General features: G+C 63.6%; 49 protein-coding genes (1 of these 49 running past the window's edge). 23 read left to right on the top strand and 26 right to left on the bottom strand.

Annotated features, from left to right (window positions below; translation table 11 throughout):
- Positions 1–2,332, top strand: the 3' portion of a protein-coding gene (gene infB / locus ACLQ7E_RS13150) for a translation initiation factor IF-2 (protein ID WP_411733025.1). Its footprint begins 581 nt before the window's first position; the window shows 2,332 of its 2,913 coding nt (coding positions 582–2,913); its start codon lies off the left edge, out of view; its stop codon occupies positions 2,330–2,332.
- Positions 2,333–2,448: 116 nt separating this feature from the next.
- Entirely contained in the window at positions 2,449–2,883 is a 435-nt protein-coding gene (rbfA, locus tag ACLQ7E_RS13145) for a 30S ribosome-binding factor RbfA (protein ID WP_411733024.1), read from the top strand.
- Between the two features lie 117 nt (positions 2,884–3,000).
- On the opposite strand, the gene ACLQ7E_RS13140 is transcribed toward rbfA, so the two are convergent.
- The gene (locus tag ACLQ7E_RS13140; protein ID WP_411733023.1) at positions 3,001–4,101 is read right to left on the bottom strand and encodes a ScyD/ScyE family protein; all 1,101 of its coding nucleotides are present in this window, start codon (positions 4,099–4,101) and stop codon (positions 3,001–3,003) included.
- Positions 4,102–4,631: 530 nt separating this feature from the next.
- On the opposite strand from ACLQ7E_RS13140, the gene truB reads away from it, so the two are divergent.
- The 3 genes from truB (at position 4,632) to ACLQ7E_RS13125 (ending at position 6,465) form a co-directional block, all read left to right on the top strand.
- Positions 4,632–5,510 carry a tRNA pseudouridine(55) synthase TruB gene (truB, locus tag ACLQ7E_RS13135; protein WP_411733042.1) on the top strand — a complete coding sequence of 293 codons (879 nt, stop codon included), beginning with the start codon at positions 4,632–4,634 and terminating at the stop codon, positions 5,508–5,510.
- Between the two features lie 74 nt (positions 5,511–5,584).
- Positions 5,585–5,959 carry a hypothetical protein gene (locus ACLQ7E_RS13130; protein WP_411733022.1) on the top strand — a complete coding sequence of 125 codons (375 nt, stop codon included), beginning with the start codon at positions 5,585–5,587 and terminating at the stop codon, positions 5,957–5,959.
- Positions 5,956–6,465: a hypothetical protein gene (locus tag ACLQ7E_RS13125; protein ID WP_411733021.1), complete on the top strand. Its 510-nt coding sequence runs from the start codon at positions 5,956–5,958 to the stop codon at positions 6,463–6,465. Before ACLQ7E_RS13130 ends, ACLQ7E_RS13125 begins: the two co-directional genes overlap by 4 nt.
- Before the next feature lie 90 nt (positions 6,466–6,555).
- Here the strand turns inward: ACLQ7E_RS13125 and ACLQ7E_RS13120 are convergent, their stop codons facing one another.
- Positions 6,556–7,173 (bottom strand): DUF937 domain-containing protein, encoded by a 618-nt coding sequence (locus tag ACLQ7E_RS13120; RefSeq protein ID WP_411733020.1) that lies wholly within the window; start codon positions 7,171–7,173, stop codon positions 6,556–6,558.
- Between the two features lie 179 nt (positions 7,174–7,352).
- Between ACLQ7E_RS13120 and ACLQ7E_RS13115 the strand changes: the two genes are divergently transcribed.
- The 7 genes from ACLQ7E_RS13115 (at position 7,353) to narI (ending at position 16,742) form a co-directional block, all read left to right on the top strand.
- Positions 7,353–8,300 (top strand): bifunctional riboflavin kinase/FAD synthetase, encoded by a 948-nt coding sequence (locus ACLQ7E_RS13115; protein ID WP_411733019.1) that lies wholly within the window; start codon positions 7,353–7,355, stop codon positions 8,298–8,300.
- Entirely contained in the window at positions 8,293–9,111 is an 819-nt protein-coding gene (locus ACLQ7E_RS13110) for a class I SAM-dependent methyltransferase (protein WP_411733018.1), read from the top strand. Before ACLQ7E_RS13115 ends, ACLQ7E_RS13110 begins: the two co-directional genes overlap by 8 nt.
- A gap of 325 nt (positions 9,112–9,436) precedes the next feature.
- Positions 9,437–9,631 (top strand): hypothetical protein, encoded by a 195-nt coding sequence (locus ACLQ7E_RS13105; protein WP_411733017.1) that lies wholly within the window; start codon positions 9,437–9,439, stop codon positions 9,629–9,631.
- A 385-nt stretch (positions 9,632–10,016) separates the two neighbouring features.
- Positions 10,017–13,721: a nitrate reductase subunit alpha gene (locus ACLQ7E_RS13100; protein ID WP_411733016.1), complete on the top strand. Its 3,705-nt coding sequence runs from the start codon at positions 10,017–10,019 to the stop codon at positions 13,719–13,721.
- On the top strand, positions 13,721–15,343 hold the full coding sequence (narH, locus tag ACLQ7E_RS13095; RefSeq protein WP_411733015.1) for a nitrate reductase subunit beta: 1,623 nt from the start codon (positions 13,721–13,723) through the stop codon (positions 15,341–15,343). The genes ACLQ7E_RS13100 and narH overlap by 1 nt, the downstream gene beginning before the upstream one ends.
- Positions 15,340–15,996: a nitrate reductase molybdenum cofactor assembly chaperone gene (narJ, locus tag ACLQ7E_RS13090; RefSeq protein WP_411733014.1), complete on the top strand. Its 657-nt coding sequence runs from the start codon at positions 15,340–15,342 to the stop codon at positions 15,994–15,996. Before narH ends, narJ begins: the two co-directional genes overlap by 4 nt.
- The gene (gene narI, locus ACLQ7E_RS13085; protein ID WP_411733013.1) at positions 15,996–16,742 is read left to right on the top strand and encodes a respiratory nitrate reductase subunit gamma; all 747 of its coding nucleotides are present in this window, start codon (positions 15,996–15,998) and stop codon (positions 16,740–16,742) included. The genes narJ and narI overlap by 1 nt, the downstream gene beginning before the upstream one ends.
- A gap of 50 nt (positions 16,743–16,792) precedes the next feature.
- On the opposite strand, the gene ACLQ7E_RS13080 is transcribed toward narI, so the two are convergent.
- Positions 16,793–17,920 (bottom strand): tellurite resistance/C4-dicarboxylate transporter family protein, encoded by a 1,128-nt coding sequence (locus tag ACLQ7E_RS13080; protein ID WP_411733012.1) that lies wholly within the window; start codon positions 17,918–17,920, stop codon positions 16,793–16,795.
- A 383-nt stretch (positions 17,921–18,303) separates the two neighbouring features.
- On the opposite strand from ACLQ7E_RS13080, the gene rpsO reads away from it, so the two are divergent.
- The 3 genes from rpsO to ACLQ7E_RS13065 all read left to right on the top strand — a co-directional run bounded on the left by rpsO (position 18,304) and on the right by ACLQ7E_RS13065 (position 20,924).
- A complete protein-coding gene (gene rpsO / locus ACLQ7E_RS13075; RefSeq protein WP_411733011.1) occupies positions 18,304–18,573 on the top strand; it encodes a 30S ribosomal protein S15 in 270 nt (89 codons plus the stop codon).
- A 244-nt stretch (positions 18,574–18,817) separates the two neighbouring features.
- A complete protein-coding gene (locus ACLQ7E_RS13070) occupies positions 18,818–19,555 on the top strand; it encodes a YceI family protein (protein WP_411733010.1) in 738 nt (245 codons plus the stop codon).
- A gap of 346 nt (positions 19,556–19,901) precedes the next feature.
- On the top strand, positions 19,902–20,924 hold the full coding sequence (locus ACLQ7E_RS13065) for a DUF808 domain-containing protein (protein ID WP_411733009.1): 1,023 nt from the start codon (positions 19,902–19,904) through the stop codon (positions 20,922–20,924).
- A gap of 337 nt (positions 20,925–21,261) precedes the next feature.
- Here ACLQ7E_RS13065 and ACLQ7E_RS13060 read toward each other — a convergent pair whose 3' ends face one another.
- The 11 genes from ACLQ7E_RS13060 to ACLQ7E_RS13010 form a co-directional block, all read right to left on the bottom strand.
- A complete protein-coding gene (locus ACLQ7E_RS13060) occupies positions 21,262–22,029 on the bottom strand; it encodes an SCO1664 family protein (protein ID WP_411733008.1) in 768 nt (255 codons plus the stop codon).
- The gene (locus ACLQ7E_RS13055; RefSeq protein WP_411733007.1) at positions 22,029–22,589 is read right to left on the bottom strand and encodes a DUF3090 family protein; all 561 of its coding nucleotides are present in this window, start codon (positions 22,587–22,589) and stop codon (positions 22,029–22,031) included. The genes ACLQ7E_RS13060 and ACLQ7E_RS13055 overlap by 1 nt, the downstream gene beginning before the upstream one ends.
- A 9-nt stretch (positions 22,590–22,598) precedes the next feature.
- Entirely contained in the window at positions 22,599–23,306 is a 708-nt protein-coding gene (locus ACLQ7E_RS13050) for an MSMEG_4193 family putative phosphomutase (RefSeq protein WP_411733006.1), read from the bottom strand.
- Between the two features lie 269 nt (positions 23,307–23,575).
- The gene (locus ACLQ7E_RS13045) at positions 23,576–25,261 is read right to left on the bottom strand and encodes a PHP domain-containing protein (RefSeq protein WP_411733005.1); all 1,686 of its coding nucleotides are present in this window, start codon (positions 25,259–25,261) and stop codon (positions 23,576–23,578) included.
- 467 nt (positions 25,262–25,728) lie between these two features.
- Positions 25,729–26,496, bottom strand: a complete 768-nt coding sequence (locus ACLQ7E_RS13040; RefSeq protein WP_411733004.1) for a hypothetical protein — start codon at positions 26,494–26,496, stop codon at positions 25,729–25,731.
- Positions 26,497–26,573: 77 nt separating this feature from the next.
- A complete protein-coding gene (locus ACLQ7E_RS13035) occupies positions 26,574–27,299 on the bottom strand; it encodes a cyclodeaminase/cyclohydrolase family protein (RefSeq protein WP_411733003.1) in 726 nt (241 codons plus the stop codon).
- A 146-nt stretch (positions 27,300–27,445) separates the two neighbouring features.
- Positions 27,446–28,225, bottom strand: a complete 780-nt coding sequence (locus ACLQ7E_RS13030; protein ID WP_411733002.1) for a type 1 glutamine amidotransferase domain-containing protein — start codon at positions 28,223–28,225, stop codon at positions 27,446–27,448.
- Between the two features lie 444 nt (positions 28,226–28,669).
- Entirely contained in the window at positions 28,670–31,012 is a 2,343-nt protein-coding gene (locus tag ACLQ7E_RS13025; RefSeq protein WP_411733001.1) for a chromosome segregation ATPase, read from the bottom strand.
- Positions 31,013–31,363: 351 nt separating this feature from the next.
- Positions 31,364–32,923, bottom strand: a complete 1,560-nt coding sequence (locus ACLQ7E_RS13020) for an ATP-binding protein (RefSeq protein ID WP_411733000.1) — start codon at positions 32,921–32,923, stop codon at positions 31,364–31,366.
- Positions 32,923–33,144: a hypothetical protein gene (locus ACLQ7E_RS13015; protein WP_411732999.1), complete on the bottom strand. Its 222-nt coding sequence runs from the start codon at positions 33,142–33,144 to the stop codon at positions 32,923–32,925. The genes ACLQ7E_RS13020 and ACLQ7E_RS13015 overlap by 1 nt, the downstream gene beginning before the upstream one ends.
- A gap of 264 nt (positions 33,145–33,408) precedes the next feature.
- Positions 33,409–33,747, bottom strand: a complete 339-nt coding sequence (locus tag ACLQ7E_RS13010; protein WP_411732998.1) for a hypothetical protein — start codon at positions 33,745–33,747, stop codon at positions 33,409–33,411.
- 703 nt (positions 33,748–34,450) lie between these two features.
- Here ACLQ7E_RS13010 and ACLQ7E_RS13005 point away from each other — a divergent pair.
- Positions 34,451–35,620, top strand: coding sequence for a glutamate--cysteine ligase (locus tag ACLQ7E_RS13005; protein ID WP_411732997.1), 1,170 nt, complete (start codon positions 34,451–34,453; stop codon positions 35,618–35,620).
- 277 nt (positions 35,621–35,897) lie between these two features.
- Here the strand turns inward: ACLQ7E_RS13005 and ACLQ7E_RS13000 are convergent, their stop codons facing one another.
- The 3 genes from ACLQ7E_RS13000 to ACLQ7E_RS12990 all read right to left on the bottom strand — a co-directional run bounded on the left by ACLQ7E_RS13000 (position 35,898) and on the right by ACLQ7E_RS12990 (position 40,724).
- Positions 35,898–37,361 (bottom strand): amino acid permease, encoded by a 1,464-nt coding sequence (locus ACLQ7E_RS13000; protein WP_411732996.1) that lies wholly within the window; start codon positions 37,359–37,361, stop codon positions 35,898–35,900.
- 385 nt (positions 37,362–37,746) lie between these two features.
- The gene (locus tag ACLQ7E_RS12995; protein WP_411732995.1) at positions 37,747–38,304 is read right to left on the bottom strand and encodes a TetR/AcrR family transcriptional regulator; all 558 of its coding nucleotides are present in this window, start codon (positions 38,302–38,304) and stop codon (positions 37,747–37,749) included.
- A gap of 101 nt (positions 38,305–38,405) precedes the next feature.
- Positions 38,406–40,724: an aminotransferase class III-fold pyridoxal phosphate-dependent enzyme gene (locus ACLQ7E_RS12990; RefSeq protein ID WP_411732994.1), complete on the bottom strand. Its 2,319-nt coding sequence runs from the start codon at positions 40,722–40,724 to the stop codon at positions 38,406–38,408.
- A 216-nt stretch (positions 40,725–40,940) separates the two neighbouring features.
- Here ACLQ7E_RS12990 and ACLQ7E_RS12985 point away from each other — a divergent pair, with 216 nt between their 5' ends.
- The gene (locus ACLQ7E_RS12985) at positions 40,941–41,528 is read left to right on the top strand and encodes an SDR family NAD(P)-dependent oxidoreductase (protein WP_411732993.1); all 588 of its coding nucleotides are present in this window, start codon (positions 40,941–40,943) and stop codon (positions 41,526–41,528) included.
- A 19-nt stretch (positions 41,529–41,547) separates the two neighbouring features.
- Here ACLQ7E_RS12985 and ACLQ7E_RS12980 read toward each other — a convergent pair whose 3' ends face one another.
- Positions 41,548–44,526: a Tn3 family transposase gene (locus tag ACLQ7E_RS12980; protein WP_411732992.1), complete on the bottom strand. Its 2,979-nt coding sequence runs from the start codon at positions 44,524–44,526 to the stop codon at positions 41,548–41,550.
- A gap of 78 nt (positions 44,527–44,604) precedes the next feature.
- Positions 44,605–45,177, bottom strand: a complete 573-nt coding sequence (locus tag ACLQ7E_RS12975; protein WP_411732991.1) for a recombinase family protein — start codon at positions 45,175–45,177, stop codon at positions 44,605–44,607.
- A 291-nt stretch (positions 45,178–45,468) separates the two neighbouring features.
- Here ACLQ7E_RS12975 and ACLQ7E_RS12970 point away from each other — a divergent pair, with 291 nt between their 5' ends.
- The gene (locus ACLQ7E_RS12970) at positions 45,469–46,092 is read left to right on the top strand and encodes a hypothetical protein (protein WP_411732990.1); all 624 of its coding nucleotides are present in this window, start codon (positions 45,469–45,471) and stop codon (positions 46,090–46,092) included.
- Between the two features lie 174 nt (positions 46,093–46,266).
- On the opposite strand, the gene ACLQ7E_RS12965 is transcribed toward ACLQ7E_RS12970, so the two are convergent.
- From ACLQ7E_RS12965 to ACLQ7E_RS12935, 7 genes are all read right to left on the bottom strand, one after another.
- Positions 46,267–47,157 carry a carbohydrate ABC transporter permease gene (locus ACLQ7E_RS12965; protein WP_411732989.1) on the bottom strand — a complete coding sequence of 297 codons (891 nt, stop codon included), beginning with the start codon at positions 47,155–47,157 and terminating at the stop codon, positions 46,267–46,269.
- Between the two features lie 9 nt (positions 47,158–47,166).
- Positions 47,167–48,030 carry a carbohydrate ABC transporter permease gene (locus ACLQ7E_RS12960; protein WP_411732988.1) on the bottom strand — a complete coding sequence of 288 codons (864 nt, stop codon included), beginning with the start codon at positions 48,028–48,030 and terminating at the stop codon, positions 47,167–47,169.
- A 95-nt stretch (positions 48,031–48,125) separates the two neighbouring features.
- Positions 48,126–49,022, bottom strand: a complete 897-nt coding sequence (locus ACLQ7E_RS12955) for a phosphodiesterase (RefSeq protein ID WP_411732987.1) — start codon at positions 49,020–49,022, stop codon at positions 48,126–48,128.
- Positions 49,019–49,789, bottom strand: a complete 771-nt coding sequence (locus tag ACLQ7E_RS12950; protein ID WP_411732986.1) for a tyrosine-protein phosphatase — start codon at positions 49,787–49,789, stop codon at positions 49,019–49,021. Before ACLQ7E_RS12950 ends, ACLQ7E_RS12955 begins: the two co-directional genes overlap by 4 nt.
- Positions 49,786–51,141, bottom strand: a complete 1,356-nt coding sequence (locus ACLQ7E_RS12945; protein ID WP_411732985.1) for an extracellular solute-binding protein — start codon at positions 51,139–51,141, stop codon at positions 49,786–49,788. Before ACLQ7E_RS12945 ends, ACLQ7E_RS12950 begins: the two co-directional genes overlap by 4 nt.
- Before the next feature lie 49 nt (positions 51,142–51,190).
- Positions 51,191–52,315: an ABC transporter ATP-binding protein gene (locus ACLQ7E_RS12940; RefSeq protein ID WP_411732984.1), complete on the bottom strand. Its 1,125-nt coding sequence runs from the start codon at positions 52,313–52,315 to the stop codon at positions 51,191–51,193.
- A gap of 78 nt (positions 52,316–52,393) precedes the next feature.
- On the bottom strand, positions 52,394–53,284 hold the full coding sequence (locus tag ACLQ7E_RS12935; protein ID WP_411732983.1) for a MurR/RpiR family transcriptional regulator: 891 nt from the start codon (positions 53,282–53,284) through the stop codon (positions 52,394–52,396).
- 375 nt (positions 53,285–53,659) lie between these two features.
- Here ACLQ7E_RS12935 and ACLQ7E_RS12930 point away from each other — a divergent pair, with 375 nt between their 5' ends.
- From ACLQ7E_RS12930 to ACLQ7E_RS12910, 5 genes are all read left to right on the top strand, one after another.
- Complete coding sequence (locus ACLQ7E_RS12930) at positions 53,660–54,133, top strand: hypothetical protein (protein ID WP_411732982.1); 474 nt, start codon at positions 53,660–53,662, stop codon at positions 54,131–54,133.
- Between the two features lie 89 nt (positions 54,134–54,222).
- Complete coding sequence (locus ACLQ7E_RS12925; protein WP_411732981.1) at positions 54,223–54,993, top strand: ParA family protein; 771 nt, start codon at positions 54,223–54,225, stop codon at positions 54,991–54,993.
- Positions 54,990–55,271: a hypothetical protein gene (locus tag ACLQ7E_RS12920; protein ID WP_411732980.1), complete on the top strand. Its 282-nt coding sequence runs from the start codon at positions 54,990–54,992 to the stop codon at positions 55,269–55,271. The genes ACLQ7E_RS12925 and ACLQ7E_RS12920 overlap by 4 nt, the downstream gene beginning before the upstream one ends.
- Positions 55,272–55,746: 475 nt before the next feature.
- Positions 55,747–56,178: a LexA family protein gene (locus ACLQ7E_RS12915; RefSeq protein ID WP_411732979.1), complete on the top strand. Its 432-nt coding sequence runs from the start codon at positions 55,747–55,749 to the stop codon at positions 56,176–56,178.
- Entirely contained in the window at positions 56,160–57,479 is a 1,320-nt protein-coding gene (locus ACLQ7E_RS12910) for a Y-family DNA polymerase (RefSeq protein WP_411732978.1), read from the top strand. Before ACLQ7E_RS12915 ends, ACLQ7E_RS12910 begins: the two co-directional genes overlap by 19 nt.
- Positions 57,480–57,671 lie beyond the last annotated feature (192 nt).

Genomic DNA, 57,671 nt, shown 5'->3' with positions numbered 1-57,671 from the left:
GCGCAGCGGCGGCCCCGGCGCCGGAGGCCCCCGTCCGGGCGGTCCCCGCCCGGGTGGCCCGCGTCCCCCGGCAGGTGCCGGTGGCCCCCGCCCCGCAGCAGGTGCCGGCGGTCCCCGCCCGGCAGGTGCCGGTGGATCACGTCCGGGCGCTCCGCGTCCGGCCGGTGCTCCCGGTGCAGGCCCGCGCACCCCGGGAGGCGCTCGCGCTACTCCCGGCATGATGCCCAACCGCACCGAACGTCCGGCTCCGGCCGGCGCACGTCCGGGTGGAGCAGGCGGCCGCGGCGGTCCGGCACGTCCGGGCGGCGCTCCGGGCGGAGCCCCGGGAACTCCCGGTGCAGGTACCGGTGGCGGCGGCTACAAGGGCGGCGGCGGTCCGAACCGCGGTCGCGGTGGCACACAGGGTGCCTTCGGCAAGGGCGGTGCAGGCCGCGGCAAGCAGCGCAAGTCGAAGCGCGCCAAGCGCCAGGAACTCGAGCAGATGAGTGCTCCGAGCCTGGGCGGCGTTTCGGTGCCTCGCGGCAACGGAACCACCGAGGTTCGTTTGCGCCGTGGTGCATCGATCACCGACTTCGCCGACAAGATCAACGCCAACCCGGCAGCTCTTGTCACCGTGCTCTTCCACCTGGGAGAAATGGCAACGTCCACGCAGTCGCTGGATGAGGCCACCTTCGATGTCTTGGGCACCGAGCTCGGCTACGTCGTCACCGTCGTGTCCCCGGAGGACGAAGAGCGCGAATTGCTCGCCTCGTTCTCCATCGACTTTGACGCCGAGCTTGAGGCCGAGACCGAAGACATGCTTGAGGCACGTCCGCCGGTTGTCACCATCATGGGTCACGTTGACCACGGTAAGACCCGTCTGCTCGATGCCATCCGCAAGTCCAACGTCATTGAGGGCGAAGCAGGCGGCATCACCCAGCACATCGGTGCTTACCAGATCCACCACGTGCACGAGGAAATCGATCGCGCGATCACCTTCATTGACACCCCGGGCCACGAGGCGTTCACCGCCATGCGTGCCCGTGGCGCCAAGGTCACCGACATTGCCGTGTTGGTTGTTGCAGCGGACGACGGCGTCATGCCGCAGACCGTTGAAGCACTCAACCACGCCAAGGCCGCCGGTGTCCCGATCGTCGTGGCAGTGAACAAGGTCGACAAGGCTTCGGCCAACCCGGACAAGGTCAAGGGCCAGCTGGCCGAATACGGCCTGGTTCCGGAGGAATACGGTGGCGACACCATGTTCATCCACGTGTCCGCCTTGCAGAAGGTCGGCATCGACGAGCTGCTTGACGCGGTGCTGTTGACCGCCGATGCCGCGTTGGACATGCGTGCCAACCCGGACAAGGATGCTCGCGGTATCGCGATCGAAGCGAACCTGGACAAGGGTCGCGGCGCCGTTGCCACCGTGCTGGTTCAGTCCGGTACCTTGGCCGTCGGCGACACCATCGTTGCCGGCACCGCCCACGGTCGTGTGCGTGCCATGTTCGACGAGAACGGCGAAAACCTCGACGTTGCACTGCCCTCGCGTCCGGTTCAGGTCCTGGGCCTGTCCTCGGTGCCGCGTGCAGGTGACACCTTCCTGGTGACCGATGACGAGCGCACCGCTCGCCAGATCGCCGAGAAGCGCGAAGCCGCGGACCGCAATGCGGCCCTGGCCAAGCGTCGCAAGCGCATCACCCTGGAAGACTTCGACCAGGCTGTTGCCGACGGCAAGATCGATACCCTTAACCTCATCCTCAAGGGTGACGTTTCCGGTGCCGTGGAAGCCCTGGAAGATTCGCTGCTCAAGATCGATGTTGGAGAAGGCGTGCAGCTGCGCGTCATCCACCGCGGTGTTGGCGCCATCACCCAGAACGACGTCAACCTGGCGACCGTTGACAATGCCATCATCATTGGCTTCAACGTCAAGCCGGCCGAGCGCGTCGCCGACCTGGCCGACAAGGAGGGCGTCGACATGCGCTTCTACTCGGTCATCTACGGCGCCATCGATGACATCGAACTGGCACTCAAGGGCATGCTGAAGCCCGAGTACGAGGAGGCCCAGCTGGGCACCGCGGAGGTCCGCGAGGTCTTCCGTTCCTCGAAGTTCGGCAACATCGCCGGCTCGATCGTCCGCTCGGGTACCATCCGACGCAACTCCAAGGCACGAGTCCTCCGCGATGGCAAGGTCATCGGCGAAGGCCTCACCGTGGACTCGCTCAAGCGGTTCAAGGACGACGCCACCGAGGTCCGCACGGACTTCGAATGTGGTATCGGCCTGGGTTCGTTCAACGACGTCCAGGACGGCGACACGATCGAGACCTACGAAATGCGCGAAAAGCCGCGCGCTTAATCAATATCAAGCGCTGGTAATCGACGGTAGGGGGCCGCAACCGCTCAGGTTGCGGCTCCCCGCCGTCGAAGCGCATTAACCGGCACTTTCACGGGTGCCGAGAAAAAGGAGTGATCATGGCTGACTCAGCTCGCGCCGCTAAACTGGCCCAACGCATCAAGGTGGTTGTTGCCCAGGCCCTGGGCAAGGCCGTCAAGGACCCGCGCGTGGAGGCCATCACGGTCACCGATGCGCGCGTGACCAACGACCTGCAGCACGCAACCATCTACTACACGGTCTTCGGCGACGACGAAGCCAAGTCCGATGCGGCCGCCGCCCTGGAAAAGTCCAAGGGTGTGCTTCGCAAGGAGGTCGGCAAGAACGTGACCGTTCGCCTGACCCCGACCCTGGAATTCGTTGCCGACGAGATCCCCGTCAACGCCTCGAACCTCGAGGCGCTGCTTCGCGTCGCCAAGGCAAAGGACGCAGAGGTCGCCGCACTGGCAGCCGGCAAGAACTTCGCCGGAGACGCAGACCCGTACAAGCGCGACGAGGAAGACGAAGACGCCTAGGCGATTTCGCTTCCGCCCGCACGTCGGGCACGAGGAAACCCCGGACGGGACCCTGCTTTTGCAGGACCCCCGTCCGGGGTTTCCTCGTTTCCCAGGGAACGCAAGCGGTGCGTGCGCCTACTTGATGGTGGCGGTCACCAGCTTGCCGGACGGGGTCAGCGCCTCGGTGCTGGCTATCAACTTGTTGTTGTGGATGGCAACATCGCTGGCCATCATCGCGGGCAACACCGTCACTGCCTTGCCCTTGACGATCTTGGCGACGCCGCCGCCGAAGAGTTCGGCCACGTAGACGTTGCCCCGCTTGTCCAGGGCGATGCCCGTGGGGCCGCTGAGCCCCGTGGCGACGGTCTGGGTCTTCTTGGTGTGAAGGTTCGTCTTGTAGACCTTGCCCCTGGACAGGGACTCGCCCGGCACCCCGGGCAACACGGTGTAGTACAGCCAATTGCCCTTGACGGTGATGTCGGTGGGAACGGGCTGTGCCCAATAGGTGAGTCCGAGCATGCAGTCGGGGACCGTGATGCCCATTTCACCTGCCGCTTCCCGTACCGCCTCGGTGATGGTGACAGGTTCGGCGGGAAGCGCCTTGACGAGGGAAACCTTGCCCTGGTTGTTCACATGCAGGATCGTGTTGGCCCCCGCGTCGCCGACGTAAACGCCGTTGCGTGCCGGGAGGCTGGAGAACGGGTGCGAGTAGAGCTCGCCCATTGAACGCATCTCCGGTGCCTGCGCCAGGCAGCTGGCCGAGGCGTCCCGAACGCCGTACACTGTCTGGGCGTCGGGATCGTGTTTCTTCTCGAACTCCAGCAGGTCCGTGATGGTCCGGATCTTGCCGTTCTTGTCGATGGACTTCAGTAGCGCCGGTGTCGCCCCGCTGGGTGGTTCCTCGCCGGTGGCCCCCGCGTTTTCGAAGTAGTAGGTGGTGCCGCGGGCATGGGAGACGCCGGCGATTTCCTTGCCGGGCGCATTGACCAGCGTGGTCTTCGCGCCGGAGGGTGAGACGGAGGTGACCTTGCCGGCGAATGCCTCGGCGACGAGGATGTTGCCGTTCGGTCCGAAGGCGACCTTCAGCGGGCCGCTGAGGCCTTGCGCCAGCGTCTTGACGTTGGTGATGCCAGGTGCGGGTTGGTGGTACTTGCTGGTGGCCTGGGCCGGGGCGACGCTGAGCGTCACCGTCATGGCCGAGGCAGCGGCTACCGCCGCGAGTGCGCGAAACTTCATGCTGGGGATCCTTATCAAAAGAACTGGACGCACCGCTTCGTTGCGGCGCGTGGACTATTGAACCGGCTCGTTTTCTCCGTGCGCCATGGCCCCAAGTTGTATCGAAATGGCCGTGCCCGCCGGTTGCTGCCGCGAGGCAACAACCGGCGGTTGGCGAATGACGCCGATGAGAAATGGACGAGTGGATGCCGTATACACGGGACGAGGGTGTTGGCGCCCCAGCTACACCTTGCCCGACACACATGATCCGGCCGTGGCCAGACACCCAGAACGCTAGGCGGAGGGCACCATGAAGTCAATGCCGCACGTTGGTCTACTTTTGATGACGCCGACGGGGGTGCGTCCACCGGCAAATGCCCCTGATGGCTGGCGGCGGGATCTGGGCGGCAGGCGGCCGAGGGCGGGAACCGATGATTCGTGGATAGCTTGGCCACATTGGTCTCCGGTCCACATGCGTAGGGAAATTGCCCCCAGGGAACCGGCCTATACTGGAGGGCGTGAAAACAGCCGCGCAGAACCCCACGGAACCCATTGGCTCAGGCCTGGTCATTGTCGACAAACCGCAGGGTTGGACGAGCCATGATGTGGTTGGCCGCACACGCCGGTTGGCAGGTACCCGCAAGGTCGGACACGCGGGCACCTTGGACCCGATGGCCACCGGCGTACTGGTGCTTGGCATCAACAAGGCCACCCGCCTGCTGACCTACATCGTGGGCGCCAACAAGACCTACACCGCCACCATCCGCCTGGGGGAGTCGACGATCACCGACGACGCCGAGGGCGAGATCGTGCAAACCCGGATCGCCGCCGCCCTCACCGAGGAGGCCATCCACGCCTCCATCGCCAAGCTCACCGGACCGATCGAGCAGGTACCCTCCTCCGTCAGCGCCATCAAGGTCAATGGCGAGCGCGCCTATGCCCGGGTGCGCGCCGGGGAAGACGTGAAGCTGGCGGCACGACCCGTCACCATCCACCGCTTCGAGGTGCACGACATCCGCCGCGAACGCGGCGGCAAGGTGCTGGACATCGACGTGACGGTTGAATGCTCCTCGGGCACCTACATCCGGGCCCTGGCCCGCGACCTGGGCGAGGACCTGGCAGTGGGCGGGCACCTGACCGCGCTGCGCCGCACCGAGGTCGGGCCCTACACGCTGGACCGCGCGCGCACCCTCGAGCAGCTGGCCAAGGACTTCGAGTACCTGCCGCTGGAGAAGGCGGCCGACGCCCTGTTCCCGCGCCGGGACCTGAGCGAGCACGAGCGCTCCGAGCTCTCCTTTGGCCGGAGGATCGGCGTGAACGAGACAGAGGAGACGACCGCGGCATTTGCCCCGGACGGAACCCTGGTGGCGCTGCTGAAGAACAAGGGCGAGAATGCCAAGCCAGAACTGGTATTTGCCCCGGCTTCCTAGGAAAAGACGTGCCGGGATGAGCCGGTGACCGTGGCTTTGTGTGAACGAACAATTTCTAAGGGGTAACTTCCGCCGTGATCGTTGACGGATTCTTTATTGCCGGGACCATCCTGTGCGCCGTGGCCGTGCTGCTGGGCGTGGTGGCCACCGTCATCCGCACCTACCCGGATGACTTTGCCCTGGTGTCGGTGGCGCTGCTGGAGGTGTTCCTGGTGGTCTACGGGATCGCCGCGGCCATCCGCCAGGCCGGGGGACAGATGATCAGCGGGGAACCGTGGGAGTTCTGGGGCTACCTGCTCACCGCGCTGCTGATCCCGGCGCTGGCCTTCATCTGGGCGGTCACCGACAAGTCGCGGTACTCGAACACGGTGTTGGCGGTCTCCGGGGCGATCGTCTTTGTCATGTTGTACAGGATGGAACAAATTTGGGACGGAGTACTGCCTGCATGAGCGAGCAAGGAAAGAACACGGTGAAGCGTTCGCGCATCGCCGACGCCGCAACGCGTGGAGGTCGCAAGAAGCCCGCGCGCTCCAATGGCGGACGCAGCTCCGGTCTGGGCCGCATCATCATCGCCGTCTACGGGGTGCTGGCGCTTTCGGCCACGGTCCGTGCCGTCTACCAGATCATGCAGGAATTCTCCGCAGCGCCACTGGCCTACCTGCTCAGCGCCCTGGCCGGGCTGGTCTACATCGTGGCGACCCTCGCAATGGCCTCCAAGCGTCCCGGCAGCTGGAAGCTCTCCTGGTACGCAGTGCTCTTTGAACTCATTGGGGTTTTGGTGGTCGGGACGCTGAGCTTCGCCTTGCCGAGCCTCTTTGCCCACCCGGCGGTCTGGTCGCACTTCGGCTCCGGCTACGGCTACGTGCCGCTGGTGCTGCCGCTGATCGGACTGTGGTGGCTGGGCCGCCACCGCATGAATGACGGACAGGCGCAGCCTACGGAACCCGTGGCCTAGTTCCATACCTACGCGAGGAGCCGGATTGCCTGCACCCCTGCCCATGGGGCGGGGTGCAGGCAATCCGGCTCCGGTGTTTGTGGCCTAAGGTTACTTCTTGCCGAAGAGCCCGCCGAGGATCCCGCCAAGGTCCAGGCCACCGGCACCCTGGCCGGCTGCCGGTGTGGATCCCTGCTGCGTGCCGGCGCCGCCGAAAAGACCGCCCAGGATCCCGCCGAGGTCCAGTCCGCCGGCGCCCTGGGTTCCCGCCGCGCCCTGCCCGCCGAGCAGACCGCCCAACAGGCCGCCCAGCCCGCCCTGTGAGGAGGAAAGCTTCTTGGCCAGGAACGCCATGACGATCGGGGCCAGGATCGGCAACGCCTTCTGCACCAGCGCGCCCAGGTCCACGCCGCCGGGTGCCGCACCGCTGAGCTGGGAGGCAAGCGCCGACTGGTTATCACCCAGGGAGTGCTGCACGATCTTCTGCCCGTCCGCGGTGTCCACCGCGTCGATGTCGACCCCGCCGTCCAGGAACGTCGCGTCGTGCTGCTTAATGGCCGAGGCCAGGGCGTCCTCGCCCTCGGGGGAGGACGCGTTGTTTTGCAGGCCCGCCAGCAGCGAGGGCAGTGCGGTGGCGGCGGTGGCGCGGGCGGTCTCGGCGTCGACGCCCAGCTTCGCACCCAGCTGGTCAAGGGGGATCAGGTCAAGCAGTTCATTAAGGTCGGCCATGAGTTGCTCCTTGTGATTGGCGGGCCGGACGGAATTGCGGCCCTGCGCCCATCCTATGGCGCACGCCACCGCCATGGGCGCATGGATGGACGCAAGAATCGGCACTTGACGTATTTGTCGTCCATAATGGTTATGGCCGGTCTCAAAGCGGCCGCCCGGATGACCAGCGAAGGAGCAACGTGCACTATTGGAAAGGCCTTGAAGCCGTACCGCCCGGCATTGGCCCCTCGGTAGTGACCATCGGCAACTTCGACGGCGTCCACCGCGGACATCGCGAGGTGCTCGCCGCGGTGGTTGCCACCGCGAAGGCGCGAAACGCAAAGGCCGTTGCCATCAGCTTTGACCCGCACCCGTCGCAGGTGCACCGCCCCGATGAGGCACCTGAACTGATCATGGGACTCGAGGACCGCATCGAGACCCTCGCCGACGAGGGTCTGGACGGCCTGCTCATGATCCGCTACACCCTTGACTTCGCCCAGGCCACCGCCGAGGAATTCGTTGCCAAGGTCATTGTTGGCGCGCTGAACGCCTGCACCGTGGTGGTTGGCCACGACGTGCGCTTCGGCCGCGCGAACACCGGGGACTTCGCCGCGATGGTAGAGCTGGGCAAGCAATACGCATTCGACGTCATTGGCGTCGAGGACGTGGGCGATCACCGCCGCTGGTCATCGACCTGGGTGCGCGAGGCACTGAACCGCGGGGAAGTGGCAACCGCCGCCCAGATCCTGGGCCGTCCGCACCGGATGCGCGGCGAGGTAGTGCACGGTGCAGCACGCGGCCGCGAACTCGGATTCCCCACCGCAAACCTCGACCCCTCCGCCTCGGGCATCATCCCCGCGGACGGCGTGTACGCCGGCTGGCTGGTCGACGAAGCGCAGGTGCGCTGGCCGGCAGCCATTTCCGTGGGATCGAACCCGACCTTCGAGGGCGTCAGCCGCCAGGTCGAGGCCCACGTGATCGACCGCCCGGCCGAGGGCGTGGAGGACTTCGACCTGTACGGCCAGCAGGTCGCCGTGGAATTCGTCGAGCACCTGCGCCCCATGGTGGCCTACCGGGGCATCGAGGCCCTGATCGAACAGATGCGCGAGGACGTCGCACGCACCCGTACCGTCCTGCTTGATGCCTGATAAGGGCCCCGGGCCAACCGGGGCAACTCCGCGCCCGGTTCCCGGGCTGCCCGCACGCGCCTTCACCATGGACGCCAAGCGGCGCCGGGAGCTGGCCCGCGCGTTCAAGGCCGGGGGAGCGCACTACGACGCCGTGCGCCCGAACTACCCGGATGCGGCACTGGACTTCATGGTGCCGCCCGCCGCACGCGATGCCGTGGACGTGGGGGCCGGCACCGGGATCTTCACCGCGCAACTGCTGGGCCGCGGGCTGAAGGTCGGCGCCGTGGAACCCTCGGACGACATGCTCGCGGTGCTCCGTAGCCGCCTGCCGGAGGTCACGGCCACCGCAGGGACCGGGGAAAGCACCGGGCTCGATGAATCGAGCGCGGATGTCATCACCTACGCCCAGGCCTGGCACTGGGTCGATCCGAAGGCCGCCAGCGCCGAGGCCGCCCGCGTGCTGCGCCCGTGCGGGCAATTGTCCCTGGTCTGGAACCAGCTCGATGTCTCGGTGTCGTGGGTGCACCGCCTGGCGCGAATCATGCATGCAGGGGATGTGCACCGCCCTGACTTCGTCCCGCCCCTGGGCCCGGAGTTCCACGCGCCGGAGTCCGGGGCCTGGACCTGGGAACAACTGCTGAGCGGCGAGCAGGTCATTGAGCTGGCCAAGTCCCGCAGCTACTACCTGCGTGCAGGAGCCGCGACCCGGGCGCGGGTCGAGCACAACCTGTCCTGGTACCTATATGACCACCTGGGTCACCAGCCGCAGGAGCCTTTCGCGCTGCCGTACCTCACCCACGCCTGGCGGGCCAGGTTGCGCGCGGCGTAGCCGGTGCCTGCCCGGCCATTGGAAAGAACTTGTCGTCCAGAAGCAGCGGACACTGAGGGAGGTTCCCTGGTTGTCTTGAGGGGGGCCGGGGAAACCCGTGACTCATCGAGGGGTGCCGCGTCATCCGGCCACCGCCAAACTTCCGATCGATGACCAGGGACCGTGCCAGGACCGGGCGCGGGGAAGACGTCCGAAGCAACGGCGTCCACGCCCCGCGGCAACGCACCACCCGGAAACGGACTTCGACGTGTTTACCGCTGCCCAGGAAGCGGTCGGAACCTGCAACCGGTAGGTCTTTCTTGATTGCTTGACGGTGCGGGATTCCGTGGCCTTTTCCAAGTTGGCCGTTCTCAAGTTCTTCGACCGCTGGCCCGACTTCACCTGGAACTTCTTGCTGGTGTTGTCCGCGTTGTCGCGGCGGTCGCTCAAATGCCGTTTGAGGGAGCTGTCGCAGGAGTCAAACCCGGCGCTGGTGCCTGCGGGCTCCACCCTGGTACCGGTGAGTCCATCGGTTGGTTGATAGCGCGCAGATACCCATGGGTCGTATCTCCATGTCCGTGCCCGGAACCCCCGGAACCGTTGTCAACGCCGTCCCCTTGAGCCGGTACGTGGACGCAGGGTCATGGCGAGGGGCGCGCGTCGGGATCGTTGTGCCTTCCGCACTGGACAACGGGAAGGCATTGCTGCAGCCGATTTCCCAGGCGGTGGCCGCATATTTTCGGCCCGGATGCACCGCCGGATGCCGGGCCTGGCGACAGGGAGGTGTGATGGTGGTCTCAAACCTTCCATGTTACCGTGAGGGGACTTCGTGGTTCTGGGCCCGGTCACACTGTTTTTCTCCACGTGGGTTCGGGCATACGCACCGATTCATTCCGGCGTTCTAGCGCCGGGGGAGAAGGATCGTCATGGGCACCAGCATGAACACCGGATTGACAGACGCGTTGATCAAGACCCGAAGATTCTTCACCAACAAGGAGGTTGTGTCCCCCGACGGGCGCTCCCTGCTCAAGGTCGGCGGGCGTACCGGGGACGCGTTTTACCGCGATCGCTGGAGCCACGACAAGGTTGTCCGCTCCACCCACGGGGTGAACTGCACGGGCTCCTGCTCGTGGAACGTGTACGTCAAGGACGGCATCATCACCTGGGAAACCCAGGCCGTCGATTACCCCACCACTGGTCCCGACAAGCCCGAATACGAGCCGCGTGGCTGCCCGCGCGGCGCTTCCTTCTCCTGGTACACCTACTCGCCGACCCGGACCCGTTATCCGTACATCCGCGGGGTGTTGCTGGAGATGTACCGGGAAGCCAAATCCCGGCTGAAGGATCCTGTGCTGGCGTGGGCGGATGTCACCGAGGACCCGGAACGCGCGCAGAAGTACAAGCGGGCGCGCGGCAAGGGCGGACTGGTGCGCGCATCCTGGGACGAGGCTGTCGAGATCGTCGCCGCCGCGCATGTGCACACCATCCGCAAATGGGGGCCGGACCGGATTGCCGGATTCTCGCCGATCCCGGCAATGTCGATGGTCTCCCACGCCTCCGGGGCCCGCTTCGTGAACCTGATCGGAGGTTCGATGCTGAGCTTCTACGACTGGTACGCCGACATGCCGATCGCGTCCCCGCAGGTTTTCGGTGACCAGACCGATGTGCCCGAATCCGGGGACTGGTGGGATGCCGGCTACCTCATGATGTGGGGATCCAACGTTCCGGTGACCCGGACCCCCGACGCGCACTGGATGACCGAGGCGCGCTACCGGGGGCAAAAAGTGGTCGTGGTGTCCCCAGACTTTGCCGACAGCACCAAGTTCGCCGATGAATGGCTGGCCGCCGCACCGGGCACCGACGGCGCCTTGGCCATGGCAATGGGACATGTGATCCTCAAGGAATTCCACGTTGAGCGGCAGACCCCCTACTTCACGGGGTACATAAAGAAATATACCGACCTGCCGTTTTTGGTCACCCTGGATGAGGCGCGCGATGCGGCCGGGGAGCGCACGTTCACCGCCGGAAAATTCCTCACGGCCGAGGACCTGACCACAGAGATCGCCCATGAAGAGGAAAACGCGGCCTTCAAGGCGGTGCTCGTGGATGCGGTGACCGATCGACTCGTGGTGCCCCCGGGCACCCTGGGGCACCGCTACGGCGAAACGGGCGTGGGCAAGTGGAACCTGGATCTGGGGGACATCGACCCGAGGCTCACGCTGATCGATAATGCGGATGAAAACGTGGGCGTGGACATGCCGCGCTTTGACGCAGGCCAGGGCAACATCGGGGTCATCCGCCGCGGGGTGCCTGCGCGCCGGGTCGCCGGCAGGTTGGTGACCACCGTATTTGACTTGCTGCTGGCGCAATACGGGGTGGGGCGTCCCGGGCTTCCGGGGCAGTGGCCCACCGGCTACGACGACGCCGAGTCCCCGTACACCCCGGCCTGGCAGGAAAACATCACCGGGGTCCCGGCGGCTGCCGCCGAACGGATCGGCCGGGAGTTCGCGCAGAACGCCGAGGATTCCAAGGGCCGGTCCATGATCCTGATGGGCGCCGGAACCAACCACTGGTTCCACTCGGACACCATCTACCGCACGTTTTTGACCATGACCACTGTCACCGGATGCCAAGGGGTCAACGGTGGCGGCTGGGCACACTACGTGGGCCAGGAAAAGGTCCGTCCGCTGACCGGATACACCCAGCTGGCCAATGGCCTGGATTGGATGCGTCCTGCGCGAAACATGGTGCAGACCGCCTATTGGTACCTGCACACCGACCAGTTCCGTTACGACCAGTTCGGTGCGGACGCGCTCACCGCCCGGACCGGCAAAGGCCAGCTGGCGGGCAAAACGACCGCCGATGTCATCGCCCAGTCCGCGCGGCTGGGCTGGATGCCCTCCTATCCCACCTTTGACCGCAACCCGCTGGTGATCGGCGCCCAGGCCCGGGAAAAAGGGCAATCGGCCAAGGACTACGTGGTCGATGAGCTCAAGGCCGGACGCCTGGCCTTCGCCGCGGAGGACCCCGACGCTCCGGAGAACTTTCCCCGGGTGCTTTCGCTGTGGCGCTCGAACCTGATCGGTTCCTCGGCCAAGGGCAACGAGTACTTCCTGAATCACCTGCTGGGGGCCTCGCACACCATCACCGCGAAGGAAACCGCCGAACAGTTCCGGCCCAAGGACGTGAAATGGCACCAAAAGGCACCGATCGGCAAGCTTGATTTGCTGACTACGCTGGATTTCCGGATGACCAGTTCGACCCTGCACTCGGATATCGTGCTGCCGGCGGCGACTTGGTATGAGAAATACGATCTGTCCACCACGGACATGCACCCGTTCGTGAACTCCTTCAACCCCGCCATCTCTCCGCCCTGGCTCGCGCGCACGGACTGGGATGCGTGGCAGGAGATCTCCCGGGTCTTCAGCAAGCTGGCCGAACGCCACCTGGGCACGCAGACCGACGTGGTCGCCGCGCCGCTGACCCACGACACCCCCGACGCGATGGCGGCTCCGCACGGAAAGGTCAGGGACTGGAAATACGGGGAATGCGAGCCCGAGCCGGGCGTCACCATGCCGAAGATCATCGAGGTCGAGCGGGACTACACCGCGATCGGCGAGAAGATGCGATCGGTCGGGCCCCTGCTGGACACACTGGGAGCCACCACCAAGGGCGTCACCTATGACCTGGGCCCGGAAATCGAGGAGCTGAAAAAGAAGAACGGGGTTGTCCGAGGTGGCCTGGCCCACGGGCGCCCGGACATCCTCAAGGACTTCCAGGCCTGCGAGATGATCCTGATGCTCTCGGGCACCACCAACGGGCGCCTGGCGACCGAGGGCTTCAAGACGCTGGAGAAGCGCACCGGCACCAAGCTGCACGATTTGGCCTCGGAGCACGAGGGCAAGCGCATCACCTTTGCCGACACCCAGCGTGGGCCGGTGCCGGTGATCACCTCGCCGGAATGGTCCGGCTCCGAATCCGGGGGACGGCGGTACTCCCCGTTCACCATCAACGTCGAGCGGCTCAAGCCGTGGCACACGCTCACCGGGCGGATGCACTTCTACCTGGACCATGACTGGATGACCGAGCTGGGCGAATCCCTTCCCACCTTCCGGCCTCCCCTGGACATGACGGCGCTGTTCGACGAGCCGGCAATCGGGTCCACATCATCGGCGGGCATTACCGTGCGGTACCTGACGCCGCACAACAAATGGTCCATCCACTCCGAGTACCAGGACAACCTGCTCATGCTCTCGCTGTTCAGGGGCGGGCCGGGGATCTGGATGAGCCCGATCGATGCGGCGAAGATCGGGGTGAAGGACAACGAATGGATCGAGTCGGTCAACCGCAACGGCACCGTCACCGCCCGGGCCATCGTTTCGCACCGGATGCCCGAGGGAACCGTCTACATGTACCACTCCCAGGACCGGCTGATCGACATGCCGCTTTCGGAGACCAGCGGCCAGCGCGGAGGCAACCACAACTCGCTGACACGGCTGATGATCAAGCCCACGCACATGATCGGCGGCTATGCCCAACAGACCTACGCCTTCAACTACATGGGGCCCACGGGAAACCAACGCGACGAAGTCACCGTGATTCGGCGCCGCAGCCAGAAGGTGGAGTACTGATGCGCATCATGTCGCAGATGGCCATGGTGATGAACCTGGACAAGTGCATTGGCTGCCACACCTGTTCGGTCACCTGCAAGCAGGTCTGGAGCAACAGGTCAGGAGCCGAGCACGTCTGGTTCAACAACGTGGAGACCCGGCCCGGGCAGGGATACCCGCGCACCTACGAGGACCAGGAAAAGTGGAAGGGTGGCTGGACGCTGACCAAGCGCGGCCGGCTCAAGCTCAAGGCCGGCGGTCGGCTGAAGAACCTCATGACCATCTTCGCGGCCCCCAACCTGCCGGGCATCAAGGACTACTACGAGCCCTGGACCTACGACTACGACAACCTGACCACCGCCCCGGCCCAAAAGCACATGCCGGTGGCACGGCCCAAGTCGTTGCTCACCGGGGAGAACACCAAGATCACCTGGTCCTCGAACTGGGATGACGACCTTGCCGGGTCGACCCAGAACACGCACAACGACCCGATCCTGAAGCAGATCGGGGACAAGATCAAGTTCGAATACGAACAAACCTTCATGTTTTACCTGCCACGCATCTGCGAGCACTGCCTGAACCCCTCCTGCGTCTCCTCCTGCCCCACCGGGGCCATCTACAAGCGCGAGGAAGACGGGATCGTCCTGGTGGACCAGGACCGCTGCCGCGGCTGGCGCCAGTGTGTGGGCGGTTGCCCGTACAAGAAGATGTATTTCAACAACAAGACCGGCAAGGTCGAGAAGTGCACTTTCTGCTACCCGCGCATCGAGATCGGCCAGCCCACCATCTGCTCGGAGACCTGCGTGGGGCGCCTGCGCTACCTCGGGCTGATGCTCTACGACGCGGACAAGGTATTGGAGGCGGCATCCACCACGGACGAACACGGTCTCTACGAGGCCCAGCGCAGCGTGTTCCTGGATCCCCGGGATCCGGAGGTCATCCGCGAAGCGAGGCTGGCCGGCATTCCGGATGACTGGGTGGAAGCGGCCCAGCGCTCGCCGATCTGGGCATTGATCAACGAATACAAGGTGGCCCTGCCGCTGCACCCCGAATACCGCACCATGCCGATGGTCTGGTACATCCCCCCGCTCTCCCCGGTCGTGGATGCGGTCGGCGAGACCGGGGAAGACCCGGAGCGGAAGGACAACTTGTTTGCGGCCATTGACAAGCTGCGGATCCCGATCGAGTACCTGGCCGGGCTCTTCACCGCGGGGGACACGGTGCCGGTGGACCGCGTCCTGCACAAGCTTGCGGCCATGCGCTCGTACATGCGCGACATCAACATGGGATGGGAACCCAACGAATCGATCGCCGAATCGGTGGGGATGACCGGGCAGCAAATCCAGGACATGTACCGGCTGCTGGCCATCGCCAAGTACGAGGAACGCTACGTGATCCCGGCGGCCCACTACGAGGACGCCCACAAGCTGGAGAACATCGCCACGGACTGTTCGCTGAATGTCGAGGGAGGACCGGGCATGGGCGGGATGGATGATTCTTTTGGTGACAACCCCGGGGCCGGGGGACCGGATGTCCCGGGTCGCCCCGAAGGGGTGCGCATCAACCTGCTGAACTGGAACGGCCAGGGCACACCCACGGGGCTGTTCCCCGGCACGCCACCTGCCCCGGGAGCCGCCCCGTGACGCCCAAGGTGCCGGCCCTGAAATACTCCCGGGACGAAATCACCGCGGCCTGGCAGTGCGCCTCCATCCTGCTGGACTATCCCGACGAGCTGCTGCTCTCGCGCCTGGACCTGCTTGACGAGGTCGCAGCATCCCTGCCGGTGAAGATCGGGTCGGGCCTGCTGGAAACGATTCAATTCCTGCGCCGGCCCGGGGTGGCGGACACACAAAGCCAATACGTTGACACCTTCGACACGCGTCGGCGCGGCTGCCTGTTCCTGACCTACTTCTCCAATGGCGAGACCCGGAAGCGGGGGCTGGCGCTGCTGCGCATCAAGCAGGTCTATGCCCGGGCCGGCCTAGAGCTGGCCCCGGAGCAACTGCCGGACCACCTGTGCGTGGTCCTGGAGTTCGGCGCGCTCACCGATGCCAAGGCGGGGCTGAAGATCATCCTGGACAACCGGGCCGGCCTGGAGCTGCTTCGCCTTCACCTGCGCGAGACCGGCTCACCATGGTCGGGGGCCATCGAATCGGTCTGCGCGACCCTCCCGGCGCTGAAGGGCACGGACCACGAAATCGTGGCGCGGCTGATTGACGAAGGACCCGCGGACGAACAGGTTGGACTGGACACCTATGGAATGCCGGATTTGGCACCGATTCAAGGAGGCGTGTGATGGGCAACGGATGGGATGTGTTCCTGTGGCTGATTTTCCCCTACATCTGCCTGACGGTCTTTGTCCTGGGGCATATCTGGCGATACCGCCATGACAAGTTCGGGTGGACCTCGCGTTCGAGCCAGATGTACGAGAGCAGCATCCTGCGCTGGGCCAACCCGATGTTCCACTTCGGCATCCTGGCCGTCTTCCTTGGCCATGTCATGGGCCTTGGCATTCCCAAGAGCTGGACGGATGCCATGGGCGTTTCGGATGGGCTGTACCACTTCATGGCCATCTCGGTGGGCGCCGTTGCCGGGGTCTTCACCATTGTCGGATTCCTCGGACTGGTCTACCGGCGCCGCTTCACCAAGGCGGTGATGGGGGCAACCACCGTGATGGACAAGATCATGTACCTCATGCTCGGAATCGTGATCCTGGGCGGACTGGTGAACACCGCCTCCGGGGTGGCGGGGGACTACAACTACCGGGAGGGGGTGTCGGTCTGGTTCCGCAGCATCTTCTACTTCAACCCGCAGCCGGAGTTGATGGTCGGTGCCCCGCTGAGCTTCCAGTTCCACGCGGTTGCCGCCATCGCGCTGTTCGCACTGTGGCCCTTCACCCGCTTGGTGCACGTGTTCACCGCGCCGGTGGGCTATCTCTTCCGCCCCTATGTCCTGTATCGCAGCCGTGACGCCCACGAGGGGTCGCGGGCGCACCGGCGCGGGTGGGACAAGGTCGATACGATCCCGCGCCGCCGAAAGTGAATCAGGCAGCGCGCGAACCATGTCCTGTCCCGGGGCTCCGGCCAACGATTTCAGGGCGTGGAAGGGCCCTGCCGCGTTCCACGGAGGTTTCGGCGACGGCGCAACCAGGAGAATGCCGCATGGGCCATGGCGAGGGAGGATGCCAGCCAGGCGAGCAGCGCCACCCAAATGATGATCCGGCCAAGGCCCACCATGAAGTCCAGTTCCTCGACACCGCCAAAGAGCATGCTGGCGCTGGCATACATGCCCAGCGGGAAGACGATGCTCCACAGGCTGATTTCATAGCGCAAGGGCCGGTGCCGCAGCCCGTGCCGCCAGATCCCGAAGAGCAGCAGCAGCGGGATCCACCACAGGCCCAGGGCCCACAGGATGAAGCTGATTCCGGCAACGGCCGGCGCCGCTGTTTCCATGATGGGCATCGTGGCGGGAAGCAGCAGGATCCGCGATCCGGCCAGCACGGAGATGGCCGTGGCACCCATGTAGATCCAGTAGGTGGGGCTCAGGGACGCCGGGTCCACGGGGTGGGTGAGCAGCCGTATCGTGACAAGGGTGGCCACTATCAGGTAGAGCATCACCCCGACGCCCCACAGCCCGACGGCAGCGGCACCCAGCAGCGCCGACCCGCCCAGGAGGGCCACCATGGCTGCCGCCACGGCAACGGACTGGGTTCCCACCACCCACAGGAACCAGCTGCCGTTGATTTCCGCGATCATGGGGTTTTTGCGCTCCGCGACCAGCAACTCCGTTGGCAACGTGTAGTTGAGCACCAGCCACACGACGGCGCCCAAGATGGCCATCGCCATGGCCGTCGTGATCCAGCCGTACATCTCAAATCGCGAGCCAAGCACGTTGGCGGCGGCCACGATCGTGAAGAACCCGAAGGCGCGACCGGGACTGCGGACATCGCGCATCACCAGGGCGAACGACCCGATCAATCGCATCAGGGTCGCTGCGGCGAGCACGATGCCGGCGAGAACGGCAATGATGAAAAGTATCAGCGCCAGCAAGGTTGCGCCGTAGAGGTCCAGGCCGGTCGAGACTATTCCGGTGGCCATCACAAAGGAAAAGGAAGCCGGCGGGAGGTTGGCGATCAGTCCGCCCGATGGTTTGTCGACACCGGGGATCGGTGCGTTGGCGGGATTGAGTTGACCTTCGCTGAATTCGTCGGAGGCCTGCATGGCTACCGGCCCGGGCCAATCGGGGCTCGGGGCACGGCGTTGTCCCGAGAGGGATCCATGTTTCGTCCCTTGGGCTCGGGTGCAGCCCGATCGCCGGATTGTGGATCCCTTGGCCTTGCTTCCATGCCTTCACCCTAGGCATCCAAGGGGCCGGTGGCCAGAGAAGCCAGGCAAGTCGACAGGAATCGTCCGGATCATCGCATGCGGCGGCATGGTGTGAATCGGTGCCTGCAGGCTGCGGTGCCTGTGCTCTGCGTCTCCACGCGTGCCGGGGTGCACATCCGTTTGCTAGACTTGACGACGGTGCCCGCTGCAGTCCGCGGTTGCGAGCGCACCTGCCGGAAACGGTGTTTTTGAAACGCGGTACAACTCTAGGAGTTATTGTGGCATTAGACGCCGCTATCAAGCAGGAAATCATGAAGGCCTACGCCACCAGCGAAGGCGATACCGGTTCACCCGAGGTTCAGGTCGCCGTGATGTCACGTCGCATCCTGGATCTGACGGAGCACCTGAAGATGCACAAGCATGACCACCACACCCGCCGCGGCCTGATGGCCCTGGTTGGTCGTCGTCGTCGTATGCTTGCATACCTCAAGGGCACCGACATCGAGCGTTACCGTACGCTGATCGAGCGCCTCGGCCTCCGTCGCTAGTCGTTAGCACTAGGTTTGATTGAGATTCCCCGGTTCCCGTCACAGGGCACCGGGGAATTTTTTTGCCCGGAGGGCGGCGGTGCCGGGGCCAGGGTTCCGCGGCAGTCTGTTTGTGGCCTGTGTATTTTTGGTGAACTTCGCGGGATGGGCGCACTTTTCGGCAGGGGACGTCGAACGCGGTAAAATAATTCGAGGATCAAGTAAAAATTTCGCCGCGAATCGGCGCGATCGATCAGGAGAACCCATGACCGACCAGCCGGCACCCGCTCGCCCGAAGAACAAGCGCTTGATATGGATCATCGCCCTGGTGGCGGCAATCGTTGTTGCGGGCATCTTCGTGGGCAGCCGCATCTATGCGGCCACCGTTTCCGCCCGGGCCGAGGCCGTTCCGACCTTGTCGGCAACGCCGACCGGCGAAGCGTCGAAAGCGACGGGGGAGAGCGGAGCCGCAACGGCAGCCGAGGACCACTCCGGCACCTGGACCGTCGGTGCCGGGTCTTTCGCCGGATACCGGCTGGATGAAGTCCTCAACGGAGCCGACGTGACCGTTACGGGACGCACCGAGGACGTGAGCGGTTCCCTGACCGTCGAGGACGACCGGCTGACGGCCGCGGACATCGAGCTGTCGGTGGACACCATCAGCACGGACTCCGATCGCCGCGACCAGTACTTCCGCACGACGGCCATCGACACCTCGCAGTACCCCGAGGCAACGTTCACGCTGACCGAACCCGTTGATGTGTCGGGGGCGCTTGAGGGTGACACGCAGAGCTTCGCCATCACCGGCGACCTCACCCTCAACGGCCAGACGGTTTCCGTGGATGCCAACGTCCAGGGCGTGTTGGCCGACGGCTCGGCACAGTTGGTCGGCCAGATCCCGATGACCTGGGCGGAATTCGGTGTCGAGGCGCCGAACCTCGGGTTCGTCGCCGTGGAGGACTCGGGCTTCATCGAGTTCTCGCTGAATGTCGCGCGGGGCTGAGAACGGCCGGAAAACGATGGGGAGCGCACCGCACTAGTGTTTGGTCAGCTAGGACCGTCACTGACGGAAAGTCAGTGAAGCCGTCGGGCCATGGTCTTCGAACTTGCCGTGTTGGGGTTCAACAAATTGGTTTTCGGCCATCGAACGCTGTCAGTTTTCGCCCACCGGCATCCCCTGCGGCGGGTCGGGAAACTTTCGACGGTCAGCCTTTCCTGTGCTGCCGACTCCCGTTTCCCTCGTCGCCGGTGTTCTATTCGCCGCCATATACTCGGAACATGCCAAATATGCGCCTTGACCGAGGCTTCCACGCTCAGCCGTCCGCCCTCGATCAGCACCGGGGTGCTCTGTGAGCGGCGGCCTCGTCGCCCTGCTGGACGATGTCGCGGCCCTGGCCCGCATCGCGGCCGCCTCGGTGGACGACGTCGCCGCCGGCGCCGCGAAGGCGGGAGCCAAGGCAGCCGGGGTGGTCATCGACGATGCCGCCGTCACCCCGCAGTACGTTTCCGGTGCCGACCCCTCCCGTGAACTGCCAATGATCAAGAAGATCTTTTGGGGTTCGCTGCGCAACAAGCTGCTGGTCATCCTGCCGGCGCTGTTGCTGATCAGCGCATTCCTCCCGGGGATCATTCCGTTCATCCTCATGGCCGGTGGCACCTACCTCTGCTACGAGGGCGCCGAAAAGGTGTGGCACAAGCTCCGCGGACACCATGAGGCGGAAAAATCCCCGGCGGTCGACCGCGGCCCGTCGGCGGAGGCCAAGGTCATCAAGGGCGCCATCACCACCGACTTCATCCTCTCCTGCGAGATCATGGTGATCTCCATGAACGAGGTGGCCACCGAGTCCCTGCTCTCGCGAGCCATCATCCTGGTCGTCGTGGCGCTCGCCATCACGGTGCTCGTGTACGGGGCCGTGGGGCTGATTGTGAAGATGGACGACATCGGCCTGCACCTGGCCACCAAGGACTCCGCGGGCGCAAAACGCTTCGGCGAGCTGCTGGTCAAGGGCATGCCCGCCGTGCTGGCCGCAATCACCTTTGTCGGGACGATCGCCATGTTGTGGGTAGGTGGCCATATCATGCTGCAAGGCGCATACGACCTCGGGTGGCATGCTCCCTACGACCTGGTCCATGTCCTCGAGACGCCTTTCGTCGAGATCCCCGCAATGGGCGGCTTCCTGGCCTGGCTCGTGAACACCCTGTGCTCGGCCATCCTCGGAATCATCTGGGGAAGTGTCGTCATGGCCATTGTGCGCCCGCTGATCAAGGCGCTGCCGATGGGCAAGACGAAGGGCGGACACGAGGAGGGCGACATCAGGGCAGAAATCGCCGGGTATCGGCCGGGGAAGGACAACGTCGATCCCGCCCCGTGACCGGGGGTACCAAGGAAAGTCTGCTGTCCGCACACGGGACGCATTTTCCAGCCAGTGCTCCAGCACCGTTCATTCCGGGTGTCACTTCTTCGGTGTCGTGCCGAGCCGCTTGATCTCCGGGATCGGGCAATCAGCATATTTATCCGGCAGGGCCCGGACCTGTTTGGTGCCCTCGGCGTGTGTTGTGCGCCGCAGTGGATGACAGTGGGGGGAGTCGCGCTGTCTGTCGGTGTGGCCTTCGGTTGCGGATTTCCCCGCTCGTCGGGATATCGATGTTGCCCATGGGCGGCGTCTGTATGACGACAGGCGCTTGATCCCGCCGGCAACTGTCCTTTCCCTAGAACAGCGGCCAGGGCACCGCCGGCATCCCACCGCTCGGAGCCGGAAACCGCCGGGCCAAGCGCAACCGCGTGCAACGTGCGCCGAGCGCGGAGATTTCTTCGGCGCTGAGCAAGTGCGCCAGGTCGCGTCCCAGCTGGCCGTGCAGTCCTTGATTGACACGGTCCACTCCGTCGAGTTCCTCTGCGCTCAGGGCGGCTCCCATCCAACCCCACAGCACCGTCCGCAGCTTGTGGTCACTGTGAAAAGTGAGCCCATGGTCCACGCCGTACCGATGTCCGTCCCCCATGGCAAGAACGTGGTTGCCTTTGCGGTCGGCATTGTTGATGACCACGTCGAAGACGGCCATGCGTCTGAGTGCCTGCGAGTCTTCATGGACGAGGGCGACTATCCGCCCCTCCTCATCCCGGCCCTCAAGAACATGCTTCCAGTCCGTTTGCGGCACGTCGTCCGCAATCACCAGGTCCACGGCATTCTGGGCGGGATCTTGCTCCTGCCAGAGCTGCACCATTCCTTCACCCAGCGGGCCGTCGCGCAGCCAGGTGTGCGGCACGACGTTCCAGCCCAGGGCCTGCGAGACCAGGTAGGCGGCCAGCTCCCGGTGGGCCAGGGCACCGTTGGGAAAATCCCACAGCGGCTGTTCACCTGCCATTGGCTTGTAGACGACCACCGCGTCGCCGATGCTGCCCATGAATGTGGCGTTTGAAGCCGTGGTGATGCGGCCGGTGAGCGTCAGCTCCGCGTTTGCCAGGTCGGGCGCCGGCATCAGTTCTCGGGAAGGGTGCAGGTGTGTCCGTCGGCGTCCATGGGGTAGCCGCAGAGCAGGCACATCGGACGCCCGGCAGCCACGACCTCGCGGGTGCGCTTGGCGAATGCCCGGGCGGAGCCTACCGGCATGCTCACCAGCAGCATTTCGTCCGCGTTGGGGTCAATCCCATCAGGCGATTCGACGTCTTCGTCATCGTTGTCATCGACATCAGTGATCGGGAAGGCCTTGATGACGACCTGAGCCGTCGTGGGGTCCCAACCCAGGCCCATGGCTCCGGACCGAAACTGTTCCTGGACGGCCTCGAGCTGGTCGTTGTCGACCAGTTCAATGGGCGTGCTCCTGGGAACGCTGAAGGGGTTGCCTTCAAGGGCCATAAGCTGGTCGAGAATTTCATCGACCTTCTCGGAAAGCAGAGCCGCCTGCTGCTTCTCAAAGGCAATACTGACGATCTGCGTCCCCGCGCGCACCTGCAGGTAGAAGGTGCGCGACCCCGCCAGGCCCATGGTGCCGACGATGACCCGATCAGGCCAGATGAACTCGTGAACACGTGTAGGCATGTAACCATCTTAGGCTCCTGAGGTTCGTGGCGCTTCCTGCCCTGCCCCGCCGCCCACCGGTGCGTCGCCAGAGGGGATGCTGTTCGCCAGCCACGCAAGATCCCCGGCGTCGGTGTTGGTCGCGTAGACGGTCGGCCGGGTGGCGCCATAGCGCACGATGGACACGGAGGCTGGGCCCACATTGATGCGCTGGAACAGATCAAGGTGCATGCCAAGTGCGTCGGCGAGGATTGACTTGATGAGGTCACCGTGGGTCACCGCAGCCCATACTGCCCCTGGCCCGTACTCTGCTTCGAAGGCTGCATCGTGGCGTCGAATCGCTGCCACCGAACGGGCCTGCATTGCGGCCATGGATTCTCCGCCGGGAAAGGTGACGGCGGACGGTTGCGACTGCACAACCGACCAGAGATTCTCGGTCGCGAGATCATCGAGCGTGCGGCCCTGCCACTGACCGTAATCGCACTCGATGAGATCCGGTTCGACCGGCGCGTACGGGATGCCGGCCTGGCGTTCGAGGACGAACTGGGCGGTCTGCCGGCAACGCTCCAGGGGGCTGGATACCACGGCGACCAAGGGCACGGCCGCGAGCCGGTCTCCGGCCCGAGCCGCCTGGTCGATCCCGATTTGGTCCAGACTGATGCCCGCTGCCCGACCGGCCAGCAGTCCAGCGGCATTGGCATTGGTGCGGCCGTGCCGCAAGAGAATAACTGTCGCCATCCACCCAGCATAGCCAGCGGCTCGACGGCCGCCGAACCTGGGCTTCGTCTCCGTGGAGGACTCCGGTTTCATCGAGTTCCCACTGAACGTCACGCAGGGCTGAGAACCGCCTAAAGGCGGAGTGGCAGTGAACTCGCATTAATGAATTGGCCAATTGCGGTTTGCGGGCCGAATTTGTTGTCGCCTGAGCAAAAACAGAGGCACCGCCAACCCGCCGACCCGGGGACTGGACCATGCTCGGCGGTCCAATTCCCGGTCGGCAGTCTGCCCTAGCGGACCTCTATGAGCACGGGGTTTGCGTAGAACCAGGTGTCGGCCCATGGATCCGCGTCTCCGGGATTGTTGCCATGCGCCTGGGGACCGTGCGGGTCGATTGCGGAGCCGTGGTAGCCCGCGCCGGTGCGGTTGCCGTCTCCGCCGCGGAAGCGCACGTAGAAGGATTCCTGAACGTCCTTGAACACGTGGCGCAGGGTGAAGGTGCCGCGGCGTCCGGTGGTGTTGAACGTGTGCAGGACCCGGGTCTGCGGCGCCCGCAGCTCGTCGGGGTCGGCGACCGGGCCGGTCACCGGCCCGCCGATGATATCGAGGAACGCGAGGTTCGGGACGATGCCTGCGGCGTTGGCGTAGTCGGTGGTCGTCACCGTGATGGAGACTTCGAGGTCGGTGCCGCGGTTCACCGCGGTCCGTGCTCCCAGTGTCACGCCGGGCCCGGCGAACCCCACCGGCTTGACGCGCACGTCCAGACCGGCAAGCAGGTGCCCGTGGTCCACCCACATGCGGCCCTGGCGCATCGCCTCGAGGACCTCGGCGTAGCCGCGGCCGGTGACGCCGGTGTGGGTGCGGCTGAACTGGCCGGGCCAGTAATCGGAACCGCCCTGCGGGACCCCGGTGTCCACCGGGTCCGGGCGTTTGCCCTCAACCGACCACTTCTCGAACTCGCTCCCCAGCGAGGTGTAGGGCTCGGTCTGCGGGTAGTCGCCGATCCGCTGGGTGTCGCGAACCGTGAGGTGGTTGTCCGAGTTGCTGGTGATGAAGAAGGGCTTGCCCTCGGCCAGCATCGAGTCCCAGACGCCGCCCACCGTTGCCGTGACCCAGTCGAAGCCGCCGTACGGGAGGTACTGGTCTTCCCGGTACCCCGGCCATGAATCGGGGCGGGGACGGTTGGTGTATTCGCCGCGCTGGTCGCCCGGGCCTCCGTTGGTGCCGACGCCGGACCCCTGGGCGCCGGGGGCGCCTTCCATGCCGATCATGACCTCCGGGTCAGCGTCGCGCCACCCGCGCAGCTCGTGGGGCGAGTCAATGCCCAGGCGCATGGGATGGTTCGCAAGGATGACCGCGTCCTCGATGTAGCCGCTGCGGCGCTGCTCACCCATCCAGGCGATGGCCTGCCGTGCCTTCGCTTCCCACAGCGAGGCCTCTGCCGCACTGCTGGGTTTTTCCCAGCCGTTGAGCTTGCCGTCCCACACCAACTCAAAGGTTCGCAGCACCGCCATCTCGTTGGGGCCCGGCACCACCAGCACCGAGCAGTGTTCGGCCGCGGGGATGTACCACTCGATGCCCTGGAAGATCAGGATGTCGTCCCGGGAGGCGCGCTGCGCGGCGATTTCGCGGTTGGAGTTTACGGCGCCGCCGTGGTTGGCGTGCCCGAAGTTGCTGTGCTCCGTGAACGCCAACCAGTCCACCCCGTAGCGGCGGGCGGCGTCGAGTTGCTGCGTAATCTTGTATTTGGCGTCGTGGCTGTATTGCGTGTGCACGTGGTGGTCGCCGACCAGCCAGGTCAGCTTCGGGTCGTTGCGTTTGGCCCCACTGCCGAAGCCTCCGGACTTCGCCTGCGCCGGACTTGCTTGCGCTGTGCCCCAGGCGGCGGCCCCGAGCAGCGCGGCGCCAGCGGCGAGTACCAGGCGCCGGCTGGTGCCGAAGCCCGCGAGTTCGCGGTCCGCGGTTTCGACGAGCAAAGCGTCTGTTGCTGGCTGGGCGTGATGCGGATGGTTGTCACACAAAGGTGAACTCCTTAGGAAGAAATCGCAGTCCCGCGAAGCGCAGGGTGGCGTGGAAGGACGCAGACCGATATCGGGATCCGCCGCTTAGGGAGACTACGTGGGCCAGGCAGACTGAAGTTTGCCGCGAGGTGAAGGAGAGGTGGCCGAACCAGGAGGCCGCAGGACGGCGGAAAGCGCCCAGGGGAATGCCAGGGCCTCGTCCTGGGCCAGGTGTGCGCGCCGGACCAACGAGTGCGGTCGAACGCCTGACGAATGGGCCGTTCGCTTAACCAAAAATTCACCGGTTCCCATCAAGGGAACCGGTGAATTTGTTTGTACTGATTCGGGCCACGAGGCCGGAATCGTGGGGCCATGCGCCATGCGCCATGCGCCATGCGCCGCGGGTCCGGGAACCGGGGTTCCCGGACCCGCGAACGAGCGAACTACTTCGAGACGCTCTTCGTGGTCGTTGACGTTGCCCAGGTGGCGGTCGGGACATGCAAACGGTAGGTCTTCTTCCTCGACTGCTTGATGGTGACAGTGGCCTTGCCCTTGGACAGGTTGGCAGTCTTGAGGGTCTTCCACGTCTTGCCGGATTTCACCTGCAGCTTGGCGCCCTTTGCGTTGTACTGCGTGTAGCGGTACTTGTCCGGTGCGTAGACCTGGGCCTTGGCCGTCAGGGTGACCTTGGAGCCAGAACGCTTGGCGGTTAGTGTGCTCTTGGTCTTTCCGCGGACGTAGAACTTCTTGCTGGTGTTGTCCGTATACGAGCTGTAGTCGGACATGTAGTCATCGAAGTAGCTATCGTAGTACTCGTACTCCGCATTGAGGTCGGCAGACCCCACCTTGTAGGTGCCAAGGCCCTGAAACGACGGGCAAATCATGGCACGATCGGTGATTTTGCGCCCTTCAAACCAGAGCATGCTGACCAATCCACCATTTCGGGTGACATCAACTGACCCGAAGGAGTCGACAAAGTCCGACTTCACCTTGGTGGAGGCAGTGACGGTGAGGTTCCGGCAATTCGAGTCTGAAACGGTGATGTTCGAGACCTTATAGCCGGTGATGTCGATGGGACGTTCGCTGGCCTGGGCCGGCGTGGCCGTCGCAAGCAGGCCGATGGCAAACGCTGCGGCGATGCCGAGGCCTGTGCCTCGACGCAATGCTGACTTGAACATATTGATTCCCCCAATGGAACGTGTGAGTGGCATGCAGCTAACTACATGACTAAGACCCAAAGCGTACGCAGCTATCATGACGGTTTGAAATTGGTGATGCCACGGGGGCGTCACGAATCCGTCTTGTCCGTCACCCGCGTCTGGCGGTGGGAGCTCGCTCGATGTTGGCCGTTACATTCCACGCCGTCGGTCGGAGCGGCACGGTGGTCGATCTCCGAGGTGAGGACATCGATGCGATCCAGCGCCGTGTTGAAGTCGCCGACAGTTTTCCAGAGGACCGGATGCTGTTCACGGACCTGATCCAAGGTGTTGCCACCGGAGGTCAGGGCAGCGAGGTCGTAACTGACATTGGTGCGCGCGCCTGCCGCCGTGGCCCTGAGCGCGCCGAACGCAACGACGACATCGGCGATAAGCGCGGGATTCCCGTTGACGGCCAGCCACGCCAGCGGCTCGATGGCTTGCTGCGCGTGTTGGCCGAGCACGGCGGATGCCTTGGCAGCCTCCACGGATGCCCGGGCTATCGCCGCATCACGCTCGGGACCAGGCTCCTGGCGGAACGCCGCTCCAAAGGCCCGGGATGCTGCCGCGTCAGCGTCGGCCAGTCGGAGTGCGGTCTTCCGTAGTGACTGCGCATGCAACCGAATGCGGCCAAGTTCAGCGCGCTCCGGCTCATCCACGGTGGTGTAGCCGGCGACCATCGATATCAGCGACGCTGCGATGCCCAGCATGACCCCGGCTCCGGCACCCCCGCCCGGCGAGCCGGTGGCCTCCTCCAAGGCCCTCGTCCATTCCTCAATGGTGGAGCTTTGGGTGGTTATCGCTTCAGTTGCATCCATGCCGGTGAGTCCGCCCTAAGGATCATGCCGCTGGTGTCACCCACGTCCCGGGATGGAATGGGGGATTTATTTTGATCGTGGAGGAAACGACGCCCGGATGGCCGCCCGTTTCCTGGGGCGGCCATCCATCTTATGCGTTGGCGGCGTCAGTGCTCGGTGTGCGCTTCGGCGGCTTTCTTGGCGGCCTTTTCGGCGTCCTTCTCGGCACGCAGGGCCTCGGCCTCGTCATGCTCCTCGGCCTTCTCCTGGTGGATGACCTCCGCCAGCAGCTTTTCCATTTCCTTGGCCACGCGGGCCGCGGAGGCGGGGTTCTGGCCGGTCACCAGGCGTTCGTCCACCACGACGTTCTCCGCCCAGTTATCCGCGGACACGTGGGTGGCGCCCTGTTCCTCCAGTCGGTCCGCCAGGAAGAACGGGATGGCTTTGTCCTTCCCCGCGGCAACCTCTTCGTCGTTGGTGAAGGCAGCCACCCTCCGGCCCTCGACGAGGCGGAACCCGTTCGCCAATTCCACGTTCACCAGGCCTGCAGGTCCGTGGCAGACCGCTCCCACCACGCCTCCCTTGTTGTAGATGCTGGCCACCAGCTTCTGCAGGCCTTCGCTGTCCGGGAAGTCCCACATGGTGCCGTGGCCTCCCACGAGGTAGACGGCGTCGTATTGGCCGGGATCAACGACGTCGACGCGGGCCGTGTTGTAGAGGCCGGCGCGCGTTGCCTCGTCCTGGGTGAAGGCAACCTGGATGGGATCTTCCGAATCCACCTTGCCTTGTGGGGGCTGGCCGCCCTTGATGGACGCGAAGTCGACGAAATGCCCGGAATCCTTGAAGACCTTCCAGGGATGTGCAGCCTCGGCTACGTTGTAGCCGGTCTTCTCTCCCGTATCGCCGATCTCGGAAACGCTGGTCAGAACCATGAGGATTTTCTTCATGAAGTGCTCCTTTCGTCCACTTCCCACCCTAGGCGGGCGACGGGCACGTGCCTACCCCCCCTCAGCGCGCCCGCCCCGCTCGACGCGATGACGGTTCGACAAGCCGAGCACCACCGGCTGGTCCAGGTCGGCGCCCTTGAACGCGCTCACCCCGCTGGCCCAACACGCAGTGTGAAGGCGCCGATGGGTACATGCGGGCCACCGATGGATGGGATCCGGGGGAGAGGATCCTGACCAGCGGGCGATTCCCGCCTTGCGTCGATCACCGGCGTTTCGATACGTGTGGCCCCGGGAGAGCAGTCCTACCGGGGCCATCCAAACCTGTCATGGTCAGCCGTGCCGGGCACGTAGGAAGGGACCGGCGATTGTGCCGATCCCTTCCTACATGCCCGAACCGTTCACGCGGCGGCGACGCCCGGCAGGACGGACCTGTCGGGCGCTCGATCAGGCGACGCATCCCCCAAGTGCTATCTGTCCGTCGATAGCCCGGATCTGGTTCTGGACGGTGCCGAGCTGATCCTGCAGGCCGATGACGGTTTTCTTCTGTGCTGCAATGGCGTCCTTGTTTGCGCCCTTCTTCGCCTGAAGTGTGTTGAGCTCCGTCTGGGCGTTCGTAACCTGGACGTCGAGCCTGGTCAGCTGTGCCTGCAGGTCTTTCAACTGGTTTTCGGTGGCGCTGATTTCGCCGTTGAGCCCGTTTAGCTGCGCCAGCAGCGGAGCCACCCTCGTCTGGAGGTCGAGAATTTCGGCTTCCTTCGTTGCGATCTGGCTATTGAGTCCGGTGAGGTCCGCCACCAGCTTGTCCATGTCGCCATTGAGGGCCGCGATCTCGCCTTGCTTCGCAGCCACCGCGGCGTTGTCGTCGGTTACCGCCTTCGCGAGGTCCGGCAACTGGCCCTGCAGGCCCTGGAGCTCGGCGTCCTTCGTGTCGACAGCGGCCTGCGCGGCAGTGCTGGCGGCAGTGGCGCCGGCCAGATCGTCTTTTAGCCCGTCGAGGACAAGCTTCTGGGCGGCGATGGCCTCCTGGCTGGCAGCCAGGCCCTCGGTCAGCGTCGGCAGTGCCGCTTCGAGGTCCGCCAGGACCTGCTGCTGCTCCGTGACGGCAGCCGCGGCGTCGGCCGCGGCGGCCTCAAGCGTGAGCAGCCCGTCCTGCAGCTCCGCGAGCTCGCCTTGCTTGGTGGTGACGGCACCGTTGGCTGCGGTGACGGCCGCCTGGAGGGCGGGGATTTGGTTCTTGAGGGCGGCGATCTCGGCTTGCTTCGTCGAGACGGCGTCGTTGGCGGCGGTCAGGGAGGCCTGGAGCGGCGCCGCCTGCTGCTGCAGGGCGCTGCTCTCCTGCTGCTTGGACAGGAGTTGGGAATTGAGGGTGTTGACCGCGTTTTGGAGCGTCGTCAGGTCTCCCTGGTACCCGGCAATCGTGGCGTTTTTGCTGGTGATCTGGGCATTTACTGCGGCCAGTTCGTCCTGCTTGGCCTTCCGCAGTGCCTGCAGACGAGCCTTCTCGACGTTGTCGCCTTTGGTGTCCGAGATCTGCTTGGTGAGATTTGAGATGTCGGCTTCCAGCTGTGTCTTGCTGGCGGTCAGCGCTGCGAGCTCCTGCTGCGCCGTCGCAAGCTGGGCTTGCTTGGCCGTGATTTCGGCGTTCTTCGCGGTGACCTGCTGCTGCAGTGCTGCGATTTCCGCCGTCACGGTTGCGAGCTTGTTGTTGTTGGCCGTGACCGCCGCGGCAGCGTCGGCGGCGGCGGAGCGTAAGGTATCGAGTTGCGCCTGCGCAGCGGCGATCTCCGTGTTCTTGGCCGCGAGTGCATCGGCGGCGTCCTGCGCTGCCGTCTGCAGCGCAGTCAGGTCGGTCTTGGCTGCGGAGATCGCGGCGTTTGTGGCATCGACAGCGGCCGCTGCGTCGGCCGCACGTCGTTGCACGTCGGCCAGCGTCGATTTGGCGTCTTCGATCTTGGCCAGCTGGGCGTCGACTTCCGCCTGGGCGGCGGTGCCTGCCCCCTCAAGGTGCTGCAGTTCGGCCACGGCGTCGCCGACGGCCTTCTGTGCCTCGCCAACGAGGGCTGCGGCAGCTTCTGCCGTGTCGGACAGTTCCGTCAGCTCTCTCTCCGCCTGGGCGATCTCGGTCTTTTTCCCCGCAAGTGCTTCTGCTGCCGCGGTGGCGTCGGCCTCGAGTGCTGTTCGTTCGACCTCCGCGGCGCTGATCTGGGCTTTTTTCGCACCGATCCGGGCCTCGACGTCCTCGGCGTTCTGCTGCAACTGTGCGGCGGCCTCCGTGGCCTGCGCTTTTGCTTCCTGCAGCGGTGCCAGCTGGTTTTCGGTGCTCAGCTTTTGCGCCTGCAGCTCCGCGAGCGCGCCTTGCGCGGCGAGAATGGCGTCGTTGGTGGTGGCTTGCTTGGCCTGAAGCGCGGTGAGGTTCTCACCGGCAGTCTTAAGCTGGGCATCGAGGTCCAGCGCCGCGGCGTCCAGCGCCGAAATGGCTGATTCCGCTTCGGCGATCTGGGCCTTCAGGCTGTCGGCGTTGGCCTGCAGCTGCGTCCGCTCGCCCTGGAGCCGGGCGATGATGTCGGCGTTCTTCTTGGCGGACGCCTTGAGCAGGTTCTCTTGCACGGTACCGCGGTGGGCCAACTGGTTCACCACCCCTGTGCAGATGCCTGTGGCCGCGCCGGTGGAACCGGTGGCTGCTGTTGCCGATGGAGCGAACAGCAGCATGCTGGTGAGGATGCCGGGCACGACGATGGCGGCGGCCAGCCGGCGGGTGAAGACAGAGTGATTCGACGGATTGAGCATTGAGTCCCCCCAAGGACATTGAAAATGCGGCCCCCATGGCCGAATCGTAGTGTCCACTCTAGGTGCGGAAGAAGGCCACCGGGCGGGTCGGCCATACTCGATTCTTGGTCTCGACTACCTGTTTTTCCCCAGGGTGTACTCGGTTTTGGTGGCTGTTTCGTTCCACGCCCCGCGTTGTTGGCGCGGGGGAGAGCCAAGTGCAGGACCCCGCATGGCCAGGATGCCCGGCCGTCCCGATCGGCTCCGCGGTCTGTGCCCTGAGCCGCGGACGGTTTCGGGAGGGGCCGGCCGGTGCCTTGCGGCCCCGCCACGGGACCAGGCCCCGGCGGGGGAAGACCGGGGCCCGGAGGGCTATTGCGGGGCAGGAAGGGTGAGAGTGACGGTGGTGCCGTGGCCGTGGCCGTGTTCGCTGGTCAGGGTGATGGTGCCGTGGTGGGCTTCGATGATGTTCTTTGTGATGGGCAGTCCCAGGCCGGCTCCGGGGATGGCGGCCTTCCGAACGATGTCGGAGCGGAAGAACCTGATGAACGCTTCATGCAGGTCCTCCGGTGTCATGCCGATTCCTGTGTCGGTGATCTCCACCATGATGTGCTCGGTCGTGTGCCGGGCGGAGACGGCGACGTGTCCGCCGTCGGGGGAGAACTTGATGGCATTGGACAGCAGGTTGTCCAGGACCTGGCTGATCCGCAGCGGATCGAGGACCGCGGGCAGGGTGGGCGGTATGTTGGTGGTGATCGTGACGTTGTTGCCCTGTGCGCTCAGTGCCGCGGAGCAGATGCTGTCGTGGATGAGCACGGCCAGATCCACGTCCCGTGGTGCCATGGCGCTGCCGGCGGTGGCGGTGGCGAGCAGGTCATTGACCAGCCGCAGCAGACGTTCGGAATTGCGCAGGGCAACCTTCAGCGGGGCAGCGATCTGCCCGGGAAGGTCGGGGTCGTCCAGGACCAGGTCGAGGTATCCGACGATGGAGGTCATGGGTGTGCGTAGTTCATGGGAAACGTTGGCGAGGAAGTCATCCTTGGCGGCCACGGCGTCGATCAGCCGCGTGACGTCGCTATAGGCGACGACAGACCCGGTGAATTCACCGGGTTCGGACACGGGCCGTGCCGAAACGCTCAAGGCCCGCTGGTCGCCGGGCGGGCCGATCCAGATGAGCGAATCGGAAAATGATTCGCCCCGTGCGGCCCGCAGCAGCGGAATGTCCTGGGACACCAGCGTGGTGCGGTCGGGGCCGCAGACAAGCAGCCCGGAATCCGTCCCGCCACCCGCACCGTTGGGTGTGGCGTGATCCAGGTCGCGCTGGTAGCGACTGTTTTTCATGACGGGGTTTGCATCGGTGTCCACCACTGCGATGCCGATGTCGACGGTGTTCAGGATGGTTCTGAGCAGGGATTCGTTCATGCGGCTTTGCCGCAGGGATATGCGCAGCTCATTCTCGGATTCGGCCAGGGCGTTCCGGTGGGCGGTGGTGTCGACTTCGGCTTCCTCGGCACGGCGCAGGGCGCCCTCAAGCTCACGCTCATAGCCGCGGCGATACGCGGTGCCGAGCACGGTGATGCGGTCCACGGCCGGTTCCCCCTCGGTCGGTGTTGAGCGGGTGACCGAGACCAGGGCGGGGTGGCGATGTCCGTTGCTGCCCACGATGTCCAGGGCCAGGTCGCCGCAGGCGCCGGTGGTTGCCAGTTGGGGCAGGACATGGGTGGCATACATGATCCTGTCGCCCACGGGAAACAGGTCGAGCAGGCTTGTGCCCTGCACCGCGGCCCGTTCCAGGCCCGCCCAGTCAAGAAAAGTGTCATTGGCCGCGAGTATGTTCGCGTCGGTGCCGGTGACGAGGTGGCCGGTCGGCGCCGGGTGGAACATTGCCTCGAATTCCGCCGGGAACGATGCCTCGGAGTGTCCGGATGCCATTAGCGATCGCCTCGACGTCCGGGTTCGATTTGCCGGGAACGTCCTGCCACCAGGTGGCTCGGGGTGGCATCGGCGGCTTCCCGCGGTGAACCCACCTGCGGGATGTCGGCGGTGGCGGTGAGCTGGACCGGCGTGCCTCGTGGCTGTTTCTCCCGCAGGTACCGGCCGATGCGGAACGGGGCCGGCAGGTCATCGAGGTATTGGAGGGTCAATGGGTGCATGGTGACTCCTTGGGCAGGTGGTGGACAGCGGCGGGGCAGGGGAAGCGAGGGGGATTGCCGGGGGACCAGTGGGCGGCCCGGCGGATTATTGCTTCCGGTACCGCCACGCTTTCAGGGGTGTCAGGTGTCCCCGTGAGGGCCAGCGCCATGGAAGCGGCCCAAACCGGGACAGGTATGTTGGTGCGTGTCAGGATCTCGGTCATCGGAGAATCACTCTCGGTTCGGGATCGGGTCGCATGGTGGCGACGGACCGGATGCCGGTGGTCATTGGCGGGATGTGTGTGCTAGGTAGTGCAGGTGCACGGTGGCGTTCTGGCATGCGTCCTGGGTCCTGGGCTTGTTTTTGGAGCCGATGGATGCCCCGGAGAAGGCGGCCGATTGCCCCACCCCCAGCGTGCGATTGACCGTCATCCGGCGATCGAGGAGGGTGTAGTCCGTGGGATCGCACGGACCTTTGGCTGAATGCTGCTTAACGGCGATCGACCTGATTTCCACGTCGACAGTGGTGATGTGGATGCCGGCGGAACCGGTGTTCACGACCTCGCGGTGATGGGCACGGGGAGAAGGTGTTGGCCACGAGAGGCTCCCCTGATTGGCATGCATGTGGCAGGCAGCCTCGACGCCGTTTTCCGTGGGGACCGCCCCCCTTGGGTGAGATGTATCTCATAAGTGAACCACAGTATTTCAAATAGGCAGAGTAAAATGCGGATCCGTGTGTTCGGGATTCACCATCTCTCCTTCCGGCAAGGAGAGCGGAGCAGGGAGGGCATTGCAATCGGGGCGTCGCGGATTCCCGATCTGGTCAACTGTCGGATGGTTGGCGGAGGAGTGTTGCCCTGTGGGCGACCGGCCAAGGAGCGTCGGGGCACCGGTGTGCGTCCGGGAGCTGTTTCCCGCGGGTGGTTCGCTGTCGTGCCGGGGCCTTCCTCTGCCGGTTTTCCATCTGGCATGATGTGCCGTGCGAGGGCCGGGCGCCGGGGTCTGTCCCGGCTGGGGAGTGCAAGCGAATTCGGCTTTCCCTACTTGCGCGTTCCAGCCGTCCACTTCACGGGACAGAGCGTCGCGGTGGGGGAACCGCGAAGGGGACGCCCTTTTCTGTTGGCCACTCCGGTGTTTGTTGACCTGTTCGATGCCAATTGGCAGGACGAACTGTCCGGCTTCGGGCTCGCCTGTGGAGATGGGGACGAGCCCGTTTACTTTTATGTCTTGGCCCGTTTGGGTGAAGATCTGGCCTGTGCACCGGGCCTGCGAAGGCCTGTCGTTAGGAGTGTAATCCGCTGTCGATTTAGTGGTCCACAATTAGCAGGTGCGTACCTTTGGTGTTGAAGAAGAATTCCTGATCGTGGACCCCGTCAACGGGGTCCCCCTGCCCCTGTCCGCGGAGGTGATGGGCCTCCACGGCGCAAGCTCGCGGGCGACCGGCTCTTCCTCCCGGCAGATGCTGTCCGCAGAGCTGCACCAGGAACAACTCGAAGTCATCACGCACCCGCACAGCAGCCTGGCCGGTCTCGCCACGGAGATACTTGACGGGCGCGCCTACGCCGACTCGCTCGCCCGAAAAGCAGGTGCGAGGATCGTCGCCCTGGCCACCTCTCCGCTGGCGGTCTCACCCCATCCCACCAGGAACGAACGCTATGACGCCCTGGTGGAAAAGTATGCCCTGACGGCGCGCGAGCAGCTTACGTGCGGACTCCATGTCCACGTGTCCGTCGGCTCGGATGAGGAGGGCGTGGCCGTCCTGGATCGCATCAGGTCTTGGCTGCCCTCGCTCATGGCGTTGAGCTCAAATTCCCCGTTCTGGAACGGCCAGGACAGCGGCTACGCCAGTTTCCGCACGCAGGCTTGGAACCGGTGGTCCTCCGCCGGTCCGATGGAGGTCTTCGGGTCGGCGTGGGCCTACCACGCGCTGGTGGCGGACATTTCAGCCACCGGAGTGGTCATCAACCCGGATTTTGACGCCCGTCTCTCCGCCCGGCACCCCACCGTCGAGATCCGGGTGTCCGATGTTTGCCTTGATCCACGCGACACCGTCCTGATCGCAGCCCTGGTGCGAGCCTTGGTGGAGACCGCCGCCCGGGAGTGGGAGGCCGGAGCGGAACCCGACAGGGTTCCAGCCATCGTCCTGCGGCAAGGTGTCTGGATGGCCAGCCGGTGGGGCGTCCGCGGCGAACTGCTTCACCCCGTAACCCACAGGCCGGACACCGCGAGGAATGTAATTTCGGCACTCCACGACCATGTGCGGGATGCCCTGAACGAGTCCGGGGACGCGGCCTACGTTGAGGAAGCCCTGGAACGGATCCTCAACAACGGAACAGGGGCCAGTTGGCAGCGGCAGTCCTACGAAAGAAACGGGCTACTCTCAGACGTCGTCGCCCACGCCATCTCTTTGACGCACCAGGAATCCGCCGACTACGACCCCTCGGGGAACGGTTCCCCGCGCTGGACACGGAAACTTCAGGTTGAAGCCGTGGTTTAGTCGCCAAACGAAGATGGCGGTCGTGCAAGTCGATGGCGAGGCCTCGCTCGACGGCCTCCTTCACGGCAACTCCGAGCCAGGGGGCAACGTGTTTTGGGAGTCAGCGGCATTCATGCGGGGCAGTACCGAAAAGGCGATGCCCGGCACTTGCCTGCACAGCCCCGAAAACATGCGGGGTTGAGCAGGCGAGTGCGGAAAATGACGGTATTCAACTGTCAGATTTTTGGTCGCCAGATGCCGCGGCGGGGGATCAGTTGAAGGGATGCCCCACTGAGGCCTAGGTTTCCCCGTGTGGCAGCACCACGCGTTCGTCGTGGCGCGGGCTGTTCGGATTCATGAGTGAGTGCTTGCGGCCGTAGAAGAAGTAGATGGCCAGGCCGACCACCAGCCAGACCCCGAAGCGGAGCCACGTTTCCCAGTGCAGCTGCAGCATCAGGAAACCGGAGGCCAGCACGCCGAATGCAGGGACCACCGGCATGAAGGGGAGCCGGAAGGTCCGTGGGGCATCGGGCCTCTTGTAGCGGAAGATGATGACGGCGAGGCAGACCACCACGAAGGCGGCCAGGATGCCGATGTTGGTCAGGTCCGCGACGGCCTTGATCGGGAAGACGCCGGCCAGGAACGCGGAGGCGATGCCCGCGATCCAGGTGACGCGCTGCGGGGTGCCGTGGCGGTCGGTCTTGGCGAACCAACCCGGCAGGAGCCCGTCGCGGCTCATGGAGAACCAGACGCGGGTGACGCCGAGCAGGAACGTCAGCATCACGGTGAGGATCGACAGGACCGCGAACACGGAGATGATCGTGGCGATGACCGGAAGCCCCACGCCGTTGAATGCGGAGGCGAATCCCGCCGTCGGGTCGATGTCCCGGTAGTTCTGCATGCCGGTGAGCACCAGCGTTGCGGCGACGTAGAGGAGCATGGCGATGATCAACGAGAAGATGATGGCCTTGGGCATGTGTTTCTTGCCGTCGGTGGACTCCTCGGCCGCGGTGCTCATGGCGTCGTAGCCGAAGACCGCGAAGAACACCGTCGCGGCGCCCGCCATTACCGGGCCGAATCCGCTGGGCATGAACGGGTCGTAGTTACCGGTGTTGATGTAGAAGATGCCCAGGCCGATGATGAACAGGATCAGCACGACCTTGATCGCGACTGCAACCAGTTCGAATCGCCCGAAGGCCCGGGTGCCGCGGGAGAGGATCCACGTCACCAGGACACAGACCACGATGGCAGGGATGTTGACGATGCCGCCCCGGCCCTCGTCCGCGGTGGATGCAGCCCAGTCGGGCATGTCCACGCCGATCCCGGCGAGGAAGGCGTCGAAGTAGCCGGAGATGCCGATGGCCACCACCGCCACGATGGCGATGTACTCGAGCAGCAGATCCCAGCCGATGAACCAGCCGATGATCTCCCCGAGGGCCACGTATCCGTAGGTGTAGGCCGAGCCGGCGCGGGGGATCATGCCGGCGAATTCCGCATAGGACAGGGCTGCCGCCGCCGATGCCAGGCCGGCGATCAGGAAGGAGATCAGGACGGCTGGGCCGACGCCGGGCTCGGTATCGCTGCCGTGGGCCACCAGGCCGGCCAGGGAGAAGATGCCGACGCCGATGATGCCGCCGACACCGATCGCGGTCAATTGCCACAGTCCGAGGGACTTGGCCAAGCCGCTGTGTTTGCTCTCTTCCTCGATTTCATCGATCGGCTTCCGCCGCATGATTGACTGCGATTTGTCTTTGGCGTTCATGAAGGACTCCTGAGTCGACGTGTCCAGCATTTCGGCCGCCTCGTGACGCAAGCGGTCTCGTCAACCCAGTATGCGAGCCTAGCCGCCATTTATAAAGACCCACATCGCAGGCCGGTCGGTGGGCGCGGGTCGGCCGACGTCCTAGATCGTGAGCCGCAGTGCCACTGTGTCGCCCCCACCTTTGTGCGAGACCGGCGCAGGACGTGAATGCTGATGCCAGGCCTTTCTCGAAATGTCGTACAACTCTTGGAGTCCTCGTGGAACTGGAGGCCGCCATCAAGCAGAATCATCACGGACCGGGATACCGCCGAAGGCGATGTGCTGCCGATTCGGCTCAATGCCTCCGGGCCACCGGCCACCGGCCGATGCCCGACCAACGGCAACGTCAGCGGCGGGCGATGGCTTCCAAGAGCTGACGGAACGCGGTGAGCCGACGATCGGCCGTCGACGGATCGCGTGAAGCATCGATCCCTGCCTCGCGAATCGCACCGACAAGCAACGCGGCAATCGCCTCCACATCAATGTGAGGTGCAACGTCGCCGGAGTCCTGGGCGCGGCGCAGCCCATCAACAAGCGCATTCAGGGTGCGCTGCGAGCCAATGCCTCTACGCTGCATGCCTACGAGTTGTGGACCCGAAACGTTGTAGAACAGGCCCAGTTCCCTCGTGGTGGCCAGTTTCAGCATGGCGCGCGGGTAGGCGCAGAGTTGTTCGATCCAATCTGTCTGCTGTGCGGCGTCCCGTTCTGCGTCGATGATCAGGTCGTGACCCACCAATTGGTAGGTTTCGGCGAGGAGCGCCGTTCTGCCCGCGGGGAAGTGCGCGTACAAGGTGGCGCGCGAGGTTCCTGCACGCTTGGTGATGCGCTCGATGGTTGCCGCGTCGAGCCCTCCTGCACTGATGATCCCGATGACCGCCCGAACCAGGTCTCGACGGGTCCGCATTTGCTGGCGCTGTCTGAGCGTGATTGCGGGCTCTTCAGACGCGGAATCGAACCCATCGCTCGCTGGCACGTCACTGGCCGAGGGAGAATCCGTTGCCACGCTCATGCTCGTTCGACCAATGCCGGAGCCTCGGCATGGAGCGCGGCGTCGAGGGCATCGATGACCCGATCGAGCTCGTGCTTTTCGATGACCAGTGGCGGACGGATCTTGAGCACGTTATCGTGCGGGCCAATTCGACTGATCAGGATGTTCTCGCGCAGCAGCGCCTCAACAATGTTCTTGGCCAGTGGGGCATTGGCTTGACCCTGCTCATCGACGAGGGCCAGTCCGAAGAACAAGCCACGTCCCTTGGCTGCCGCAACGCTCTTGTGCTTCGTTGCGATTGCGCCGAGGCGCGCTTCCACATGACGGCCAAGATCCCCTGTGCGGGCCACAAGGTCTCGATCCTTGATCTCGCCCAACACGGCTCGGCCGGCTGCTGCTGCCGCGGGAGTTCCGGCGAACGTATTGAAGTACATGTTGGCGCTGCTGAAATCATCCAGCACTTCCTCGGTGGTGATGACCCCGCCCATGGGGTAACCATTGCCCAGGGGCTTGCCCAAGGTAACCAGATCAGGGTTGATTCCGGTTGCCTGGTGTCCCCACCAGACATCGCCCAGGCGTCCGAGGCCAACCTGGACTTCATCGGATATGACCAGGCCGCCGGCGGCATGGATCCGTTCGGTGAGGTCTGCCAGGTAAGACTCCGGGAGCCGTGGCAGTCCCTCCGTGGAGAAGGCAGGCTCGATCAGCAGGGCCGCGAGTCCGTGGCCGTCCTTTGCGAGTGAGGCAATGGCGGCGTCGATCTGGGCGAAGGCTTGGCCAAGCAGTTGGTCCGGATCCGCAGCCTGCTCCGAGTCGAGATCCGGGATGCCAATGACTCGAACGTGTTCTCCGAAGGGCTCGGAGACGGGTAGCCCGGTGGTGAGCGCAGCAAGGGAGATCGTGTTGCCGTGGTAGCTGTGATCGGTGACGATCACGCCACGCCTGCCGGTCCGATGCCGGGCAATGCGCAGTGCGAGTTCATTGGCCTCCGAACCGCTGTTGGTGAAGTACACCCGGTTCAGCGGTTCGTCAAAGGTGGCGAGCAATTCCTCGGCGTAGTCGATCACCGGCTCACTGAGGTAGCGAGTGTGGACGTTGTAGGTTCCGAGCTGTCGGGAAACCGCGTCGGCAACCCGCGGATTCGCGTGTCCCACCTGCGGAACGTTGTTGTAGGCGTCGAGGTACCGTTGCCCATCGGCATCGGTCAGCCAGACCCCTTCGCCGGCAACAAAGTGTCGCGGCCGGTCGTAGAAGAGCGGCGAGTATGGGCCGATGGTCTTCGCCCGTCGAGCGAGCAGTTCGTTGTCACGGTCGGTCAAGGCAGTCTCCTTCGCAGGGGTGGACGGGTTGATGAACTTGCGGCAAAGCTCCAGAACGGCCGGGAGTGCCTCGGCGCGCAGGAAGGCACTGGTTTCAACCTCGGGTCGGTCCGCTGCCCACCCGAGGTAGGTCAGCCCCCGGGCGAGAACGAGGGCATCGAGCGCCGCCCGTGCAGCCTCGGGGATTTCCATGTGCCTTTCGTAGGCAGCCAGAAGCGCGCCCTTGTATTCCTGGGCCCGCGGATGGCGGTGGTACCAGAACAACACCGTCGCGATGTCAAAGAGCCACCAGCCCTCACCAAAGTCGTCGAAGTCGATCAGCGTGAGGTTTCCCCGGGCGGTGAGGACATTCTCGGGACTGAAGTCGGAATGGATCACTCCATACACATCGGAGCCGGTACCGAGGCCAGCCAGGACCTGGCGAATCGAGTCCATGGCCGAGTCGATCAGGGCGCGGTCCGCGGCGGAACCCGCCAGCCCGCGAGGATCACCCCAGAGCGGCGATGGACCAACCAGCCCGTCGGCATCCCAGGGGTCACGTGAATAGCCGTGGATTCGACCGACCTGGCGGGAGACCCGGTGGAAGCGTCCGCACAGATCCCCGAGCTGCTCAAAGACCTCAATGTCGGGATCGTCCTGGCCAATCAGTGCAAGGTCGGCGTTGCCCAGCGGAGTCGAGTCCTTGACCCACCATTGGACATCCACTTGATGAGCCGTTCCCAGGTCGTCCCGCACGACGGCGAACAGGTCGCCGTCCCGGGAACGGCGGACCTCCGGGACGGGGAAGCCGGTTTCATGCAGGGCAACCACATACGCATTTTCGGTGCGGACCTGCTCATCGGTGCGGTGCCCGTGGCGATGAATCCGAAGCGCATAGCACCCGTCGGGATCCGCAACGCGGAATACGACGTTCTCCCGATGCTTCACAAACTCGATCTCCGCATCGCCGGCGATGGAGAAGGACGGTAGGGCACGCCGGGCCAGTGAAAGCGCCTCTTCGCGGGACAGCATCGACATGGTGGTCCTTTCAACGGTGTCCTCTTGGACTGAACTTGGAATCTGGAACCAATACTCGCAGTGCGGAAGCCGGCACGGAATAGCGTTCTGGTTTCCAGAATCAGATTCTACTAACTGGAACGCTATTCACATGGTCTGCGTCACATCGGTAGATTCGCTTCACGCCGTTCACACCGGGACGGCGCCCGGGACTAAACGAAAGGAACCTTGGAGACCATGAACGAAGCTGATCACTTGGGCATGCCGCAGCGGGTGGTGATCACCGGCGGTTCCTCCGGCATCGGGCTGGCCGTGGCAAAGTACTTCCTCGACAATTCGGCCAGCGTCGGCATCATCGGGCGGGACTTGGCGAAACTGAATCATGCGGCGAAGGAATTGGCTCCGGCATCGCCGGACCGGTTGGCCGTGGCCCGAGCCGACGTGAGCGAGGAAGACGAAGTTCAGGCGGCGATCGAGGCGCTGGCCGAACGGCTCGGCGGAATCGACCTTGTAGTCGCCTCGGCCGGAACCGACGGAGAAATGGGCACCGCGTGTGAGGACCTGACGGCAGCATCGTTCCGCGAAGTGCTCGACGTCAACGTGGTTGGAACGTTCCTGGCCGTCAAGCACGCCTTGCCGCATCTGAAGCTATCCGCCTCGGCGAGCGTCGTGATCGTGGGGTCTGATTCAGGCTTCGTTTCGGTACCCGGCATGCTGGCGTACAACGCATCCAAGGGAGCCCTCGTGCAGATGACACGGGCACTGGCCGTTGAGCTCTTTGACGCCCACGGAATTCGGGTCAACAGTGTTTGGGGTGGCTTGTGAAAAAGTGAAATATCCGACGCTAAGGTCTTCTCGAGCGCCGTAGCGGCCTGTATTTGCCGGGTTTGATCTTGTTGGTGCGTGGCCAGGTGTAATCGCCGGTTAGGTTGATATGTTCCCATCCCAGGGGCGAGAGGAACCGCAGCAGCTCAGGGTCCGTGGCGTTACCCTCCTGATCCAAGGTGGTGATCGTTCGGTCAAGGTAGACCGTGTTCCAGAGAACGATGGCCGCGGTGAGAAGATTCAGCCCCGAGGCCCGGTAGCGCTGCTGCTCAAAGGATCGATCGCGGATCTCTCCCAGACGGTTGAAGAACACCGCCCGGGCCAGGGTGTTCCGTGCTTCTCCCTTGTTCAGGCCGGCCGTGACCTTGCGGCGCAGGTCGGGATCTTGGAGCCAATCCAGCAGGAAGAGAGTTCGTTCCAATTTGCCCAGTTCCCGCAGCGCGGTGGCGAGTCCGTTCTGGCGTGGATAGGCGCCGAGTTTGCGCATCATCAAGGATGCGGTCACGGTGCCGGTCTTGATGGATGTCGCCAGGCGGAGGATTTCATCCCAGTGCGCGGTGATGGTCTGTGTGTTGATGGTGCCGCCGACCAACGGCGCCAACGTCGACAACGCAGGATCATTGGTGGGCGTGTAGAGACGGGTGTCGCCGATGTTGCGGATCCGGGGCGCGAACCGGTATCCAAGTAAGTGCATGAGGGCGAAAAGGTGGTCGGTGAACCCTGCGGTGTCGGTGTAGTGCTCCTGGATCGCCAGATCGGACTCGTGATACAGCAACCCGTCCAAGACATAGGTCGCGTCACGGTCACCGACATTGATGAGTTTGCTGTGGAAGGGCGAATATTTATCCGAGACGTGCGTGTAGATCATCCGTCCGGGCTCGGCCCCATATTTCGGGTTCACATGCCCGGTGGATTCGGCATGGCTGCCGGCACGGAAGCGCTGCCCGTCCGAGGACGAGGTGGTGCCATCGCCCCAGTGCGCCGCGAAGGAGTGTGCGTGCTGGGCATTGACCAGCTCGGCCAGGGCGGCACTGTAGGTTTCATCCCGGATATGGGAAGCCTGCTGGCGGTCCAATTGGGCATAGGTGACGCCGGTGCATGATTCGGACATCTTGGTCAATCCCAAGTTGATTCCGTCGGCCAGGATTGCGGTGAGCAGGAGCTGTTTGTCCTTGGAGGGTTGGCCGGACTTGAGATTGGTGAAGTGTCGGGTGAAGTGTCGGGTGAAGCCCGTCCAGCCATCAACTTCCATCAACAGGTCGGTGATTCGTATCCGCGGGAACATGGCGCTGGCCTGATCGATCAAGGGTTGGGCGTGTTGTGGCACGATCGTCTCGAGCGGGGTGATCTTCACGCCGTTTTCCGTGATCAGCACCCCGGCCAGTTCATCACGGGAGGCCAGCGCGTTGACTTGGTGCAGCCGTTCGCTGAGCAGAGCAAGACGGTCCTTGAGATATTCTTCGCCGCCATTGGTTGTGACCAGGGGCAGTTCCCCGGCGTTCTTCATGGCCGTGTAGTCGGAGCCGGCCAGCAGGTAGTCATCGAAGTCGCGGAATTGCCGGGAGCCGGTGACCCATATGTCTCCGGACCGCAGCGCATTCTTGAGTTCCGCCAGGGCGCAAAACTCGTAGAATCCACGGTCTGTGCCGTTCTCGGTGAAAACCAGAGGCTTCCACCTGGCCCGGATGAACGACGTGGGTGCATCCTCCGGGATCTTTCGGGCACCGGCGGTATTCATGGTGCGGATGACCTTGATGGCGGCCAACAGGTCCTGCGCAGCTGGGGCTGCCTGGAGGTCAAGGACGGCAAGAAATGCCGGGGTGTAGCGGCGCAGAGTGGTGAAGTGTGCACTGACGAGGGAGAGGTGGTCCTCGCGTGCGGGCCGGGTCAGTTCCTTGGCTTGGGCGATGCTTTCGGCCAAGGATTCCCAGCCAATGGCTGTGTCGATCGCGGCGAAGGGATCCTCCCCGTTCTCCTTGGCTGCAATCAGGGCATCGCCGAGCTTGAAGTGCAGGCGCATCATGGCTGCGACGGTGGCACGGGAGGCCAGGGTGTTCTGGTTTTGTTTGTTCCGGGCGGTGCGAATGATCCGGCCAATAATTCGATCATGCAGATCGATGATTTCGTCGGTGACCGTTGCCATGCTTTCCACGGACATCGCGAACAGGGTCGCATACCTGCGTCCGGGTTCAAACTTGGCCAGGTCTGCCGCGGTCATCGATGCGCCCTCGCGGGCCAACTTCAGCAACCTGTTCCGGTGCACCAGTTTGCCGGCATCCCAGGGCAGGCAAAGAGCACGCCAGGTGGTGAGCCGGTCGATGTGCTCGTTCATCGCCCGTGCGTTGGGTCGCAGTGGTGCCTGCCGCAGCCAGCCGATTTCGGTCAAGGAACTATCGGTGCGGCGAAGCAACAAACCATCCAGACGACCTCGGTGCTCGACGGAGAGTTGGTCTCCCAAGATGGCGTAGATTCGCCGGTTCGCCCGGGTCAGCGCCTGCGCGCAGGCCCTTTCAATGATCCCCACCCCGGGCGAGGCAACCTTCCTTGAGCGCAGGAAGTCCCGTGCGCCTTCGACCAAGACAAGGCCCTTGTCAGTTTGTGCGGCCACCTCGCCCACGTGTTCCACGAGCTGACGAAAATCCGCGATTCCAAATGCAGACATGCCCAGATACGCGCGAAGCTCCCGTCCATGCTCTTGCCGCGTTTCCCCACGTGTCCCATATTCATCCCAGGCTTCGGCCGAGATCGTCAGGCGGGCCGCGACCCAGTCGATCATTTCAGTGGGCACTTCGGTGTCGTCGGCCAGCGCGATACCCGGGTGCCGAAGCAGACACAGCTGGATGGCAAAGCCCAACCGGTTGGCATCTGCGCGGCGTTGGCGAATCAACGACATGTCCGCTTCGCTGAGTGTGTAGTGGGCAGCCAGGTCCTCGGTGCCGGTGGGGATTTCAAGGACTTGGCCGCGTTCGGCAGTCGTGAGCAAGGAACGCAGGGCCATGTCAGAAATCCTTGTTCGTTGGAAGGCCGCGATCTACGGACTTGTCCTCGCGCTGCTGCGGAGCACCATGCCCGCGAGTCATGGTTTGGCCAGGTGCCGGTAGATGGTGGGACGGCTGACGCCGAATTCCTGGGCGATGTGCTCGACGGTATGGGCCCGTTTCCCGTCGGCATCCTTTTCCTCATACATTTCCCTTGCCAGCTTGACCTGGTGGGGACCGAGCTTTGGTTTCTGCCCACCGGTCCGCCCGCGTGCCCGGGCGGCGGCCAGCCCGTCGCGGGTTCGTTCGGACATCAGCGCGTGTTCGAACTCGGCGATCGAGCCGATGATCTGGAAAAACATCCGTCCGGCGGGTGAGGAGGTGTCGATGCCCTGGTCCAGGACCACCAGGTCGACGCCGCGCTCCTGCAACGTCTTGGAAAGGTCGATGAGGTTTTCCAGCGACCGCCCGAGTCGGTCCAGCTTCGTGACAACGAGCTGATCGCCGGACCGGTTGGCCGAGAGCAGCGCCTTGTCGAGTTCGGGCCTACGCGCGAGTTTCCCCGAGGCGGTGTCGAGGAACACCTGCTCGCAGCCGGCCGCGCGCAGGGCATCATGTTGGGCCTCGGGGTGCTGATCACGTGTTGAGACACGCCCGTATCCGATTCGCATGACCAAAATGTATCACCAACCTGGTTGAGCGTTACATTGACGCGTACACGGCAAGCGTTACAAAATCGCCCGCGGGAATCCGCGGGCCACGAACCCGGAAGAAGAGTGTCTCGAGAACGATCGTTAGCGATACAGAGCAATTCAGAACTCTGAATGTTCGAGTGATGTTGAATTCAATTTCTACTTGCCGCACTCGCGATTGCGATCTAGTGTGTACCTGTAACCACATCGCCAGTCACCACAAAACGACTAACCACGGAACCACTTCTACTGAATGAGATGCGAGTCGATATGCCCCCGTTTGAAGAGAACCCAGAATTTGCCCCTAAGACCTGGGGCGCAGATAAGCTGCGAATCGACACCGACCAGTTCAAGCTCTTTTTGCAGCCCGTCGAGGGGGACGCTCGCGACCAAGAGACGGATCCCTCGTGGCTTATTCGCACGAACGCGAAGGGGAAGCCCAGTACGGCTGACGTTCTTCAATTGGTAGCGTCACGTGAGAACCGAATTTACGATGCCTGTGGCACCGACGGGTTCGCGAAGAATGCCGACACGGCATTCTTCGTCCCTACCACAGACCCCAAACTCGGTGCACAACTGGAGCTCTCACCGACCAACGGACTGCAGGCCGCACTCACCGGGTATGGGAAACCACTACCCAAGGGTGCAAAAATCACAGGATGGTGGGGCATTAGTGAAAAGAATGCTGACATCCTGGTCGCTCGTAAGGGGCTCGTTGTCGGCGTGACCTATGGTTCCATCTCACAAGTGGGGCGCGTTCTCGATATTGCGTATGTAGATCCGTTTACGAAGCGTCGCGCCTTCGTCTACCTGCCTCTGGGCAACGAAATTCGTGATGCAATGCAGGGCTATGTGCCAGGAATGAACCAAAGCGGACGGTACTACTGGCTATAGCGGGGACGGTCACCTTCCGGTGGCCTTCTCCGTTGGGATAGCGGCCGTGGGCGAATGTGGTTAATGCACAGCAGCGAGGGCCATCGGAACAACGGCTGACGCTAACGCGCAATCCTGCTCCATTACTACTCAGACCCTTAGGGGACGGGCAACGAGCGTGAGTTATCTCTGGGTTTACTTGAGGCCCGACCGTACTAAGCCCGCTACGATTTGTCGCTGCAGGAAGACGTAAAGCAGGAATACAGGCAGGCAGGCCATTCCGCTGGCGGCCATGATCGCGCCCCAGTTGCTGCCTTCGGCCCCCATGAAGGACCGGATACCGACCTGCACCACGCTGGTTTCCTGCTGCATAACAAGCAAGGGCCAGGTGTACTCGTTCCATGCAGAGATCATGAGGATCACGGCCAGTGAGGCCAGCGCGGGCACAAGATTGGGCACGATAACAAGCCAAAGCGTCGCCCAGGTGCCGCGCCCGTCCATTGAACTAGCGTCGATGAGTTCACGCGGGATTGCCTGCATGTGCTGCCGCAGCATGAGCACGGCGAAGGCCGAGCAGAGGTTGGGCACCACGATGCCGGCAACAGTGTTAAGTAGCCCGAGCTGCGAGACGAGTACGTAGTTGGGGATCATTGTCACCTGGAACGGCACAAGCCAAGAGGCGACGAAAAGCAGGTAGACCACCTTGCGGCCCGGGAAGTCGAACACGGCGAATCCGTAGGAGGCGAGGATGGCGACGAGCAATTGCGCGAGGCTCATGGTGAGCGCCATTATGGCGGTGTTGCCGAGCATCTGGAGCATCGGTATCGCCTCGAAGACGTAGGCGAAGTTCTCGAATGAGAACGACGGCGCCATCAGCTGCCCGCCAACCATCGCTCCGGGGGCGGCGAATGCTGTGATCACAAGCCACAGAAGTGGTACTACGGCGAGCAGGGCAAGCACGAGCATAACGAGGTGTGCGGGTCCCTGGCGCAGGAGCCAGGTTCCGGTCCTGTGAATCAGCGGTGCCACGGGTGCGAGCACAATGGGGGCGATCGGCTGCAGGGGCTGCACGAGGGAGAATGCCATGAGCGGTTCCTAGTCGTCGAAGAAGCTAAGCCGCTCGCTGAGTTCTACGAAGAACCAGGCGATGAGGCTGAAGGAGATGAAGAAGAGCACGCCTGCGGCGGAGGAGATACCAGCGTCGAAGTTCTGGAAGCCGAAGACGTAGAGCAGGTGGTAGACGTTGGTTGAGCTGGAGCCCGGTCCGCCCTTGGTGAGCAGGTCGATGAGGGGGAAGGACCATTGCGCGACGAGCAGAACCGCCATGAGTCCGAGAAAAGCAAGTGTCGGGGAGAGCAGTGGTAGCACGATAGTCCACGTGATCCGCCGTTCACTGGCTCCGTCGATTGCTGCCGCCTCGGAGTAGATCGGGTCGATGCCCGTATAGCCGGCGCTGACCATGAGGACCCCGAAGCCGATCATCTGCCAGCCGAGGATCACGACGATCGCCCAGAGCGACGTGTTCGGGTCGCGGAAGACGTTGCCGAGTTCGATGCCTGCGGCGGCGGCCCATTGCGTAATGAGCCCGGTTTGTTCGGCGAAGAGCCAGCGCCAGAGTGCGCCGGTCGCGACGGGGGTCATGAGGTAGGGCAGGAAGATCAGTGCCTGGTACGCGTTTGAGGCGCGGCGGCCCAGGCGGCGCACGACGAGTACTGCGGCAGTGGGTAGCAGAACGAGGAAAATGATCCCGGCCAGGACGTACAGTCCGGTGTTCGCCACCGCTGCGCGCATCTCGGGCAGGTTGATGACATCGGTGTAGTTACCCAGTCCGACGTGGGTCGCCGGCGACGTGGGCAACATATTCCAGTCGTAGAACGAGAGGTTCACGGTCTGGATGAGGGGTGCATAAATCCACACTCCGACGAGCACCAACGCGGGGAGCACGTAGAGGTATGGCAAGAGGGGCTTGATGTTGCGCAGCCGGCGGGGTCTGCGGGTCTGGGCTGGTGTGGCGTCGGGTTCTCGGAGACCTTCAAGAGGTAGGGGACTGAACATCAGCTCTCCAGAAGCCCAGTTGCGACGAAGGACTTCCCCGCGCGGGCCTGGTCCATCCATTCCTGCGCTTGTACGGGTGAGATCTCGTAGACGGTCGGGCCGTCGGCGAGTGTAAGCTGCGAGTGCACAATACGGTCGGGATAGACATGGACGAGGTTTGCGCTTTGCGCCGCATCCCTGGCCCGCGACTGACCCAGGGGTAGGGCCAGGTCCTGCGTGTAGCAGGTGGCTGCCGCGACGGAGACCGGGATGCCCGCGAAGGTTGAGTGCGTCGAGTAGTGGAAGTGCCCGGCTAGGATGCCGCGCACGTCTGTGCCCTGCACGACCTCCTGGAAGGGCGCAGTGTCACTGAGCTCGACGAGTTGCAGCAACGGCAGGATGGTTGGCATGGGCGGGTGGTGCAACGCGATGAGAGTGCCATGTTCGGCGGGTGTCGCAAGTTGTTCGCGCAGCCAGTCCAGTTGTGCCGGGGCGATCTCGCCGTGGTGGTGGCCGGGCACAGTTGAGTCAAGCGCAATGATGCGTAAGCCGTTTACTTCATGCACGCGGTCGATAGGTCCGGTGCCCGCCGGCTCGCGCAGCAGCTCAGTACGGAACGCCGCTCGGTCGTCGTGGTTGCCCATCACCCAGAGCACGGGGCATCCGCGTTCCACGGCGAAGGGCTCGACGAGTTCGCGCAGACGCACGTAGGCATCCTCGGCACCGGCATCGGCCAAGTCACCGGTGAGCACGATGGCGTCCAGATGTGTGCCGGCAGCGCGTAAACGGTCGAGCAGAGCGGCTAGGTTCGCGTCTGAATCAACGGCTCCGTAGAGGGGTCGGCGCTCGTTCACCAGGTGCGTGTCACTGAGGTGCAAGATCGCGTGGCTCGGGTCGGGGTACTGGCCGATGTTCATGAGGTTCCCTCTGAGGTGGTGGTCACGAGGCGGGTGCGAAGCGCTTTGAGATCGTCATCGTTGAAGTCGTGGCTGCGCAGGTAGCCGGCCACTCCCCCATGCTTGACGTCGAGGCAATTGAGGAGAGCCTCAAAGATATGTGCGGGGCTGCCGTTGACGATCTCCATGACGTTGTTGGGCAAAGATGTAGCGTCGATGAGGAGTGATTCCAAGATTGTTTTGGTCCAGGTTCCTCTGAGATTGGCGTGGGTGGCCGCATAGTCGCGGACGACCTCAGCGCGCGGTGTCCCGACGGCCAGGAGTGCGAGAGCGACAACGATGCCGGTACGGTCTTTACCTGCGGTGCAGTGGACGAGCACCGCTCCTTGCTCGTGCCGGGCGATGGTTCGCAGGGCGGTGATGATCATCGGACCGTATCGGTCGATGAAGCTCTCGTAAAGGGCAGCGAGTGTCTGCTCGGTTGTTAGTACCGCGGTCGGGTTGAGTAGCTCGACGGGGATGCCGGTGCGCTGAATGCCGGGAAACTCGTAGCTCGCCGACTCGACTTCTTCAGTGGAGCGGAGGTCGATGATGAGATCAATGCCGAGCGCGCCGAGCGCGGCTGTGCCTGCTGCGTCGAGGCGTGCCGGGGAGTCGGACCGGTACAGCCGACCGGGTGCAATGATGCCTCCGGTGGCATTCCAGTTGCCGGTGCTTCGCAGGTTGTAAAGCCCCGGAACGGGGGCACCCTGTGTGCCCTCGTTTCGATCAAGCGTGGTTGAGGTCACTCTTTGACCAGCTTCTGGGCACGTGCTGCAGCGTCTGCCATGGTCGTCTTAGGGTCAGCGCCCTGGTAGGCGACCTGCTCGACGGCGTCCATCATGATGGTCGCTATCTGCGCGTAGTTTTTGCCCGGGTAGGCCACCCACGGTTCGATGACATCAAGCTGTTCGAGGTTCGGGGTGAGCAGGTCGGCCTGCTTGGTTGCCCATCCTGCGAGGGGTCCGCCCTCCTGGGTCATGGTGGTGCGCAGCGGCAGGTAGCCGATCTGCGGAGTAATGACTTCGTATGCGGCAGGACTCGTCATGAATTTCGTGAACTCCCACGCGGCCGCCTGCTTGGCGGGGTCCTGCGTGAAGATCGAGAGCATGGATCCGGATGAGGTCGGCACTACGCTCTGACCTTCGATGCCGGGCATGGGGGCTGCGGCGAGTTCCCAGCCGCCGGCAGCGGCGCCCTTTTGGAAAGCTGCCTGCATCGAAGCGGAGTTGATGTGCATCTGCGTGTTACCGGCGGCGAAGGCTTCGTACTGGTCGTTGAAGTCGCCGTTCTGCAGGACGCCGGCTTCGTGCAGCTCCTGCATCGCGGCGAGGGGCTCGGTAGCGCGGGGCTCACCGGCCATGATCGTGGATCCGTCCGCGCTCAGCACGTGGCCACCGGCTGAGCGCACCATTGACTGGTAACACCACTCGCCGACTGCATCGAGGCACGAATTGCCGAAGGACGGCGTGCCGGTCTTTTCGGAGACCTTGGTGGCGATGTCCGCGACAGATTCCCAGGTCGAGAAGTCGGGGTTGGTGATGCCGGCGTCGGCAAGTGCCGTGGCGTTGTAGAAGAAGATCGGCGTCGAGAGGACGTAGGGGATGCCATAGGTGTTCCCTTCGACGACGCCAAAGTTCTGCACCTTCTCGTGCATGGGGTACTCACCGGCGAAGTGCTCGTCGATGGCGTCCTGCCCGTAGAGTTCGTTCAGGGGCCGAGCTTGGAGGTCGCTGACCGCGTAGCTGAGGGTATCGAAGGTCATTTGTACCACGTCCGGCGGGTTGCCGGCGACGACCTGCCGTTGCACGCTCGCTGAAGTACCGCCGGCGGCTGTCGAGTCACCGTTTGCCTGGGGGATGACATCCACATTGGGGTACTTGGCCTCGAACTGCTCGACGAGAGAGAGGATCGGAGCTTCCCAGGTGGCGGAGGCGAGGTTGTAGCTCTCGAAGACGATCTCCACTTTTTGGCCGGGTTCAAAAGCGGGCGCGGGTGTTAAGGAAGCGGCTGTGGTGGCAGTTGGTGCGCAGCCGGTGAGGGCAAGCGCCGCGGCTGCGCCGAGGCCGAGGTAGCCAAGGAGGCTGTGGCGTTTGGGCATGGTGTTTCGCTTTCACAATAGGTAAGGAATGGTTGATGCTGCAGTAACGTCAGGCAGATACGAGGGAGCGATCGGCCGTGGCCAGTTCAGAGTCCGGCTGCCACTCGAGGCGGCGGCCGCTTGCCCGGTCGAAGAGATGTAGATGCTCGATCGCGGCACCGGCGCGAAGCGCCTGGCCCTCTACGATGGCGGCGTCGGCCGGGGTGCGGAGCACGACGCTTTGGCGCTCTTCGCCGAAGGTGCAGAATAGGAGGTTTTCGTGGCCAAGCCGCTCGACGGTCTCGACAAGAAGATCCAGCTGCACCGGGCCAGCACCGTCGATCAACAAATGCTCGGGGCGAAGCCCGAGAACGGCATCGATCGGAGGCGTTGCGCCGGCCCACAGATTCGCGGCGATGCCGTCCCCGATAGCACGAACAATGCCGTGTTCGGAGGTGAGGCTGACGTTGGAGAGGTTCATGGGAGGGCTGCCAAGGAATCCTGCGACGAAGACCGAGGCGGGCTTGGCATAAACATCGAGCGGCGTACCAACTTGTTCAAGGCGTCCGCCGTTCAGCACGGCGATCTTCGTGGCCATCGTCATCGCCTCAACCTGGTCATGGGTGACATAGACGAACGTGGCACCCAGCCGGTGGTGTAGGTCCACGAGCTCGTGACGTGTGGCGGTGCGCAGCTTGGCGTCCAGATTGGATAAGGGCTCATCCATGAGGAAGGCCTTGGGCTCGCGGACCAGGGCGCGGCCAACGGCCACGCGCTGCCGCTGTCCGCCGCTGAGCTCCTTGGGCTTGCGATCGAGCAGATGGCCGATGTCGAGCACCTCGGCAACTCGTGCGACTTGCTCGCGGATCGCACTCTTAGCCATCCGCCGGGCACGCAGCGGGAACGCGAGATTATTGGCGACGCTAAGGTGCGGATAGAGCGCATAGCTCTGAAAGACCATCGCGAGGTCACGGTGCCGCGCGTGCTGGTGTGAAACGTCAAGGCCGTCAACGAGGAACCGGCCCTCGGTGGTGGGCAGCAAACCGGCCAACATCCGCAGCAGGGTTGATTTACCGCATCCGCTCGGCCCCAGCAGCACAAGGAAGTCGCCGTCATCGACAGTCAGGCTGACGTCGTCGACAGCCACAGTTGATCCAAAGCGGCGACTGACCCGCTCGATATTGATGCTGCCCATCCAGACTCCTTGTAATCATGCGCCGCTTGAAGTGCGGCGTAATTCCATTACAGCGGATAATGCTAGACGGAAAAAGTATTACAGGTTAACGGAGGGTGAATCTGTTTCAGTGTCGCCTGGGCGGCGATTGCCGGTCACCACGCGGATGACGTCGTCGAAAACCGTCGCGGCCCTATCGCTGACACCGCGAGTCTCTCCCACTGCTGCGACGAGCGCATTGAGCAGGAAGATCTGAAGGATGTTGCTCGTCAGCACGGATTCTGGCCACGGTAGTCCTGAGGCCCCAATGATGAGTTTCTCGTCAACCATCCCGGCAAGCGCTGATCGAGGGAAACTTGAGACGGCAACTACACTGGCGCCAACAGCACGTGCGGCCTCGACTGACGACAAGGTGGAGGAGTTTTCGCCGGAGTCGCTAATCGCCAGCACTACGTCACCGGGCACCAACAGTCGACATGCGAGAAGCTGCAATGTGGGATCCTGCGGAGCATCTACGACAATGCCGACGCTCATGAATCTCAGCGCAATCGCGGAGACCGCCGCTGCCGAGCCTCCTGCACCAACGAGCAGGATCCGCCTCGCGTCGGCGACCAATGCCGCAGCGCGGGTGAAAGCTTCCAGGTTAACCGTCGCCGGCGCAGCATCGATTTCCCGCGACGCCTCGGCGAACAAGCGATACAGAGCGTGCTTATGAACGTTACTGCCGCGGGCTGCTTGGGCTGCAGCGCCTTCATCACGCACGAGTAAGGTGCGCAAATGTGGGTAACCGTCGAATCCCATTGACTGACAGGCACGAGTCACGGTTGCCGCAGAGGTCCCAACCTGCGCACCAATTTCAGCGGCGCCCAGCCGACTGGCAATCGACGGATCTCGAACAATCGCTTCCGCCACATTGCGTTCCCGAGGACCGAGGTCCGGAATCGCGGCGCGTATCAGCATGATGGTTGACCCCACCTCAGGATTCAGCATGACCCAATCATATCCAGAACCTGTAACGGCATCACCGATGACAAAGAAGCCTGCAATGGATTTTCACTTGCTGGTCGTTACGGCACCGTCACTAGCTCGCGGCCCTTAGCGTGTGACCTTCACCGTTATCCGGCGTCGATTTGCCCACCTCTGTTTGACGCCACGCATGCACGCCCAGAGATTCCTTCAGCAGTGCCGGTTCGGGTGCTGTGTTGGCAAAGTCAGTTCCGCCTGCTCAGCCGATCAGCATAGAAGTCCCGTAATCTGCCCAAAGAGGCGCTCGAGAAGACCTTAGCGTCGGATATTTCACTTTTTCACAAGCCACCCCCATATGAACTGATCATCCCCGATGTGTATGCTCCCATCGCGGAGACGATGTCCTGGAAGAAAGGCAAGGCCTACGCCTTGCGTCCCGTATTCAGAGAACTTGGACAAGTTGCTGCTCTTGTTTATGAGGTCATCGAAAAGCACCAGGAAGACATCAAGACGACTGCAATCACTCGAGAAACGGGACTCTCCCCCACCAGCACCAAAAACGCACTGGAAATGCTCCAATCGTGGAACCTGATCTCCCGGACCGAATCGGGCTGGGAGATTTCCAAGACAGGGAATCTGCGCTCGTTGGCGGAATACTTAGGCGTTATTGAGTCTGTTGCGGCTCAGTATGCGGCTCACAAGAAGCAACGCGACGTATGGCACGCCTGGTTAGATAGCCGAGCCAATACTTTCGGGACGCTCGCTCTCATGACCGATGACTATGAGTACTCGGACGAAGATATACCCTTCTGGCCAGACATTGAGCCCCACGAAACCACCCTTGCTTCATTGACTCTGCGTGTAGGCGCTTAACTCAGGCTCTCCCGTTGATTGAAATCAATCAAGATTGAAAGATTTCAAGAAAGATTGATTTCAATCTTTCAAGCAGGTAGGACCGGGACATGCAAACAGTGATGGTTTATAGCGAAGCTGGTGGGGTATCAAAAACCACAACCGCAGTCTCCTTGGCGATGGTTGCGGCCGAACAAGGAATGAAAGTTCTACTAGTTGATCTTGATCCACGTGCAGCAACCACGAAATGGACAGGGGTTGAGCCGACAAGTCCCGGGCTAGACGTGGGGGCGATCCTGGCTGATGAGGATCCAGAAGGCTGGGCCGAGGACATCGCAGTGCAGTCGTTATGGTCAAACAACCTGCGAGTGATTCCTTCTTCAAGGTCCGTCTCGAATAGGGAAAAGGACTCTTCTGACCATCTCGATGTACGCCTGCGTACATCACTCATCGGTTGCACAGCAGATCTTGTTGTTATTGATTGCCCAAACAGGCAGGGGGGGCCGCTGACGCAATCAGCATTGAACGCAGCTGACACCGTACTGTATGCCGCTCGCCCTACTACTGATGGGCTTGATGGATTCGAAGGTGCGCAGCTGACAATCCAGAAGTTCCTAGCCACGCGAAAACGACTGGGCGTGCCAGCTACTTTGGTGGAAGCCGGAATTGTCGTTGGTGGTTACAAGGACACTGTCACCCCTAGAGCTGCCATCGCGTCAGTGGAAGTTCTGCGTGAGACCGGGCTCCTGCTGACGCCCCTCATTCCTGAACGAACCATCGTTAATGATGTGCGACTTTCGGGTGAGTGGTACGGAAACTATCGGAAGGGCGCTCCGGTGCTGGACGCCTACAAAGAAGTAGCAAAGAAGGTCCTGCGATGAGTGATGCAATGCCGGAACGACCGACCACCAGCCGGCGGCTCCCCAAACCTGCAGCCGATGTAAATGTGGACCCGATCGAGAATGCGCCTCCTGGGTCGCGAAGGGTTTTCTCAGCACCGGCTCCTCAGAAGGTACCTAGAACACCCGTCAGTACCCGACTCGACGATGAAACGATATATATCCTCAATCGAGTAAAACTCGATGAAAAACTCAAGATCTACGAGGCTATCGAGCTCGCGGTGAAAGAGAAGTGGGGTTCCTACGGAATCAAGAAATAAAGATTTCAATCTTTCATGAAAGATTGAAATCTTTCATGACGACCGTAAGGGTCTAGAGTCAAAGTAGCCTGCAAAGCAATCATTCTTGGCCGTCCCTCTCTGCCCCAGTCCGCTGGTCGGAAGCCAAACGCTTCGATACTGTTGGAAACACCCAAATACTTGCCTCACGGCAAACAACGTTTCTCTCTGTGGGGAACAACCGCGGTCCCCTGGCTTTGTCTCCGGGGGGCCGCACTTTTATGCCCTAAGGGCGACGGGGGGAGAGCCGTCGCTCGCCACCCTCAAGAGAACCCTGCAATGGCGCGAACGCAGCTTCGTAGTCCCCGACTTCAATGGTGACTTCCCGGTAGCCGGACCCGGGCTGTTCGCGGGTATTCGTTCCAACCAGTTTCACCCCCCAAGCGCAGGGCAGACCAAAACGTTGGGTACGGACGTATCCTAGATTTGGAATAAATGTTCTAAAATTGGGGTAGAAATGATAGATTTTCAGAATGTACGTTCGCTAGATGTTGAGGGCTCAGCGATCCCTCTCCTAGTCGCTGGAACATCCATTCCGGCAGGCTATCCCTCACCCGCCCAGGACTATTTCTCCGGCGAAATCAACCTCTCCGACTACCTGATCCACGACAAGACAAGCACCTTCATTGTGCGCGTCTCCGGCCATTCCATGCAGGGGGCAGGAATCTCCGACGGGGACGAGCTCATCGTCAACCGGGCACGCAAACCCGTGGACGGGTCCATCGTGGTGGCAGTCCTCGACGGAGAAATGACCGTCAAACGTCTTCGGCTCACCCCGCAAGGTGTGGTGCTCCAGGCCGAAAACCCCGAGTACCCGGATATCGTCGTGGGGGAGTGGGGAGCCCTGAGCGTGTGGGCAGTGGCGGAAACATGCATCCATCGACTCTAAGTGCCCCCTGGACCCCACAGCCGGACTCCAACGAATACATCGCCCACGTGGACGTCAACAGCTTCTACGTGAGTTGCGAGCGGGCCTTTGACCCGACGCTGATCGGCCGGCCGGTGATCGTCCTGTCCAACAACGACGGCTGCGCCGTCGCGCGGTCGGACGAAGCCAAGGCCCTGGGCATCGACATGGGCGCCCCCTGGTTCAAGCTCGCCCCCACCGCCGATCGAATGGGGCTGGTCGCCAAATCGAGCAACTACGAGCTCTACGGCGACCTCTCGGCCCGAACCATGCAACTGCTGGGCCGGCACTCGGCCTGGGTCGAGGTCTACAGCATCGACGAGGCATTCTTGGGCGTCCGCGGGACCCTGCCGGAACTGCAAGCTCTGGCCCGACGCATGAAGCAGGACGTGATGGACCACCTTGGGTTGCCGGTCTGCGTGGGGATCGCCAAAACGAAAACCCTGGCCAAACTGGCCAACAAGGCCGCCAAGAAGAACGCCCACCTGGGCGGGGTCTGCGTGTGGGATGCCGTCACCTTGGAGGACCGCGAACAACTTCTCGGCCGGCTGCCCACGGTGGAAGTCTGGGGCATCGGCCCCCGCTTGGCCAAGCGGCTGATGGGCCTGGGGATCCGGACCATGAAGGACCTTCGCGATGCCGACGCGGTGATGCTGCGCAACCGCTTCTCCATTGTCATGATGCGCACCGTGCTCGAGCTGCGGGGAATCCCCTGCATCCCCATGGAGGAAGAACACGAAATCAAGGGACAGCTGATATTCAGCCGCTCCTTCTCCACCCCGATCACCGACACCCACGGCATGGAGCAGGTCCTGGGGATCTATGCCCAACAGGCTTCCGCGCGCCTGCACAAGCACCAGCGGCAGGCCAAGGTGCTCACCGCCTGGGCCATGACCAGTTACTACAACACCCACGACAACCATCAGCCCTCGGTGACCGTCGCGCTTCCGGGCCCGACCGCCGATCCGCTGCTGCTGACGCGAGCGGCCAAGGCGTTGCTTCCCAAGATCCTGGACGGGGTGAAGTACGCCCGGGCCGGAATCGTGGTGACCGATATCCGGCCGACCGGCGCCCAGGAGACCTTCGAGCCATTCGTGAACCCCCACGAGGCGAAGGAAATCGGCCCGCTGATTCAGAAGATCAAGCAGCGCCACGGAGTGAACGCGGTCGGACTGGGCCTGGCGGGGATGAAGACCGGCCCCGAATGGACGATGCGTCGGGAGATGATGTCACCGCGCTACACCACCCACTGGGACGAGCTGCTGACCGTTTACGCCAGCTAATTCAACTCCGTTGAGTCCTTGTGCCGCCCATGGGTCATCGGTCCTTGTTTGGGGTGCGTCATTTTCTCACGCACTCTTTTGTGTGAATGAGTAATGCATCATCTACTCCCCGCGGAATGCCGGGGGGTTTCAGGGCGTCCCGGGCACTCGCTCGCTCGCACCCAGGAACCGGGCGTCCGCTGCGCGGCCGGC

Source organism: Paeniglutamicibacter sp., from assembly GCF_046714615.1.
Classification (GTDB): domain Bacteria; phylum Actinomycetota; class Actinomycetes; order Actinomycetales; family Micrococcaceae; genus Paeniglutamicibacter.
Note: the sequence above shows the minus strand (reverse complement) of the source record. Positions and strands in the feature narration are given on the sequence as shown.

What these genes read in the sequence shown, in the direction of transcription:
- ACLQ7E_RS13025 (WP_411733001.1), bottom strand. Translation starts at nt 31,012, where the DNA reads ATGCTCAATCCGTCGAATCACTCTGTCTTCACCCGCCGGCTGGCCGCC.
- ACLQ7E_RS13010 (WP_411732998.1), bottom strand. Translation starts at nt 33,747, where the DNA reads ATGCATGCCAATCAGGGGAGCCTCTCGTGGCCAACACCTTCTCCCCGT.
- ACLQ7E_RS12955 (WP_411732987.1), bottom strand. Translation starts at nt 49,022, where the DNA reads ATGAACATCGGCCAGTACCCCGACCCGAGCCACGCGATCTTGCACCTC.
- ACLQ7E_RS12990 (WP_411732994.1), bottom strand. Translation starts at nt 40,724, where the DNA reads ATGTCGATGCTGTCCCGCGAAGAGGCGCTTTCACTGGCCCGGCGTGCC.
- ACLQ7E_RS13080 (WP_411733012.1), bottom strand. Translation starts at nt 17,920, where the DNA reads ATGCAGGCCTCCGACGAATTCAGCGAAGGTCAACTCAATCCCGCCAAC.
- rbfA (WP_411733024.1), top strand. Translation starts at nt 2,449, where the DNA reads ATGGCTGACTCAGCTCGCGCCGCTAAACTGGCCCAACGCATCAAGGTG.
- ACLQ7E_RS13035 (WP_411733003.1), bottom strand. Translation starts at nt 27,299, where the DNA reads ATGGATGCAACTGAAGCGATAACCACCCAAAGCTCCACCATTGAGGAA.
- ACLQ7E_RS13110 (WP_411733018.1), top strand. Translation starts at nt 8,293, where the DNA reads ATGCCTGATAAGGGCCCCGGGCCAACCGGGGCAACTCCGCGCCCGGTT.
- ACLQ7E_RS12980 (WP_411732992.1), bottom strand. Translation starts at nt 44,526, where the DNA reads ATGGCCCTGCGTTCCTTGCTCACGACTGCCGAACGCGGCCAAGTCCTT.
- ACLQ7E_RS13050 (WP_411733006.1), bottom strand. Translation starts at nt 23,306, where the DNA reads ATGGCGACAGTTATTCTCTTGCGGCACGGCCGCACCAATGCCAATGCC.
- ACLQ7E_RS13070 (WP_411733010.1), top strand. Translation starts at nt 18,818, where the DNA reads ATGACCGACCAGCCGGCACCCGCTCGCCCGAAGAACAAGCGCTTGATA.
- ACLQ7E_RS13000 (WP_411732996.1), bottom strand. Translation starts at nt 37,361, where the DNA reads ATGAACGCCAAAGACAAATCGCAGTCAATCATGCGGCGGAAGCCGATC.
- ACLQ7E_RS12985 (WP_411732993.1), top strand. Translation starts at nt 40,941, where the DNA reads ATGAACGAAGCTGATCACTTGGGCATGCCGCAGCGGGTGGTGATCACC.
- narH (WP_411733015.1), top strand. Translation starts at nt 13,721, where the DNA reads ATGCGCATCATGTCGCAGATGGCCATGGTGATGAACCTGGACAAGTGC.
- ACLQ7E_RS12935 (WP_411732983.1), bottom strand. Translation starts at nt 53,284, where the DNA reads ATGCTGAATCCTGAGGTGGGGTCAACCATCATGCTGATACGCGCCGCG.
- ACLQ7E_RS12995 (WP_411732995.1), bottom strand. Translation starts at nt 38,304, where the DNA reads ATGCGGACCCGTCGAGACCTGGTTCGGGCGGTCATCGGGATCATCAGT.
- ACLQ7E_RS12945 (WP_411732985.1), bottom strand. Translation starts at nt 51,141, where the DNA reads ATGCCCAAACGCCACAGCCTCCTTGGCTACCTCGGCCTCGGCGCAGCC.
- ACLQ7E_RS12910 (WP_411732978.1), top strand. Translation starts at nt 56,160, where the DNA reads ATGCATCCATCGACTCTAAGTGCCCCCTGGACCCCACAGCCGGACTCC.
- ACLQ7E_RS12975 (WP_411732991.1), bottom strand. Translation starts at nt 45,177, where the DNA reads ATGCGAATCGGATACGGGCGTGTCTCAACACGTGATCAGCACCCCGAG.
- ACLQ7E_RS13030 (WP_411733002.1), bottom strand. Translation starts at nt 28,225, where the DNA reads ATGAAGAAAATCCTCATGGTTCTGACCAGCGTTTCCGAGATCGGCGAT.
- ACLQ7E_RS13140 (WP_411733023.1), bottom strand. Translation starts at nt 4,101, where the DNA reads ATGAAGTTTCGCGCACTCGCGGCGGTAGCCGCTGCCTCGGCCATGACG.
- ACLQ7E_RS13015 (WP_411732999.1), bottom strand. Translation starts at nt 33,144, where the DNA reads ATGCACCCATTGACCCTCCAATACCTCGATGACCTGCCGGCCCCGTTC.
- ACLQ7E_RS13060 (WP_411733008.1), bottom strand. Translation starts at nt 22,029, where the DNA reads ATGCCGGCGCCCGACCTGGCAAACGCGGAGCTGACGCTCACCGGCCGC.
- ACLQ7E_RS12920 (WP_411732980.1), top strand. Translation starts at nt 54,990, where the DNA reads ATGAGTGATGCAATGCCGGAACGACCGACCACCAGCCGGCGGCTCCCC.
- ACLQ7E_RS13055 (WP_411733007.1), bottom strand. Translation starts at nt 22,589, where the DNA reads ATGCCTACACGTGTTCACGAGTTCATCTGGCCTGATCGGGTCATCGTC.
- ACLQ7E_RS13040 (WP_411733004.1), bottom strand. Translation starts at nt 26,496, where the DNA reads ATGCCACTCACACGTTCCATTGGGGGAATCAATATGTTCAAGTCAGCA.
- ACLQ7E_RS13020 (WP_411733000.1), bottom strand. Translation starts at nt 32,923, where the DNA reads ATGGCATCCGGACACTCCGAGGCATCGTTCCCGGCGGAATTCGAGGCA.
- ACLQ7E_RS12970 (WP_411732990.1), top strand. Translation starts at nt 45,469, where the DNA reads ATGCCCCCGTTTGAAGAGAACCCAGAATTTGCCCCTAAGACCTGGGGC.
- narI (WP_411733013.1), top strand. Translation starts at nt 15,996, where the DNA reads ATGGGCAACGGATGGGATGTGTTCCTGTGGCTGATTTTCCCCTACATC.
- ACLQ7E_RS12930 (WP_411732982.1), top strand. Translation starts at nt 53,660, where the DNA reads ATGTCCTGGAAGAAAGGCAAGGCCTACGCCTTGCGTCCCGTATTCAGA.
- ACLQ7E_RS12925 (WP_411732981.1), top strand. Translation starts at nt 54,223, where the DNA reads ATGCAAACAGTGATGGTTTATAGCGAAGCTGGTGGGGTATCAAAAACC.
- ACLQ7E_RS13125 (WP_411733021.1), top strand. Translation starts at nt 5,956, where the DNA reads ATGAGCGAGCAAGGAAAGAACACGGTGAAGCGTTCGCGCATCGCCGAC.
- ACLQ7E_RS13100 (WP_411733016.1), top strand. Translation starts at nt 10,017, where the DNA reads ATGGGCACCAGCATGAACACCGGATTGACAGACGCGTTGATCAAGACC.
- ACLQ7E_RS12965 (WP_411732989.1), bottom strand. Translation starts at nt 47,157, where the DNA reads ATGGCATTCTCCCTCGTGCAGCCCCTGCAGCCGATCGCCCCCATTGTG.
- ACLQ7E_RS12915 (WP_411732979.1), top strand. Translation starts at nt 55,747, where the DNA reads ATGATAGATTTTCAGAATGTACGTTCGCTAGATGTTGAGGGCTCAGCG.
- ACLQ7E_RS12940 (WP_411732984.1), bottom strand. Translation starts at nt 52,315, where the DNA reads ATGGGCAGCATCAATATCGAGCGGGTCAGTCGCCGCTTTGGATCAACT.
- ACLQ7E_RS13120 (WP_411733020.1), bottom strand. Translation starts at nt 7,173, where the DNA reads ATGGCCGACCTTAATGAACTGCTTGACCTGATCCCCCTTGACCAGCTG.